At 33.4% G+C, this 57,671-nt stretch carries 50 protein-coding genes and 1 riboswitch (2 of these 51 cut by a window edge); of the genes, 30 read left to right on the forward strand and 20 right to left on the reverse strand.

Annotated features, from left to right (window positions below):
* On the forward strand, positions 1-725 hold the 3' portion of the coding sequence (locus tag J2Y38_RS06285; protein ID WP_309840662.1) for a cupin-like domain-containing protein. It extends 163 nt beyond the left edge of the window; only the last 725 of its 888 coding nucleotides appear in the window; its start codon lies off the left edge, out of view; the stop codon is at positions 723-725.
* Positions 726-759: 34 nt separating this feature from the next.
* On the opposite strand, the gene J2Y38_RS06290 is transcribed toward J2Y38_RS06285, so the two are convergent.
* The 6 genes from J2Y38_RS06290 to J2Y38_RS06315 form a co-directional block, all read right to left on the reverse strand.
* Positions 760-1,311, reverse strand: a complete 552-nt coding sequence (locus tag J2Y38_RS06290) for a hypothetical protein (protein WP_309840664.1) — start codon at positions 1,309-1,311, stop codon at positions 760-762.
* 158 nt (positions 1,312-1,469) lie between these two features.
* Positions 1,470-1,871, reverse strand: coding sequence for a helix-turn-helix transcriptional regulator (locus J2Y38_RS06295; RefSeq protein WP_309840665.1), 402 nt, complete (start codon positions 1,869-1,871; stop codon positions 1,470-1,472).
* A 282-nt stretch (positions 1,872-2,153) separates the two neighbouring features.
* Positions 2,154-2,744, reverse strand: a complete 591-nt coding sequence (locus J2Y38_RS06300) for a hypothetical protein (protein ID WP_309840667.1) — start codon at positions 2,742-2,744, stop codon at positions 2,154-2,156.
* Between the two features lie 84 nt (positions 2,745-2,828).
* On the reverse strand, positions 2,829-3,683 hold the full coding sequence (gene accD / locus J2Y38_RS06305; protein ID WP_026728501.1) for an acetyl-CoA carboxylase, carboxyltransferase subunit beta: 855 nt from the start codon (positions 3,681-3,683) through the stop codon (positions 2,829-2,831).
* Between the two features lie 85 nt (positions 3,684-3,768).
* Positions 3,769-4,836: a class II fructose-bisphosphate aldolase gene (gene fbaA, locus J2Y38_RS06310; RefSeq protein WP_035645669.1), complete on the reverse strand. Its 1,068-nt coding sequence runs from the start codon at positions 4,834-4,836 to the stop codon at positions 3,769-3,771.
* A 60-nt stretch (positions 4,837-4,896) separates the two neighbouring features.
* Positions 4,897-7,458 (reverse strand): BamA/TamA family outer membrane protein, encoded by a 2,562-nt coding sequence (locus J2Y38_RS06315; protein WP_309840672.1) that lies wholly within the window; start codon positions 7,456-7,458, stop codon positions 4,897-4,899.
* Positions 7,459-7,496: 38 nt separating this feature from the next.
* Here J2Y38_RS06315 and J2Y38_RS06320 point away from each other — a divergent pair, with 38 nt between their 5' ends.
* On the forward strand, positions 7,497-8,225 hold the full coding sequence (locus J2Y38_RS06320; protein ID WP_180856440.1) for an RNA methyltransferase: 729 nt from the start codon (positions 7,497-7,499) through the stop codon (positions 8,223-8,225).
* Positions 8,226-8,234: 9 nt separating this feature from the next.
* Here the strand turns inward: J2Y38_RS06320 and J2Y38_RS06325 are convergent, their stop codons facing one another.
* The 4 genes from J2Y38_RS06325 to J2Y38_RS06340 form a co-directional block, all read right to left on the reverse strand.
* A complete protein-coding gene (locus J2Y38_RS06325) occupies positions 8,235-8,957 on the reverse strand; it encodes a porin family protein (RefSeq protein ID WP_180856439.1) in 723 nt (240 codons plus the stop codon).
* A 1-nt stretch (position 8,958) separates the two neighbouring features.
* Positions 8,959-9,690, reverse strand: coding sequence for a bifunctional demethylmenaquinone methyltransferase/2-methoxy-6-polyprenyl-1,4-benzoquinol methylase UbiE (gene ubiE, locus J2Y38_RS06330; protein WP_053470065.1), 732 nt, complete (start codon positions 9,688-9,690; stop codon positions 8,959-8,961).
* A gap of 576 nt (positions 9,691-10,266) precedes the next feature.
* A complete protein-coding gene (locus tag J2Y38_RS06335) occupies positions 10,267-10,749 on the reverse strand; it encodes a dihydrofolate reductase (RefSeq protein WP_073483376.1) in 483 nt (160 codons plus the stop codon).
* Between the two features lie 12 nt (positions 10,750-10,761).
* A complete protein-coding gene (locus J2Y38_RS06340; protein ID WP_309840676.1) occupies positions 10,762-11,106 on the reverse strand; it encodes a 2TM domain-containing protein in 345 nt (114 codons plus the stop codon).
* A 238-nt stretch (positions 11,107-11,344) separates the two neighbouring features.
* Between J2Y38_RS06340 and J2Y38_RS06345 the strand changes: the two genes are divergently transcribed.
* Positions 11,345-11,641, forward strand: a complete 297-nt coding sequence (locus J2Y38_RS06345) for an isoamylase early set domain-containing protein (protein ID WP_309840677.1) — start codon at positions 11,345-11,347, stop codon at positions 11,639-11,641.
* Positions 11,642-11,680: 39 nt separating this feature from the next.
* Here J2Y38_RS06345 and J2Y38_RS06350 read toward each other — a convergent pair whose 3' ends face one another.
* The 4 genes from J2Y38_RS06350 to J2Y38_RS06365 form a co-directional block, all read right to left on the reverse strand.
* On the reverse strand, positions 11,681-12,532 hold the full coding sequence (locus J2Y38_RS06350) for a thymidylate synthase (RefSeq protein WP_073483372.1): 852 nt from the start codon (positions 12,530-12,532) through the stop codon (positions 11,681-11,683).
* 116 nt (positions 12,533-12,648) lie between these two features.
* Positions 12,649-13,272: a bifunctional nuclease family protein gene (locus J2Y38_RS06355; RefSeq protein ID WP_053470070.1), complete on the reverse strand. Its 624-nt coding sequence runs from the start codon at positions 13,270-13,272 to the stop codon at positions 12,649-12,651.
* Between the two features lie 162 nt (positions 13,273-13,434).
* The gene (locus tag J2Y38_RS06360; protein ID WP_309840679.1) at positions 13,435-14,403 is read right to left on the reverse strand and encodes an electron transfer flavoprotein subunit alpha/FixB family protein; all 969 of its coding nucleotides are present in this window, start codon (positions 14,401-14,403) and stop codon (positions 13,435-13,437) included.
* 68 nt (positions 14,404-14,471) lie between these two features.
* The gene (locus tag J2Y38_RS06365; RefSeq protein ID WP_309840682.1) at positions 14,472-15,218 is read right to left on the reverse strand and encodes an electron transfer flavoprotein subunit beta/FixA family protein; all 747 of its coding nucleotides are present in this window, start codon (positions 15,216-15,218) and stop codon (positions 14,472-14,474) included.
* 503 nt (positions 15,219-15,721) lie between these two features.
* Here J2Y38_RS06365 and J2Y38_RS06370 point away from each other — a divergent pair.
* From J2Y38_RS06370 to J2Y38_RS06390, 5 genes are all read left to right on the forward strand, one after another.
* Positions 15,722-16,699: a pyruvate dehydrogenase complex E1 component subunit beta gene (locus tag J2Y38_RS06370; RefSeq protein WP_053470073.1), complete on the forward strand. Its 978-nt coding sequence runs from the start codon at positions 15,722-15,724 to the stop codon at positions 16,697-16,699.
* A gap of 70 nt (positions 16,700-16,769) precedes the next feature.
* Positions 16,770-19,271 (forward strand): DUF5686 family protein, encoded by a 2,502-nt coding sequence (locus J2Y38_RS06375; protein WP_309840684.1) that lies wholly within the window; start codon positions 16,770-16,772, stop codon positions 19,269-19,271.
* Between the two features lie 261 nt (positions 19,272-19,532).
* Positions 19,533-20,132: a DNA-3-methyladenine glycosylase 2 family protein gene (locus J2Y38_RS06380; protein WP_309840686.1), complete on the forward strand. Its 600-nt coding sequence runs from the start codon at positions 19,533-19,535 to the stop codon at positions 20,130-20,132.
* Positions 20,133-20,264: 132 nt separating this feature from the next.
* Positions 20,265-20,795, forward strand: a complete 531-nt coding sequence (locus tag J2Y38_RS06385; protein WP_291141347.1) for an inorganic diphosphatase — start codon at positions 20,265-20,267, stop codon at positions 20,793-20,795.
* Between the two features lie 113 nt (positions 20,796-20,908).
* On the forward strand, positions 20,909-23,461 hold the full coding sequence (locus J2Y38_RS06390; protein ID WP_309840689.1) for a sodium-translocating pyrophosphatase: 2,553 nt from the start codon (positions 20,909-20,911) through the stop codon (positions 23,459-23,461).
* A 77-nt stretch (positions 23,462-23,538) separates the two neighbouring features.
* On the opposite strand, the gene J2Y38_RS06395 is transcribed toward J2Y38_RS06390, so the two are convergent.
* The 4 genes from J2Y38_RS06395 to J2Y38_RS06410 form a co-directional block, all read right to left on the reverse strand.
* Positions 23,539-23,907: a DNA-binding protein gene (locus J2Y38_RS06395; RefSeq protein WP_309840691.1), complete on the reverse strand. Its 369-nt coding sequence runs from the start codon at positions 23,905-23,907 to the stop codon at positions 23,539-23,541.
* Position 23,908: 1 nt separating this feature from the next.
* Complete coding sequence (locus J2Y38_RS06400) at positions 23,909-24,205, reverse strand: type II toxin-antitoxin system HigB family toxin (protein ID WP_309840693.1); 297 nt, start codon at positions 24,203-24,205, stop codon at positions 23,909-23,911.
* Between the two features lie 146 nt (positions 24,206-24,351).
* Positions 24,352-24,966, reverse strand: a complete 615-nt coding sequence (locus tag J2Y38_RS06405; RefSeq protein WP_053470079.1) for a deoxynucleoside kinase — start codon at positions 24,964-24,966, stop codon at positions 24,352-24,354.
* Positions 24,966-25,769 carry a hypothetical protein gene (locus J2Y38_RS06410; protein ID WP_309840696.1) on the reverse strand — a complete coding sequence of 268 codons (804 nt, stop codon included), beginning with the start codon at positions 25,767-25,769 and terminating at the stop codon, positions 24,966-24,968. The genes J2Y38_RS06405 and J2Y38_RS06410 overlap by 1 nt, the downstream gene beginning before the upstream one ends.
* A gap of 233 nt (positions 25,770-26,002) precedes the next feature.
* Here J2Y38_RS06410 and J2Y38_RS06415 point away from each other — a divergent pair, with 233 nt between their 5' ends.
* The 3 genes from J2Y38_RS06415 to J2Y38_RS06425 all read left to right on the forward strand — a co-directional run bounded on the left by J2Y38_RS06415 (position 26,003) and on the right by J2Y38_RS06425 (position 31,995).
* Complete coding sequence (locus J2Y38_RS06415) at positions 26,003-26,887, forward strand: GLPGLI family protein (RefSeq protein WP_309840698.1); 885 nt, start codon at positions 26,003-26,005, stop codon at positions 26,885-26,887.
* An 83-nt stretch (positions 26,888-26,970) separates the two neighbouring features.
* Positions 26,971-29,658 carry a carboxypeptidase-like regulatory domain-containing protein gene (locus J2Y38_RS06420; RefSeq protein WP_309840699.1) on the forward strand — a complete coding sequence of 896 codons (2,688 nt, stop codon included), beginning with the start codon at positions 26,971-26,973 and terminating at the stop codon, positions 29,656-29,658.
* Between the two features lie 87 nt (positions 29,659-29,745).
* Complete coding sequence (locus J2Y38_RS06425; RefSeq protein WP_309840701.1) at positions 29,746-31,995, forward strand: hypothetical protein; 2,250 nt, start codon at positions 29,746-29,748, stop codon at positions 31,993-31,995.
* A gap of 80 nt (positions 31,996-32,075) precedes the next feature.
* On the opposite strand, the gene metK is transcribed toward J2Y38_RS06425, so the two are convergent.
* Positions 32,076-33,326 (reverse strand): methionine adenosyltransferase, encoded by a 1,251-nt coding sequence (metK, locus tag J2Y38_RS06430; protein ID WP_309840703.1) that lies wholly within the window; start codon positions 33,324-33,326, stop codon positions 32,076-32,078.
* A 533-nt stretch (positions 33,327-33,859) separates the two neighbouring features.
* Here metK and J2Y38_RS06435 point away from each other — a divergent pair.
* The 11 genes from J2Y38_RS06435 (at position 33,860) to J2Y38_RS06485 (ending at position 47,676) form a co-directional block, all read left to right on the forward strand.
* A complete protein-coding gene (locus J2Y38_RS06435; protein ID WP_309840704.1) occupies positions 33,860-36,706 on the forward strand; it encodes a TonB-dependent receptor domain-containing protein in 2,847 nt (948 codons plus the stop codon).
* A 552-nt stretch (positions 36,707-37,258) separates the two neighbouring features.
* Entirely contained in the window at positions 37,259-37,447 is a 189-nt protein-coding gene (locus J2Y38_RS06440; protein ID WP_180856425.1) for a hypothetical protein, read from the forward strand.
* A 77-nt stretch (positions 37,448-37,524) separates the two neighbouring features.
* Complete coding sequence (locus J2Y38_RS06445) at positions 37,525-38,829, forward strand: O-acetylhomoserine aminocarboxypropyltransferase/cysteine synthase family protein (RefSeq protein WP_309840706.1); 1,305 nt, start codon at positions 37,525-37,527, stop codon at positions 38,827-38,829.
* A 229-nt stretch (positions 38,830-39,058) separates the two neighbouring features.
* Positions 39,059-40,147: an aspartate kinase gene (locus J2Y38_RS06450; RefSeq protein WP_309840708.1), complete on the forward strand. Its 1,089-nt coding sequence runs from the start codon at positions 39,059-39,061 to the stop codon at positions 40,145-40,147.
* Positions 40,148-40,691: 544 nt separating this feature from the next.
* The gene (locus J2Y38_RS06455) at positions 40,692-40,892 is read left to right on the forward strand and encodes a hypothetical protein (protein ID WP_291141304.1); all 201 of its coding nucleotides are present in this window, start codon (positions 40,692-40,694) and stop codon (positions 40,890-40,892) included.
* Positions 40,893-41,081: 189 nt separating this feature from the next.
* Positions 41,082-41,190, forward strand: a riboswitch (SAM riboswitch).
* Positions 41,191-41,268: 78 nt separating this feature from the next.
* On the forward strand, positions 41,269-42,252 hold the full coding sequence (locus J2Y38_RS06460) for an alpha/beta fold hydrolase (protein WP_309840710.1): 984 nt from the start codon (positions 41,269-41,271) through the stop codon (positions 42,250-42,252).
* Position 42,253: 1 nt separating this feature from the next.
* A complete protein-coding gene (thrA, locus tag J2Y38_RS06465; RefSeq protein ID WP_309840711.1) occupies positions 42,254-44,668 on the forward strand; it encodes a bifunctional aspartate kinase/homoserine dehydrogenase I in 2,415 nt (804 codons plus the stop codon).
* 72 nt (positions 44,669-44,740) lie between these two features.
* Positions 44,741-45,172 carry an OsmC family protein gene (locus J2Y38_RS06470; protein ID WP_056207831.1) on the forward strand — a complete coding sequence of 144 codons (432 nt, stop codon included), beginning with the start codon at positions 44,741-44,743 and terminating at the stop codon, positions 45,170-45,172.
* Positions 45,173-45,291: 119 nt separating this feature from the next.
* Positions 45,292-46,464, forward strand: a complete 1,173-nt coding sequence (locus tag J2Y38_RS06475) for an aminotransferase class I/II-fold pyridoxal phosphate-dependent enzyme (RefSeq protein ID WP_309840713.1) — start codon at positions 45,292-45,294, stop codon at positions 46,462-46,464.
* 167 nt (positions 46,465-46,631) lie between these two features.
* Positions 46,632-47,132 (forward strand): RDD family protein, encoded by a 501-nt coding sequence (locus J2Y38_RS06480; protein ID WP_309840715.1) that lies wholly within the window; start codon positions 46,632-46,634, stop codon positions 47,130-47,132.
* A 133-nt stretch (positions 47,133-47,265) separates the two neighbouring features.
* Positions 47,266-47,676, forward strand: a complete 411-nt coding sequence (locus J2Y38_RS06485; RefSeq protein WP_012023576.1) for an Rrf2 family transcriptional regulator — start codon at positions 47,266-47,268, stop codon at positions 47,674-47,676.
* A 100-nt stretch (positions 47,677-47,776) separates the two neighbouring features.
* Here the strand turns inward: J2Y38_RS06485 and J2Y38_RS06490 are convergent, their stop codons facing one another.
* Complete coding sequence (locus tag J2Y38_RS06490) at positions 47,777-48,559, reverse strand: sulfite exporter TauE/SafE family protein (protein ID WP_309840719.1); 783 nt, start codon at positions 48,557-48,559, stop codon at positions 47,777-47,779.
* Between the two features lie 299 nt (positions 48,560-48,858).
* Here J2Y38_RS06490 and J2Y38_RS06495 point away from each other — a divergent pair, with 299 nt between their 5' ends.
* The 8 genes from J2Y38_RS06495 to J2Y38_RS06530 all read left to right on the forward strand — a co-directional run.
* Complete coding sequence (locus J2Y38_RS06495) at positions 48,859-49,746, forward strand: sulfite exporter TauE/SafE family protein (protein WP_073483324.1); 888 nt, start codon at positions 48,859-48,861, stop codon at positions 49,744-49,746.
* A gap of 25 nt (positions 49,747-49,771) precedes the next feature.
* Positions 49,772-50,482 (forward strand): phosphoadenylyl-sulfate reductase, encoded by a 711-nt coding sequence (locus J2Y38_RS06500; RefSeq protein ID WP_309840722.1) that lies wholly within the window; start codon positions 49,772-49,774, stop codon positions 50,480-50,482.
* A gap of 113 nt (positions 50,483-50,595) precedes the next feature.
* Positions 50,596-51,495 (forward strand): sulfate adenylyltransferase subunit CysD, encoded by a 900-nt coding sequence (gene cysD / locus J2Y38_RS06505; RefSeq protein WP_309840724.1) that lies wholly within the window; start codon positions 50,596-50,598, stop codon positions 51,493-51,495.
* A gap of 163 nt (positions 51,496-51,658) precedes the next feature.
* Positions 51,659-52,903, forward strand: coding sequence for a GTP-binding protein (locus J2Y38_RS06510; RefSeq protein WP_309840726.1), 1,245 nt, complete (start codon positions 51,659-51,661; stop codon positions 52,901-52,903).
* A 161-nt stretch (positions 52,904-53,064) separates the two neighbouring features.
* On the forward strand, positions 53,065-55,155 hold the full coding sequence (locus tag J2Y38_RS06515) for a HEPN domain-containing protein (protein WP_309840728.1): 2,091 nt from the start codon (positions 53,065-53,067) through the stop codon (positions 55,153-55,155).
* A complete protein-coding gene (gene cobA / locus J2Y38_RS06520) occupies positions 55,148-55,921 on the forward strand; it encodes a uroporphyrinogen-III C-methyltransferase (protein ID WP_309840729.1) in 774 nt (257 codons plus the stop codon). The genes J2Y38_RS06515 and cobA overlap by 8 nt, the downstream gene beginning before the upstream one ends.
* A 100-nt stretch (positions 55,922-56,021) precedes the next feature.
* The gene (locus J2Y38_RS06525; protein WP_309840730.1) at positions 56,022-56,603 is read left to right on the forward strand and encodes a bifunctional precorrin-2 dehydrogenase/sirohydrochlorin ferrochelatase; all 582 of its coding nucleotides are present in this window, start codon (positions 56,022-56,024) and stop codon (positions 56,601-56,603) included.
* Positions 56,604-56,699: 96 nt separating this feature from the next.
* On the forward strand, positions 56,700-57,671 hold the 5' portion of the coding sequence (locus J2Y38_RS06530; protein ID WP_116750931.1) for an NAD(P)/FAD-dependent oxidoreductase. It continues 81 nt past the right edge of the window; the window shows 972 of its 1,053 coding nt (coding positions 1-972); the start codon lies at positions 56,700-56,702; its stop codon lies beyond the right edge, outside the window.

The following is a 57,671-nucleotide window of genomic DNA, read 5'->3' on the forward strand; positions in this document are numbered from 1 at the left end:
GAGATATTGAAGTAAAACTAGTGGATAATTCTAAAGCAGATCCAACTAAAGTAATTAATGCTTCAATCGCCAGTATGAAATTTGGCGAGTATCTCGATCTAATAAAAAGAGAACCAACAGATTTACGTATTTTTTTCTTTAATCTCTTCAAACATAAACCCGAATTAGTTAATGATGTAAAAGTTCCAAAAGAATTAATGGGCGGTTTTATAGAAAGTATGCCGGCTATGTTTTTTGGAGGTTCAAATGCTGTTACTTTTTTGCATTATGATATCGATTTGCCTCATCTTTTTCATACCCATTTTGGTGGCCGAAAACATATTATATTGTTTGATTACAAATGGAAAAAACGGCTTTATTGTGTTCCAAATACCACTTATGCTTTAGAAGATTATGACGTCGCCAATCCCGATTTTGAAAAATTTCCTGCTCTAAAAGGTGTCGAAGGTTACGAAGTTTTTCTCGAACATGGAGATACTTTATTTATGCCAACCGGAATGTGGCACTGGATGCGTTATATAGATGGTTCTTTTTCTCTAAGTCTTCGCGCCTGGGATTCATCCATTACCCGAAAAATGGCGAGCGTTTGGAGTTTATTTATGCATGGCGCAGTTGACAGTGTCATAAAGGTAGTTTTTAGAGAACGTTATGCTATTTGGCGAGAAAAACTGGCTTTTAAAATTGCGGAGAAAGAATTGAAAAAGGATTTGAAAAAAGCGGGGTAATTTAGAATTCTAATTGTATAAATGTATCCAAATATTATTTTTTTGCCTTCTCTAATTTTGGTTTTATAAAAGGAAATGTTATTCTGTCTTGATCCCATTTAATATTTTCTGAATTGTAGTACGCGTTGTTTTTCTTGTATTTCAAAACAGTATCTTCTTCTTGCGTTGTTCTTCTGATGAAATATTTGTCTCTTTCTTTGAGTGACAATTTGATTGCTTTAACTAAATCAAAATAATTCTTAGTCTTTAAGGTATCAACTTTTGATGAGATGAAAGTCAGATTTCGAAATTTATCTTTATAATTCAATTTTACGAATTCAGAGATAGAATTATTTGGTATCTTAATTAAATCTTTAGGCTGTAGATTTATGTAATCCGGAATTGTATCACTTCTTTTCCAATTTCCACAAATATGGCCAACGTTGCCTCTTTTAAAATAATAAATTATTGAATCAGAATCGATAATGAAAGTATTTGTTCCATAAACTAAAAAGCCTGGAATTGGTGGTGGAAGAATAGTATCACCGTTAATAATTTGTCTGTTGTTCTCCTGAGAAATAATATACGGTTTGTTTTTAATTATCATTTTTGTTTCTTTCTTGTCACAATTCAAAAGAAGCAAACAAATCATAAACCCAATAAAAATTCTCGCCATACCAATAAGATTTAAAATAAAGATATAAAAAAATCCCAAGAAGCAATTTCTTGGGATTTTTTGTAGAATTCAATACATTTTTGAAAATCTTATTTATCTTTTAATAATTTTTCCAAGTACTCAACTTTTTCTTTTTCTGCCTGAAGCATACGTTCGTAAAGTTCAATTACTTTATCTAACGGATTGAATGTACAATGAGTTGGATTGAACATTCCATTTATTCCAGTACTGGTGCTGTTGTCATAAAAACTATTAAAATAATTAATCATATTTTCTTCGGTAAAGTTTTTTATTGCTTCAACACTAACGCCAAGTGCTTTTGCTACTTCTGCAAGTTTTTGATCATCTATGGTTTCGCTGTTTTCCATAGCAGAAATCGACTGCTGATTTGTACCTAAAGCCTGCGCAAGAGCTTCCTGTTTCATATCTTTAAGTTCACGAATACGGCTTATTTTTCGTCCTATATGGTTTTGTTTTGTTGCTGTGCTCATAGTTCAAAGATATTTATAATGCTTTAATAAAAATTGGTTTTGGTAAAAAACAAGTCCGTTTCTGTAAGATACATTTTTTAATAGTTTCCTTGGGATAAAACTATTATTGCAGAAACAAAAATACAATTTTTCAGACAAGTATTAATTAGTTGAGATTAAAATCGCAAGTCAAAAAAATTCCGTAGGAATTAAATATTGGTAGCAACGGAATTTATTCCGTTGTGAGATAAAATGACAAGTTCAGAGGTTCTGTAGAAACGATATATATTTAACAATTCAATATTAGTTTTTATTTGGAAACTTCATTTTAGTTCGATCCCATTTAATAGAATCAGAGTAATAGTAATCACTATTGTTTTTGTATTTCAAAACAGTATCTTCTTCTTGAGTTGTTCTTCTTATGTAGTATGTTTGTATAATGTTGCTTTTTAAAAAATCCAAAAAGTAAGGATTTTTAATTGTATCGCTTTGTGAACCTATTATTAAAACATGTCTCTTTTTCTCTTTTGATAAAATATTTTCGGTTAGAAAATCACTTAGACATTTTTTTGGAATTTTGACAATGTCTTTCGGTTGTAGATCAAGAAAATGTGGGAGTGTATCTTTTTCTCTACCGTAGCTGCATAAGATTTCAATATGTTCTTTTTGATAAAAATATAAATTCCCTTTTTTGTCAATTATTAATTGGCTTTCTCCATAGAAAAACCCTTTTGTTGATGGAGGATGTACTTTTAATGAATCGTAATATTTTTCAAGTTCTTTGTCTTCATAGGAGATGATGTAAGGTTTGTTTTTATTAACAGCTTTTTCCTCTTTTTTGGCACAATTCAAAAGAAGCAAACAAATCATAAAACCAACAAAAATTCTAGTCATAAAGAATGAGATTTAAAATAAAGATATAAAAAAATCCCATCAGCCGAAGCGAATGGGATTTTATATGTTTTAGAAGTTTAAAAACTATCTAATATCATTATTCTGAATCAAATCGATATACAAATTAATTTTGTCTTTCAATTCTTTTCTAGGCGTGATAAAGTCTAGGAAACCGTGCTCTAAAAGAAACTCAGCCGTTTGGAAACCTTCTGGTAAATCTTTTCCTGTAGTATCACGTACAACACGAGGACCAGCAAAACCAATCAAAGCGCCCGGCTCAGAGATGTTGATGTCTCCTAACATTGCGTAAGATGCAGTTGTTCCACCCGTTGTTGGATCTGTACAAAGAGAGATATAAGGTAATTTAGCTTCTGCTAATTGAGCTAGTTTTACAGAAGTTTTTGCTAATTGCATTAAAGAATAAGCAGCTTCCATCATACGAGCTCCACCAGATTTAGAAATCATAACAAAAGGCAATTTGTTTTTGATCGCGTGATCAATACCTCTTGCAATTTTTTCACCTACAACTGCTCCCATAGATCCACCAATAAAGGCAAAATCCATACAGCAAATTACAAGTTCTCTTCCTTTAGATTTTCCTACTCCCGTACGTACAGCGTCTTTAAGATGAGTTTTTTCCATTACATCTTTCAATCTTTCTGCATATTTTTTTGTGTCCACAAAATGCAGAGGATCTTTTGATGTCATGTTTTTATCTAACTCAACAAATTCGTTGTTGTCGAATAAAATTTCAAAATAGGTTGCGCTTCCAATTCGAACGTGAAAATCATCTTCAGGGCTTACGAATAAGTTTCTTGCTAATTCGTCTGCATCAATAATTTTTCCTGTTGGAGATTTGTACCACAATCCTTTCGGAACGTCCATCTTATCTTCTGTCGCGGTCGTAATCCCTTTTTCCTGTCTTTTAAACCAAGCCATTTTTTAAAATTTAAGATTTAAGATTTTAGACTTTAGATTTTAGATTCCAAAAAGAAATCTAAAATCTAAAATCAGATATCTAAAATTATAGTGTATTCACATTGTTTAAATCTGCAAAAGCTTGTTCAAGTCTTGCGTTGAATGTCACTTCGCTTTCACGAACCCATCTTCTTGGATCGTAATATTTTTTGTTTGGAGCATCAGCACCTTCTGGGTTACCAATTTGTGATTTTAAATAGTCAAGATTTTTAACCATATAATCACGGATTCCTTCAGTGTATGCAAACTGTAAATCAGTATCGATGTTCATTTTGATAACTCCGTAGCTAATTCCTTCTCTGATTTCTTCAAGTGTAGAACCTGAACCTCCGTGGAAAACGAAATCAACTGGGTTATGTCCAGTGTTGAATTTGTTTTGAACGAAATCCTGAGAATTTTTTAAGATTTTTGGAGTTAATTTTACGTTTCCTGGTTTGTAAACACCGTGAACGTTTCCAAATGCAGCAGCAATTGTAAACTTAGGACTTACTTTAGATAATTCTTCGTAAGCATAAGCTACTTCTTCTGGCTGAGTGTATAATTTTGAGCTATCTACGTCTGAGTTGTCAACACCATCTTCTTCACCACCTGTAATACCAAGCTCGATTTCTAATGTCATACCCATTTTGCTCATTCTAGCTAAATATTCTTTACAGATCTCGATGTTTTCTTCGATTGGCTCCTCAGACAAATCGATCATGTGAGAACTAAATAATGGTTTTCCTGTTTCTGCAAAATGTTTTTCAGAAGCATCTAATAAACCATCAATCCAAGGCAATAATTTTTTTGCACAGTGGTCAGTATGTAAAATTACAGTTGCTCCGTAAGCTTCTGCCAAAGTGTGAATATGTTTTGCTCCGGCGATACCACCAGCGATAGCTGCTTTTTCACCTGCGTTAGATAAACCTTTTCCAGCGTTAAATTGTGCTCCTCCGTTTGAAAATTGAATGATAACTGGCGCATTTAGTTTTGCTGCAGTTTCAAGAACTCCATTGATTGTGCTTGACCCAGTTACGTTAACTGCTGGTAAAGCAAAACCTTTTTCTTTTGCATAATTAAAAATCTCCTGAACCTGATCTCCTGTAGCTACTCCTGGTTTAATGTTGTGTGCCATTGTAATTTTTTTTATAGTTGTTTTTAGTTTTTAGGTTGCAAAAATAAGAATTAATTAGCATTAGAAAGGATAATTTATTCCAAAATTTAAAACCGAGTGCCCAAAATTGTATTCTTTAAACCATCTGTCGCCCTCGTCATGCGCCGGATTATAGGTCTTGAAGCCTAAATCTAATCGAATAACAAAAAAACTTAAATCGTATCGTAAACCAAATCCAGAACCCAAAGCAATTTCATCTAAATCGTTTAAGCTGTTAAATCTTGCCTTGTCATCAATCACATTATCGAACACATTCCAGATATTTCCGGCGTCTGCAAAGAGCGCTCCTTTAACATCTCCAAAAATCTTAAAACGAAATTCGGCGCTTAAAGCAATTTTCATATTCGCCTCGTTAAAATCGTTTAAAGCATTTGTGCTTCCGGGACCAAGAGAGTAGGGCTGCCATGCGCGATTATCATTTGATCCTCCAGAATAATAACTTCGTGAGAACGGAATGTAATCTGAATTTCCAAACGGAACAGCGATTCCGAAAAAGCTTCTAACAGCCAACACTTTTTCTTTTCCAAAATCCCAGTGTTTGATATAATCGAATTCGGTTTTTAAGTATTCAGAATATTCTAAATTAAAAATCGAATAATTTCCATTTGCATTTTTTTCCAATTTTGCAATGCTTGAAATCGCTGATAATAAAGTTCCTGCAGATTCTATTTTTGTTTTAAACTGATAAAAAGTATTATCAGCAAGATCTTTTTTTGTTGTTTTGGTAAACGTATAACTTGTGGCAAGAATAAAGTCATTCTCGGTCAAACGAACTCTTCTTTCCTCTATACTTTGTACATCTTTATATTCAGGATCTCCCGGAACTAAAGCTGTGTTTCCAGTTAAAACGTCATTAGTAAAGCCGGTAGTTCCGTTAGGAATCGTTAAATTTTTGTCGAGTTCATTATCAAAATTACCTGGATTTGTATTGTAATCTTTACCAATATCATTTAATTCATTATAAGATGAAGTATAAACATTAAAGTAATTATTCGGATTTAAATTTCGAACATACTGAGCGTTCAACAATTCCAGTTTAGCGGTATTGTATCTTTTAGGCGACCAATTGTACGAGATACCTCCAGTAAAATTTTCTTTATCTAAACCAATATTTTGCTGTTTCGAAAAACCTGACGTAATAGACGTATAAGGAATCATCCTCTTCGGGATAATTTTTTCTGTTCCAAAAGGAAGTAAAATCCTTGGAAAATTAAGCTTTAAGTCAAGTCCGTATTCCGAAACATTAAAAAAGTTATTATTCGGATTCGCCATATCTTTTGAAGAACCAATATTAGCACGTGCCGAAATTTCTAATGTTTCAGCCCTGTTGAATACGTTTCGAATAGTTTGAGAAATACTGGCTCCAATACCAAAATCCTGAATATTAGAGTGTGTTACGTCCAGAGTTGCTCCAAAACTGTATTTTTTCCTCGGCGTTAAATACACATTTGCAATTAAAGACTGTGCAGTCGAATCGCGTTTGTCTACTTCATATTGTATAGAAGGATAATTGAAAATTTTAAGATTGTTCAAATATCTGGAAGAAAGCGTTGTTCTTGTGTCGGAGTAAGTGCTTCCTTTATTAATAAAGATCGCATCTGTTATGGCACGAGGTTTATATTTTAGTTTTTTATAACTATATAAATTAAAGTTGTTGTACGTTGTACTGTCGTTAATTTTGCTTTTAGAATTCGCAGGAGAGTAATCAGTATAAATATTTACATCGCTGATTTTGTATAATTTAAAAGGTTCTGTTCTGCTTGAATCTCTTTCCTGAATATTGTTGTTGTTAATTATTAAAGTTACATCGGCTTTATGTTTTTTACCAATTGTATCAATATCAAAAGTTACGTAAGTTGGCTGAAAAAAGTAAGCGCCGTGATTTCTGTAATAAGTTGTAATACGATTTTTTTCTTCCTCAAAATCAGTAGTTTTATATTGATTTCCTGATTTTAAAAATGAAGGATCAGTATTTGTTTTGTATAATGAATCGAGTGCAGGAGTCAATATCTTGGTTTTAATCGTATCCAAAATATAACCCGGTCCTGTGGTGATAATGTAATTTATATGGGCTTTTTTTCGGGCAATACTATCAATTGTATAATCTGTTGATACATTAAAATAACCATTATTGAAATAGTAGAATTTTAAACGCTGTAAAGATTTTTTGGTTCTTGCTGTGTCAATAATTACAGGCGGTTCACCAGTATTTTTCAAAAATTCATGAATACCTTTATATAAAAAAGACTGGCCAAGTCTGTCTACTTGTTTGGCAGATAATAGTTTTGCCTGACGTTCGTATAAGCCCGGGTGATTTTTAAATTTAGCCTGATAAGTCGAATCCGGATTTAAGTTTGCCAGATTGTATAAGTTTAAACGCAGTTTGTATCCTAATAAAGTACCATTGGGTTTTTGGTACAATTGATTAGATGCATTTTCGTCGTTTGTATTTTTTCCGTTTACAACAATATTATTTTTTACAAGAAGGTTTTTTCCATCCGGAACTCTTTTTACAGCATTACAAGCGCAAATAAGTATTGCTATTAGAATAAATGCTGTTATTTTTGTGGAATTATTTTTCAAGTGTTTTTTAATATTTAATTCAAAAGTACATTTATTTTATGGTTAGTAAAAACCAAATAAAGCTTATATCAGGCCTGCATCAAAAAAAACAGCGTTTTGCAAATCAATTGTTTTTTGCCGAAGGAGTAAAGGTAATTCAGGAATTGTTGCAATCCAATTTTGAATTAGAGCATTTATACACCACGTTAAATGATTTTGAAGAAGTTCAAACTGCAAAACGAACTCTTATTAATGAACAAGAACTGAAAAAAATAAGTGCTTTAACAACTCCAAATTCTTGTTTGGCAGTTTTTAAAATGCCTGTAGAAAATCAAATCATAAATTCTGGTTTAATTCTGGCGTTAGACGATATTCGTGATCCCGGAAATTTAGGGACTATAATGCGTCTTTGCGACTGGTTTGGAATCAAACAAATTGTCTGTTCAAAAGAAACAGTCGATATTTATAATCCAAAAGTAGTTCAGGCCACAATGGGATCAATTGCCAGGGTAAACGTAAATTATGTTGATCTAAAAACTTTTATAAGTCAAACAAAACTTCCTGTTTTTGGAACTTTTATGGATGGAAACAATATTTATCAATCGGATTTACCACAAAACGGAATCATTATTATGGGTAATGAAGCCAATGGTATTTCGGCAGAAATTGAAAAAATAGTTACCAGCCGACTTACAATTCCAAGATTTGGAGAGCTGCAAAAAACCGAAAGTTTAAATGTAGCTACTGCAACAGCAATTATTCTAAGTGAATTTAAACGAAATAGTTAAGATTTTGTTTTAATGAAATGTGAAATTTATTAAAATAGCTCTCGATTTCATTGAATCTATATTATCAGTATACGGACTTACCGGATGTTCTGGGGTTACATTATCACGAATTAACTCGTCAGTAATACCAAACATACCTCTAATAGAAGGAGAGAAGATGAAATATTCTGTAAAGAAATCAATTCCAAAACCTAATTCGTAAGCAGCTGTCCATTGTTTAACCCTGAATTTACCTTCAAAGTTATCATCGATAGAACTTGAGTTGCTTGATAGATTTAAAGTCGTTGACATTCCGCCTACTAAATAAGGACGAATGTTTCCGGTTCTTAAAGAGGAGAACTTTAATAATAATGGAAAGTGAATGTAAGTACTATTCACTTCTCGTAAATAATCTTTTTCTAAGTTTCCAACTCCGGGAAAATATAAATCTCTTTTCGTATAGTATAAACCTGGTTCAAAACGCAAATTGATATATTCCTGCAGTCTTAAATCGGCAACAACACCCACATTAAAACCGGTTGTTTTTTTTACCTGAATATCTTTTTGAACTACATCTTTGTAATCAAATTTAAAATCAAAACTATTAAAGCCTAAATAATAACCGAAATAGACACGTTGTTTCTGCCAGTTTTCAAGGTTAATAATAGGATCTTTACTAAACATACTTTTAGCAAATTGAGAATATCCTTTTGTCGTTAAGACTAATAAAAATACGATTACAATTTTTTTCATACTATTTTTTAGATGCTGAATAAATGGTTGCTACACCAAAAGTTTGCGGCATTGCTACAACATCTATAAACCCAGTTTTTCTCAAAATATTGTTTAATGCTTCACCATAAGGAAAAGCCGCAGCAGATTCAGATAAATAACCGTAAGCTGAATTGTCTTTTGAAAACAATTTTCCAATAAGTGGAAGTATATTTTTGCTGTAAAATTTATATCCTTGTTTGTATGGTGTTTTATCCGGAACAGAAGTTTCCAGAATTACAAAAACGCCGTTTGGTTTTAAAACTCGTAAAATTTCGGCAAAACCTTTTTCTAAATGTTCAAAATTACGGACGCCAAAACCTACCGTAATCGCATCAAAATAATTATCCTCAAAAGGAATATTTTCAGAATCACCTAAAACTAAATCTATAACATTAGAAAGCTTTTTTTCTTCTACTTTCTTTTTTCCAACTTCAAGCATTCCGGCCGAAATATCAAGACCAATAATTTTTTCGGCATTAGTTTTAGCCATTAAAATAGCCAGATCACCGGTTCCGGTAGCAATATCAAGGATAACTTTTGGTTTAGAGTCAGAAACTATTTTCAATACTTTTTTTCTCCATTTAGTATCAATACCAAATGAAATTACGCGGTTCAAATTGTCGTAGTTGCCAGAGATGTTGTCAAACATTTGGGCAACCTGCTCTTTCTTACCTAAAGAAGAGTCTTTATATGGAGTTATTTTCTCAGACATTATTATAATTTACGCAAATATAAACAATCTAGTTTAACTGTAATTGAGTTTTTTAAATTGTCAATTAAATGTTTTAGAGGATGCATTAAATCCTTTTTTTGGACCTGCTTAAGCATCACCAAAAGTGGGTATTTTTAAAAAATCACCAAAAGTGGGTATTGTGTCCGGCTGATTTTATACTCAACTTTGTCAAAGTAAAAATGATGAAATTTTAATGATTGATAGTTTCACATTGACTTAATCAAATGGCCGCTTTTTTTGCACTGGCAGTCATTTGTTCAAGTGGTAGTTTTTAAAGTGTTGTTCTTGGGGGAATACTATTTTAAAAAGTGCGAAGTACGTTCTTAGGATTAAATTTGTTTTTGGAAATTTTAATTTTCTTGCCTTTAATATCTTAGTGGTATTTGTTATTAAAGGCGTTTTTGAGACTTGTTCTCAATTAACATTAAATGTTATTCATTATTTCAAATGTCTTTTTTCCATTTGAGATTTTTACAAAAACTATTTCTTGAGCGAGTCAAGACTAAAAGTCAATCGTTTTTAAAAAACATCCTCCAAAAGAGGGTGTTTTTTTATTTATTTTCGAATGTAAGTTTCATAAGTATAATCATAAAGATGTTTTTCATCTTTAAAATTTTCTTCAGATTCTACTAACTGCCATTCACTCTTACTGATTTTAGGAAAAAAAGTATCGGCCTCAAAAGTGTGGTGTACTTTAGTAATTTCAATTATATCCGTAAAAGGTAAACCCAGGTTGTAGATTTCTCCACCGCCAATGATATACGAATCTTCCTCTTCAGGGCACAATGCAATAGCTTTTTCAATGCTGTCTACAACAATACATCCTTCCGGATTATAATCTGTTTGACGAGTTATGACAATATGTGTGCGGTTTGGTAAAGGTTTAGGGAAACTTTCAAAAGTTTTTCTCCCCATAATAATATGATGATTAGTTGTCAGTGATTTAAATCTTTTAAAATCATTGGGTAAATGCCAGACTAAATCATTGTTTTTTCCCAAAGCATTATTTTCGGCAACAGCCGCTATCATTATAATCATGTTGCGTTTTAACTAAATTTTATTCTCTGTGTCTTCGTTTATTTTCGATTCTAATTGAGTAATTCTCTTTTGCTGTAAAGCAACAAGACGGTCAATTTGTTCTCTTTCCCATTTTTTATTCATAAAACGATCTGTGATATAGACTTTTATAAAATGTAAAATGAAGATGAAAAGCCAGATCGTGATACCCCAAATACACCAGTTTTGAGTTGTTCCTTCGCCAAAACCAAAAAATTTATTAGCAATAAATAAAAATAAACTCCCCAGCAGGAAAAGAACAAAATGAAAATATAAGATTTTTTTTTGTCTTAATCGCCTTCTGGCATACTCATATTGTTCGTGCGCTTCTTTTTCCATAAGATAAAAATGAGATTATAAAGTTAAAATTTATTTTCAAAACTTCATATTTTGACTGTATAATATTTCTTTCAAAATGTTCTTAGAATTTGAAAAGCGAAAAATAAAGCCTGTTAAATTATTGATCTAATTAAAATAATATACTGTTTTTGTGATAATCATAAATCGATTACAGTACTGTCGAATGTTCAGGTGAATTTATGTAATTTTATTGTAGAAATCTAAAAACTAAATAGTTATGTCTTTGAAGAAACAATTTATTAAAACGAAACCAGTAGTTAAAGTTACATTTTCAATAGATGCCAAAGATGCTGATTCGGCAGCAGTAGTTGGAGATTTTAATAACTGGAATGTAGAAGAAGGAACGTTGAGCAAGTTGAAAAACGGAACTTTTAAAGCTACTTATGATTTGGTTAAAGACGCGATTTACGAATTTAAATACGTAATCGACGGTGCTTATGTGAATGATCCTGAAGCTGATTTTTACAAATGGAATGATTATGCCGGAAGTGAAAATGGTGTTTTAGTTGTATAAAAAAATCCGCTTGAAAATTTTCAGCGGATTTTTTTATAATTATACAGCAACACTTCCTTTTATGGCAGGATGCGGATCATAATCTAAAAGTGTAAAATCATTAAAATCAAAATCAAAAATGTTTTTAATCTCCGGATTTAAAATCATTTTTGGTAATGGTTTTGGTTCACGGGTTAATTGCAATTCCAATTGCTCAAAATGATTATTGTAAATGTGTGCGTCACCAAAAGTGTGAATAAATTCACCCGGCTCTAAATCGCAAACTTGTGCAATCATCATCGTAAATAATGCATAAGAAGCGATATTAAAAGGAACTCCCAAAAAGATATCGGCACTGCGCTGATACAATTGGCAGGATAATTTTCCTTTTGTTTCTCCTTTTTCTAAATCTGGAGCTGCAACATAAAATTGAAAAAATGCATGACAAGGAGGCAAAGCCGCTTTATTGTTGGCAACATTTTCTTCAAATGATTTTTTAGTATCTGGCAAAACCGAAGGATTCCATGCAGAAACCAGCATTCTTCGGCTGTTTGGATTTGTTTTTAATTCGGTAATTAATTCAGAAATCTGATCGATTTCTTCGCTATTCCAGTTTCTCCATTGATGTCCGTAAACAGGTCCTAAATCACCATTAGAATCTGCCCATTCATCCCAGATTTTTACTCCGTTTTCCTGAAGATATTTTATATTAGTATCACCTTTTAAGAACCAAAGTAATTCGTAAATGATCGATTTTAAATGTAATTTTTTGGTCGTAACCATTGGGAAACCTTCACTTAAATCAAAACGCATTTGGTAACCAAAAACACTTTTTGTTCCGGTTCCGGTACGGTCTCCTTTTTGATTGCCGTTTTCTAAAACGTGCTTTACTAAATCTAAGTATTGTTTCATTGTTGCTTTAGGCTTTAAGCTTTAAGCTTTAGGCTTTTTCCTAATGCTTTCAGCTTGTTTTTTATGTTTTGCGCTTTAAGCTTATTGCCTAAAGCTTAAGGCTTACAGCCTTAAAATTATCTTTTCGAGATTTCGTCTCTGATTTTTGCTGCTTTTTCGTAATCTTCCTGAGAAACAGCCTGATCTAAAAGTTCGTTTAGTTCTTGCAAACTGTGTTTTGCATAAACGTCTCCAGATTGATTCGTTTCTTCTTCGTGACCAAAAGTTTCAGGATTAGAAAGAACATCGTCAATTTCCTGTGAACCCTGATCAGAATCTGAAGTGTTTGATTTTAAATAAATTCCGGCTTTGTCCAAAATGTTTTTATAAGTAAAAATTGGAGCGTTAAAACGCAAAGCCAAAGCGATTGCATCAGAAGTTCGAGCATCGATAATCTCTTCGATTTTATCTCTTTCGCAGATTAAACTCGAGTAAAAAACACCGTCAACTAATTTGTGAATGATAACTTGTTTTACAACTATGTCAAATCTTTCAGCAAAGTTTTTAAATAAATCGTGTGTTAACGGACGTGGTGGTTTTATTTCTTTTTCTAAGGCAATAGCGATCGATTGGGCTTCAAAAGCACCAATAACGATAGGTAATTTTCTTTCACCATCAACTTCATTCAAAATTAAGGCATAAGCGCCATTTTGAGTTTGACTGTATGAAATTCCTTTTATAGATAATTTAACTAGACTCATATATGTTTGTAAAAAAGGCACTTAGCACCTCATTTTTATGATTTTTTGATTGAAAAATAAAAGTGCAATTTTAATCAAAAAATATGGAACAAAAAAGCTGCCTATAAACAAAGATACAATATCTTGTTTTTAGGCAGCTATATTTTTGAAGAGAATTTTGAATTAAGAATGTTGTGCTTTAAAAGCTTTTAATTTCTCTGTTAATTTCGGAACAATTTCAAAAGCGTCGCCAACAATACCATAATCAGCAACTTTAAAGAAAGGAGCTTCTGGGTCATTATTGATTACTACTTTTACTTTTGAAGAGTTAATACCCGCAATATGTTGAATAGCTCCAGAAATACCTACTGCAATATATAAGTTAGTTGCAACTGGTTTTCCTGTTTGCCCAACGTGTTCGCTGTGAGGTCTCCATCCTAAATCTGAAACTGGTTTAGAACACGCAGTCGCAGCGCCTAAAACAGCAGCAAGATCTTCGATTAATCCCCAGTTTTCAGGACCTTTTAATCCACGTCCGCCAGAAACTACGATATCAGCATCAGCGATAGAAACTTTTCCAGTTACTTTTTCTACAGATTCTACTTTTACTCCAAAATCATTGTCTCCAATTGTTGGATTAAAATCTTCTTCAGATGCAGATCCTGCATTTTCGAAAATTCCATAAGAGTTTTTAGCTAAACCAAGAACTTTTACATCAGTAGAAATTTCTGTGATATTGAAAGCTTTGTTTGAAAAAGCATTTCTTTTTACCTGGAAAGGTGAAGTGCTAATTGGTAATCCAACAACATTTGATGCAAAACCAGCATTTAAAGCTACTGCAACTAATGATGAAAGATAAATACTGTCTGTTGTAGAAGAAAGTAAAACTACTTTTGTTCCTTCTTTTTCAGCAGCTTGTTTAATTACATCGGCGTAAGCCTTAGCAGTAAAACCAGCTAATTTATCGTTGTTTACTTTTAAAACTTTATCAACTCCGTATTTAGATAATTCACTTACGTCGCTGATGTTTACAGTTAAAGCTGTAACAGTTGTACCTAAAGACTCGGCTACTTTTTTTGCGTAAGAAGCTAATTCGAAAGCTACTTTTTTAAATTTTCCTTCTGCAGATTCTGCATATATTAATATTGACATAATAATTTTAGATTTTAGATTTTAGATTTCAGATTGGAAACTGAATACTTAAAACTGATTACTGAATACTAGATTACCTTCGCTTCGTTGTGTAATAAATTGATTAACTCATCTAAATTATCTGCAGAAACTAATTTCACAGCTGATTTTGGAGCTGGTTTTTCAAATTTCACTGCTTTTGTATTTACAGGAGCATCAACTGGTTCAAGAATAGTTAAGGCTTTAGTTCTTGCTGTCATAATTCCTCTCATGTTTGGGATACGTAAATCTTTTTCTTCAACAAGACCTTTTTGACCACCAATAATTAAAGGAAGAGTAGTGCTTACAGTTTCTTTTCCACCGTCGATTTCACGAACCGCTTTTACATTGTTTCCATCAACAGTTAAAGAAGTACAAGAATTTAAAAAGTTAGAACCTAAAATTCCTGCAATCATTCCAGGAACCATTCCGCCATTATAATCAAGAGATTCTTTTCCTGCAATTACAAGATCGTATCCGCCATTTTTAATTACTTCAGCTAATTGTTTTGCAACAAAAAAACCGTCAGTTGGGTTTGCGTTTATACGAATTGCTTCATTTGCACCAATTGCCAATGCTTTACGCAATGTTGGTTCAGTATCAGGACCTCCAACGTTTACAACTGTTACATTTGCACCTTGCTGCTCTTGGAACCAGATTGCACGTGTAAGTCCAAACTCATCATTAGGATTAATTACATATTGTACACCATTGGTATCAAATTCTGAATCACCATTGGAGAAGTTAATTTTTGAAGTAGTATCAGGCACATGGCTGATGCAAACTAATATTTTCATAAAGTATATATTTTGAATTTGTAATATGCTTTTACAAATTTAGAATTTAATTTGGAATAATTATACTATGCATGCATAATATTTTTTAAAACTATTACGATTTCGAAGATTATGTGTTTTGAGGTGGTTTTCATCGGAATCTTAAAATGAAAAAGCATTCATTTTGTCTGATTGTTAGGAATTTTGCAATTTTTGAAGATTAAACAATGGTTAAAGTTTGGGTCTGTAAATACTAATTTTTGAATTTCCCCGTTCTTATGAAAGAATTTCGGAGAAACAGGAATTAAACAAATAGATTAAAGTTTGTCAAAAAAATGGATTTGACAAATTAAGTGTGGGTCACACGTCTATTATATCGATTTCGTAAATATCACAATAATATTTAAAAAGTTAAAAGCTAAAGAGAGAAAGAACTTCATGCGATTTTAAATTCAATTTATGCTTTTAAGTTATTTAAAATATTTATTTTTGCTCTTCAGAAAATTCAACATACAATATAAAATATGAGAACAATACAATTTAGAGAGGCCATTTGTGAAGCGATGAGCGAAGAAATGCGTCACGATGAATCCATATATTTAATGGGCGAAGAAGTTGCAGAATACAACGGAGCATACAAAGCTTCAAAAGGAATGCTTGCTGAGTTTGGTGAAAAAAGAGTAATCGATACTCCAATCGCTGAGCTTGGTTTTACAGGAATTGCAGTAGGTTCTGCAATGAATGGTAACAGACCTATTGTAGAATATATGACTTTCAACTTCTGTTTAGTTGGTATTGATCAAATTATAAATAATGCTGCTAAAATGCGTCAAATGACTGGAGGGCAATTTAATGTGCCAATCGTTTTCCGCGGACCAACTGCTTCTGCAGGTCAATTAGGAGCAACTCACTCACAAGCTTTAGAAAACTGGTTTGCAAACACTCCGGGTCTTAAAGTTGTTGTACCTTCAACTCCTTATGATGCAAAGGGACTTTTAAAATCTGCAATTCGCGATAATGATCCTGTAATTTTTATGGAATCTGAGCAAATGTATGGTGATAAAGGTGAAGTGCCAGACGGAGAATACACAATTCCATTAGGAGTTGCTGATGTTAAACGTGAAGGAAAAGATGTAACAATCGTTTCTTTTGGAAAAATCATCAAAGAAGCTTTTATCGCTGCTGATGAATTAGCTAAAGAAGGAATTTCTTGTGAGATTATCGACTTAAGAACAGTTCGTCCTATGGATAAAGATGCTATTCTTAAATCTGTTAAAAAAACAAACCGTTTAGTAATTCTTGAAGAAGCCTGGCCATTTGCAAGTATTTCTTCTGAGATCACTTATATCGTTCAGGAGCAAGCATTTGATTTCCTTGATGCGCCAATTCAACGTATTACAACTGCAGATACTCCTGCGCCTTACTCTCCAGTATTATTAAAAGACTGGTTGCCAAATGCAGGTGATGTAGTAAAAGCAGTTAAGAAAGTGTTATACAAATAGTACACATTTAGAATACTCATAAAACTTCATCATTCACTGTTAATTGATGAAGTTTTTTTTTGCCCAGACAATGAAAAGAATAATTTTACTCAGCCTATTTTTTGTATTCGCATTTGCGGCTATTGCTACTGCACAAACGAAAGTGAGTGGAATTGTTTTGGACAAGTCTAATCAGCCGATACCTTTTGCAAATGTTGTTTTTAAAGGTTCAAACACCGGAATCGTTTCTAACGAAGATGGCCGTTTTTATCTCGAATCTCCAAATACTTATACCGCTTTATTGGTTAGTTCTGCCGGATTTTCAGATAGGGAAGTTCCTTTAGAAAAAGCAGTTAATTACGATTTTAAGATTGTTTTGAGCGAACCTCAGGCGCTAAATGAAGTTGTAATTTATACCGGAAAAACATCAAAAAAGAACAATCCGGCGCTTGATATTTTGAGAAAAATATGGGAAAGAAAACGTAAAAACGGACTTTACCAATTCAATCAATATCAAATGCAGAAGTACGAAAAAGTCGAGTTCGATATGAACACGATTGATAGTGCTTTTATGAAAAACAAGCTCTTTAAAGGAATGGAGTTTGTGTTTAATCATGTTGATACTTCAGATGTTACAGGAAAAACGTATCTGCCAATTTTTATCAACGAATCTGTTTATGACGTTTACGGAGATAATAAATTAAAGAAAGTAAAAGAGAATATTACGGGAAATAAAATGTCTGGTTTCAACGGGAATCAGCAGATTTTAGCTTTCGTAAAAGACCTTTATTCAGATTATAATATTTACGATAATCACCTTAAATTTTTTGATAAGAGTTTTACAAGCCCGCTTTCAAGAACAGGAATTGATGTTTACAATTATGTATTGAAAGACAGTGCTTTTATTGATAAAAAATGGTGTTTTAATATTGTTTTTTATCCGAGGCGTAAAAACGAATTGACTTTTAAAGGAGACTTCTGGGTAAACGATACCACTTTTGCGATCAAGAAAATTAATATGGGCGTTACTAAAAGTGCCAATATTAACTGGGTAAAAGATATTTATATCGAACAGGAATTCGAAGTAGATAACGATTCTGTTTTTCTATTGACCCGCGATTATATGATGTCTGATTTTGCTTTAAATAAAAAAGAAAAATCAAAGGGAGTTTATGGAAAACGAACGACACTGTATCGCAATCATAAATTCAATATTCAAAAACCAGAGAAATTCTATAAAGAAGAAGTCAATTTTATAGACAATGCGGTCTACGAGCGACCACCGGAATTTTGGGAAGAAAATCGTTTTGAAAAACTAAATAAAGACGAAGCAGGGATTTATAAAATGCTCGATACTTTGCAGACGGTGAAGCGATTTAAGCAATTGTATAATCTCGTCTCCATTTTAGGAAGTGGTTATATCGAGTTTAAAAACTTCGATTACGGACCTATTTTTTCCACATTTGGATATAATGAAGTCGAGGGTTTAAGGCTGAGAGTAGGAGGGCGAACGTATTTCGGACCAAACGATCCTTGGCGTATACAAGCTTATACAGCTTACGGATTTGATGACAGTAAATTCAAATACGGAGTTTCTGGAAAATGGATGGTCGACAAGAAAAAACGTGTTATTATTTCTGGAGGAAACAGGCGTGATATTGAACAGATTGGAGCCAGTTTAACCACGACAAATGATATTTTAGGACGAAGCTTTGCGTCTTCTGCCTTATTTACAACCGGAAGTAACGGAAAATTGACCAACATTAATTTGAGTAACATTTCGGTAGAAATGGAACCTAAAAAGAATTTTGTTGTTCAGGCAGGGTTTTCTTATCGAACATTAGAATCGGCATCAAAAACATTTAGTTTAGATTATTATACAACATTGCCAACTGCAGCAGACCCTATGGGAGTTGTAAAAAGTGATGTAAAACAATCAGAAGCCAATATTCAGTTTGAATATATGCCAAACCGTAAAACAATTGGTTACGGAGTAGAAAGAGATTTAGTAGACAGTCCGTTTAGTCATTTCTTTGTTAACTTTAGTTATGGTTTAAAAGGAGTTTTTGACAGTGATTTTGCCTACGAAAAAATACAGGTATTCTATAAGCAGCCCATTATCATTGGACCTTTAGGAAGATCTAACATTATTATAGAAACAGGAAAAACATTCGGAACAATTCCGTTAGGATTAATGAGTGTAATTCCGGGTAACCAGACTTATTTTACCATTGAAAATACATTCAGTAACCTTAATTTCTACGAATTCGTTACGGATCAATATACAACGTTACAATGGAATCATGATTTTGGAGGAAGGTTATTCGCCAGAGTTCCATTTATGAGAAAACTTAATTGGAGGGAATTTATAGGAGTAAGAGCGGTTCATGGAACTATTTCTAAAGCAAATCGTGAAATAAACGCTTCTGGACTTCCTTATAATGCACCAGAAAATGTATACTGGGAATACAATGCCGGAATTGGAAATATCTTCAAAGTTTTCCGTCTTGATTTTTCATGGAGAGGAAATTATTTAGATATGCCTGATGCTCACAAATTTGCTATAAAAGGATCTTTCGGATTCTATTTCTAATTATATAAGGTACAAAGGATCAAAGTTACAAAGTCGCAAAGGTTTAAAATCTTTGCGATTTTTTTTATGCTTTGAACCTTTGCCCACAGATTTTACGGATGTATGCTGATAAACGCAGATTATATAATTGCAGACTGAAAAAAATAAATCTGCTTTAACCTGTTTTAATCTGCAAAATCCGTGGGCAAAAAAACTTTGCGACTCTGCGCCTTTGCGAGATTCTTTTTTATTTAATTTTGAAATTGACTTAAAAAATATCTTATGCAAGAGGCCATAGATTTTCTAACCAATAAAAATCCAGTATTTCGGGAAATAATCGAAAAATACGGGCTTCCGCCAATACCAAAGCGTCCACAGGGTTTTGAAACTTTGGTATTATTAATTCTTGAACAACAGGTTTCTGTAGATTCGGCGAAAGCCACATTCTTAAAAATAAAAGCTTATACAACCTGTATTCCTGAAACGATGGCGATTTTACCCGATGAAGAATATAGAAGTCTTGGCGTAAGCCGTCAAAAAACAAAATACATCAAGATTTTGTCCGAAGCCATTTTAAACAAAGAACTCGATGTAGAAAGTCTGGCCTCAAAATCGGCAAAACAAGTTCGTGAAGAATTAATCAAATTAAAAGGAATCGGAAACTGGACAATTGACATCTATTTAATGTTCTGTCTTCAGGAACCGGATTTGATTCCGCTAGGCGATATTGCAGTCATAAATACAATCAAAGAATTGCTTGATATTCACGACAAACAAGAGATGGAAATCCATGCAGAACAATGGAGTCCGTACCGATCTTATGCCACATATTTGCTATGGCATTATTACCTAAGTAAGCGAAATAGGAAAATTATATATTAACTGTCTGTTATATAAAAAGAAAAGTATATTAATTAATGTATAAATACAGAGATTAATATACTTTTTTCATTGTAAAAAAGGATTGTTTAGTTACTTTTGCAGTCGAAATTATAGATATAATAAAAAACGAAAATGACCGCAGACAAACTAACAACTTTCGATGTATTAATCGAAATACCAAGAGGAAGCAGAAATAAATATGAGTACGATTTTGAAATCAAAAGAATGCGTTTCGACAGAATGTTATTCTCTTCAATGATGTACCCTGCAGATTACGGATTTATTCCTGAAACTTTAGCACTTGACGGTGACCCTCTTGATGTATTGGTTTTAGTAAACGAACCAACTTTTCCTGGATGTGTTATGGAAGTAAAACCAATTGGGGTTTTTCACATGGCAGACGATAAAGGACCAGACGAAAAAATTATTTGTGTACCAGTTTCAGATCCAATCTGGAATTCTTTAACTGACCTTTCAGATATTAACCCGCACTTAGTAAAAGAAATCGAGCATTTCTTCCAGGTTTACAAAGATCTTGAAAACAAAAAAGTAGATGTAGAAGGATGGGGAGATGTAAACGAAGCATTTGCAATTATTGCTGAGTGTACGAAGCGTTTTGATGATATCGAAAACAAACCAGAGGGATTATTTAGTATTAAATAATTTATACCCTATTTTATTATAAAAAAAGCAATACTGCCGTCAGGAGTATTGCTTTTTTGTTTAAATTCGTTTTTGTTAGATTGTTGACTATTAACCAAAACCATTAATATATTATGAATGCATTTATGATTTACCTGCCAATTGTCATGGCAGTTTTAGGATTACTTTTCATGGGAATAAAAAGGACTTGGGTTTTAAAACAAGACGCCGGAGACGGTAAAATGAAAGAGATTTCAGATTACATCTACGAAGGAGCCTTAGCCTTCTTAAAAGCCGAATATAAACTATTAACCATCTTTGTTATTATTGCAAGTTTAGCTTTGGCAGGAATTACTTTTATTCCAGGTGTAAAAACACATTTATTGATCGTAATTGCATTTATTTTTGGCGCATTATTTTCAGCTTACGCAGGTAATATAGGTATGAAAATCGCAACCAAAACAAACGTTAGAACAACACAGGCAGCACGTACAAGTTTGCCACAGGCACTAAAAGTGTCTTTTGGCGGCGGAACCGTAATGGGTTTAGGCGTTGCAGGTCTTGCAGTTCTGGGTTTAACTACTTTTTTTATAATTTTCTTTAATTTATTTTCTGACGGAGTTTGGAAAGACACTGAAACAATGACCGTTGTTTTAGAAACGTTAGCCGGATTTTCTCTTGGTGCAGAATCAATTGCATTGTTTGCCAGAGTTGGAGGCGGAATTTACACAAAAGCGGCCGATGTTGGTGCTGATTTAGTTGGTAAAGTAGAAGCCGGAATTCCGGAAGATGATCCAAGAAACCCTGCAACAATTGCAGATAACGTTGGGGATAATGTGGGTGACGTTGCCGGTATGGGTGCCGATTTATTCGGATCTTATGTAGCAACGGTTCTTGCTGCAATGGTGCTAGGAAACTATGTTATAAAAGATATGGGTGGAAGTATCAATGACGCTTTTGGCGGAATTGGTCCAATTTTACTTCCAATGGCAATTGCCGGTTTCGGAATTTTATTCTCCATTATCGGAACAACATTGGTAAAAATTTCAGATGACAATGCAAAAGAAGCACAAGTTCAAAAAGCATTAAATATAGGAAACTGGGTTTCGATTGTTTTAACAGCTGTGGCTTGTTTCTTCTTAGTAAAACATATGCTTCCTGAAACTATGCAGATGACTTTCTTTGGAGAAGGATCTAAAGACATTTCATCATTGCGTGTTTTCTATGCAACATTAGTCGGATTAGTTGTTGGTGGAGCTATTTCATCCGTAACAGAATATTATACAGGATTAGGAACAAAACCAGTTTTGGCAATTGTTCAAAAATCATCTACAGGAGCAGGAACAAACGTAATTGCAGGTTTAGCAACGGGAATGATTTCTACGTTTCCAACTGTATTATTGTTTGCTGGTGCAATCTGGATTTCATATGCTTTGGCTGGATTTTACGGAGTTGCTTTAGCAGCTTCAGCAATGATGGCAACAACAGCAATGCAATTAGCAATCGATGCTTTCGGACCAATTTCTGATAACGCCGGAGGAATCGCCGAAATGAGCGAATTACCAAAAGAAGTTCGTACAAGAACGGATATTTTAGATTCTGTTGGAAATACAACTGCAGCAACGGGCAAAGGTTTTGCCATTGCTTCTGCAGCTTTAACATCATTAGCATTATTTGCAGCTTATGTAACGTTTACAGGAATTGACGGAATCAATATCTTCAAAGCGCCAGTTTTAGCGATGTTATTTGTCGGTGGAATGATTCCGGTGGTTTTCTCTGCTTTAGCGATGAATTCTGTTGGAAAAGCAGCGATGGATATGGTGTATGAAGTTCGTCGTCAATTCAAGGAAATCCCGGGAATTATGGAAGGAACCGGAAAACCGGAATATGGAAAATGTGTTGAAATTTCTACAAAAGCCGCTTTACGCGAAATGATGCTTCCGGGAATTCTAACAATTGGTTTTCCTATTGCAATTGTACTTTTAGGGAAATTAGTTTACGCAGATAACAATCAGTTAATTGCTGAAATGTTAGGAGGATATATGGCCGGAGTTACAGTTTCTGGAGTTCTTTGGGCAGTTTTTCAAAACAACGCCGGAGGAGCTTGGGACAATGCTAAAAAATCTTTTGAAGCCGGAGTTATGATTAACGGTGAAATGACTTATAAAGGTTCTGATGCTCACAAAGCAGCCGTGACCGGAGATACAGTTGGAGATCCGTTTAAAGATACATCCGGGCCATCAATGAACATCTTAATTAAATTAACTTGTTTGATTGGATTAGTAATTGCACCAATTTTAGGTGATGGACATTCTGAATCAAACATTGCAGGAAAAGCTTCTTGCTGTGCAAAAACTGAAATGCATGCTGGAGGAATTTCTAAATGCGGAGATTTATCAGGAATGACAAAAGAAGAATGTATTAAAATGTGCAAAGAAAAAGGCTGTACTGAAGAAGAAACAGCAAAATGTTTAGCACATTTTGATAAAACCGGAAAATATCAAAAAACAGATTGTTTCGATACAAGTAAATATGAGAAAAAATCTGTTCGCGTTGACCTAAGAAATGACAATGGTAAAACTACCGGAACTGTAACTAAAACTGAAAACGGTAAAACAACCACAGAAGTTTACGAAGGAACAGAAGAAGAAGTTGAAGCAAAAATTAGTGCAGCAACTGCTAAATAAAACCAACTTTGTCAAAGTTTTAAACTTTGACAAAGTTCCTAAACAAAAATGCCTCTAAATAACTTTAGAGGCATTTTTTATTGATTTAAAGCATATTCTTTAATTAAAGTTGAAGCAGGAATATGAAGAGTTTCAGTCAAAACTCTTATTTGTTTTATCGTTAAGGCTCTTTTACGATTAAACAATTCAGATACTCTTGAACGGCTGTTTAAAATAATTCCTAAATCCGCATCACTTAATCCGTTTTGTTCCATCATAAATTTGATCGCCTCAATAGGGTCAGGTTCAGGAATAGGGTAATGTATCTGTTCATACTTCTCGATAAGGGTAACCAGAATATCTAGCTCATCTCCTTCAACAGTATCAGGTTTGGCTTCAAAAAGAGAATTGACTCTCTCTAAAGCTAAAGTATAATCTTGTTCTGTTTTTATTGGCTTTATATTCATCTTATAAGTTTTTAATATCTTTTAAATCATCATATTCGCTATGTGTTCCGATAAAAAGGATATACACAATTTTTGTATCGTAATTAATTTTAACAATTAAGCGATAGTGATTGCCACAAATATTGAAGACTACTTTATTATTGCCGACAAAATCTGCGGTACCAAAAAAAGACTTTATAACATTAGAATTTGCAAAATCATTTTTATCAAAAATTTGATACCAGGCTAGTAATTGTTGTTTTGAATTTGGAAATCTTTCCCAAAAATTTTGCAGAGTCCGCTTTGCTATTATTCTCATAATTAGTTTGACAAATGTAATTATTTTTTCCCGAAATGGGAAATTTATTTAATAGTCACAAAAGTAAGAAAATATTAACAAAAAAATACCTCTAAAATTATTTAGAGGCATTTTTTTATTTCGTGCAAATCTGTGAAATTCGTGATCTAGAACAACCCATTCAATTCTGCATCAATTCTATTAATGATATTTCCTAAATCTTCAGGATTATCAACAAAATTTATATTGTCAACATCAATAATCAATAATTTTCCTTTAGTGTAAGTCTGAATCCATGCTTCATATCTTTCGTTCAAACGGCTTAAATAATCGATCGAAATAGAGTTTTCATATTCGCGTCCGCGTTTGTGAATTTGTCCAACAAGATTAGGAATAGAACTTCTTAAATAAATCAATAAATCCGGCGCTTTTACCAACGATTCCATTAATTCGAATAAAGACGTGTAATTTTCAAAATCACGACTTGTCATCAATCCCATTGCATATAAATTGGGAGCAAAAATATGCGCATCTTCATAAATTGTTCTGTCCTGAATGATTTTTTTACCGCTTTCGCGAATTTGCAAAACCTGACGAAAACGACTATTAAGGAAATAGATTTGTAAGTTAAACGACCAGCGTTCCATTTGATGGTAAAAATCGTCTAAGTACGGATTATCAACCACATCTTCATAATGAGGCTCCCATTTAAAATGTTTGGCTAATAATTTAGTTAATGTAGTTTTTCCTGCGCCTATATTTCCTGCTATTGCTATGTGCATTACGGTGTTACGATTTTATAATTTACAATTTCTTTAGTTGTAAAAATAGATAAAATTTGGTCTTTGTAATAGAATTTGTCAAACGTTTTTTCTAAAACTTCAATTTCAGAAATTGTGTTAGTATTTTCTCTCAAATACAATAAGTTAGCTTTACTGAAAATGAATTTTTGAGAAGAAATTATTTCCATTTTATCAAAATCAGAAACATTGCCCAAACTTGAAATTTTTCCAAAGATATCACATGAAAACCAATTGTTTTTTCTATCAATCCAATAAAAAGTATTAAAGTCGGTTTGGTAATATTTTATGCCTTCGGTTAACGGAATTGAAACCGTTTTGTATTCATTTTTTAAATAATCAAAAAGACAAATCTGCTGATTGAGCGTATTAAAAATCCAAAGCTGATTTTGCGTTGACATTCCAATTGCGCTGACAACAATCGGATTTGTATTTTGCGAAAAATTAATTTCGGTCATCTTATTCAATTGATTATCCAATAAAATAACAATGTTGAAATCTTCATAGAACAAAACAATTTTAAGCGGATTCTGAATATCAACTTTTGTAATATTTCCTAACGAAACATTCTTGTATTCAAAGACTTCACTTCCTTTTATTTTGCTAAAAACATTATTTTTTATCTGATAAGAATATCCAAAAGAATCGTAGCCAATAAATTCATCAGCATCAATTTTGAATTTTGAAATTACAGAAGCATTTATTTTTTGGCTTTGCCCAAAAAAAGTCGAAAACGAACACGCAATAAAGAGCAGTAATAAAATTTGGCGTATTGTTTTACTCATAATAGTATAATTTCATAAGCCAAAGTACAAAAACTACGTTAAAGAATATCTTAAAATTAGAGTTTTGGCAGTTTTTCCAGTTTAAACCTTTGTAAATTAGAGTAGTCTTACAAAGATTAGATTTTGTCGATACCATTCTGGCATTGATATATTTAATTTTCAGTATTTTAAAATTAGTAATAAATTTGAATTGTAAGTTTTACAAGACTTCACAATCTTTTAAATATAACCACATGAAAAAACTATCTTATTTACTCTTAATATTCGCTTTTACACAAGTACACGCCCAAAAAGATTTTCAGGGAATGGCTGTTTATGAATCTAAAACTCAGCCGCCTAAATTTGAAGGAATGCGAGCTGGAAATCGGGACATTACACCAGAAATGCAGAAAAGCATGGAAGAGCGTATGAAACAAATGCTGGAGAAAACTTTCATATTAAATTTTGATAAAACAGCTTCAATCTATAAAGAAGAAGAAAAACTCGAAACTCCCGGACAGCAAGGTGGTTTTCGTGTTATGATGAGTTCGATGATGGGCGGCGGCGGAACTTTTTACAAAGATGTAAAAGCAAAGTCCTATACGGTTGATAAAGAATTTATGGGAAAAGAATTCCTTGTTGTTGATTCTCTGCCAAAATTAAACTGGAAACTGGAACAGGAAACCAAACAAATTGGAGGTTACAATTGCTTCAAAGCAAGTGCAGTTAAAGAAGCCAGTAAAACCGATTTTAGAAACTTCAGACCTAAAAATAATGACAAAAAGGATGAAGCCAAAAAAACATCGGGAGAGACAAAAACTAATTTTGAAGACAATTTCGAAATCCCAAAGGAAATTACAGTTACCGCTTGGTATACGCCGGAAATTCCGGTTAACCAAGGACCAGAAAATTATTGGGGATTACCAGGTTTGATTCTAGAAGTAAACGATGGAAAAACGGTGATTTTATGTTCTAAAATTGTTTTGAATGCCAAAGAAAAAGCCGAGATAAAACCATCTAAAAAAGGAAAAGTAGTTTCTCAAAAAGAGTACGATGAAACGGTGATTAAAAAAATGGAAGAATTTAGAGAAATGAGCCGTGGACGCACCTCCGGGCCTGCAATGCCAATGGGCAGATAAAATTTATAAATTTTCAAATTCCAAATTCCAAAATTGCTTCGCCCGTTCGCTTTCGCTCGGGTCCAACTTCCAATATTCTGATAATGAATAAGACACTTTTTTTATTTGCCTTACTTTTTACTTCTATATGCTTTTCTCAAAGTGTTCGTTTCGATGGATTTATTCAGGATGAACAAAAAAATCCGTTGGAGATGGCCAATATTATGGCGGTCAACAATGCTACAAAAGCAATGGATTCCTACGGAATTACCAATGATAAAGGTAAATTTCAATTGACTTTAAAACCAAATGCTTCCTATACGGTTAAGGTAAGTTATCTGGGAATGAAATCTAAAGAAATAGCCGTTTCGACCAAAACGGAGAATATCGTTCAAAACATTGTTATGGACGGTACGGGAATAGAACTCGAAGGTGTTGAAATCGTTCGTGAAATGCCGGTTTCTATAAAAGGCGACACTATTGTTTACAACGCAGATTCATTTAAATCAGGAACCGAAAAAAAGCTTGAAGATGTCCTGAAGAAACTTCCGGGCGTTGAGGTAAATGCAGATGGTGAAATTGAGGTTGAAGGCAAAAAAGTAAGTAAATTAATGGTGGAAGGAAAAGATTTTTTTGACGGAGATACCAAACTAGGCGTTAAAAATATTCCTGCCGATGCCATTGATAAAGTTCAGGTTTTAAGAAATTACAATGAAGTAAGCGCTTTAAAAGGTCTTGAAAACGATCAGGAAAATGTGGCGATGAATATTAAACTGAAAGAAGGAAAAAAGAACTTTTGGTTTGGAGATATGACGGCCGGAATTGGCGTTGCAGAGCTCGACAGCCGTTATATTATAAATCCAAAGCTATTTTATTACAGCCCAAAATACAGCATTAATCTAATTACCAATTTTAATAATATTGGAGAACTGCCTCTTACGGCGCAGGATTATTTTAAGTTTACGGGCGGATTTAAAAACATGATGAAAAAAGGCGGAAGCTCTTTTAATGTATCATCAAATGATTTAGGAATTTCTGTTTTAAGAAACAATCGCGCAAAAGAAATTGAAACCAAATTTGGTGCAACAAACTTTTCTTATTCTCCAACAAAAACATGGAATATAAGCGGTTTCGGAATTCTTTCGACTTCAAAAACAGATTTAGAAACCAAATCGCAAACCACAATTTTAGATTCTGGAGATCAGCAGAAAAGAGACGAATTAACGCATCAGAAAAATAATTTGGGATTGTTTAAACTAAGTTCAACTTATAAGCCAAATGATAAATTTCAGTTTGATTATGATATTCTGACAAAATTATCAAAACAGGAAGAAGATACCGATTTACTTCGTGAACAAGTTGTAAATAAGATTCCTGATTCAGAAACTATTTTTACAACTAAGAAACAAGATCCAACTTCGGTCAATCAAAATTTGAGTTTGTATTATACACAAAGCGAAAAGAATATTTTTGCTTTTGAAATGCAGCATTTATATCAGGACGAAAATCCATTTTATAATGCCAATCTGCGAACACTTCCTTTTAATTTGTCAGGATATATTCCAGGTCAGAATCGAAACGATTACAATCAAGATCGCTTTGTGAAAACCAATAAATTAGACGCAAAATTAGATTACTATTATATGGTAACGCCAAAAAGCAATTTCAATGTTACAGTGGGAAATACCTATTCATATCAAAACTTCAATTCTCATATTTTTCAAATGTTAGATAATGGAGACAGAAATGATTTGAATAATTCAGTGAATAATAATGATGTAGATTATCGTTTTAACGATGCATTTTTAGGATTCCATTATAAAATTCTAACAGGAAAATTTACTTTGACGCCTGGAGTTAGTCTGCACTCTTATCAGATGACAAATGGACAACTGGGTTCAAATTATTCTCAAAATTTCACTAAAATACTGCCAGACTTTTTTGCTTTATACCAAATCAAAAAATCAGAAACGTTGACGTATAATTTCTCTTTGACAAATGATTTTACCGATATTAATCAATTGGCGGCTGGTTACGTTTTGTCAGATTACAGCAGTTTATTTCGTGGAAATCGAACTTTAGAAAATGCGACTTCACAAGTACATTCGCTTCGATATTTTAAATATAATATGTTCAATTTCGAGAATATTTTCGCAAATGCAACGTATACAAGAAAAGTGGATGCGATTAAAACAGAAGCCAATTTTGATGGAATTAATCAGTCTTCGGTTCCATATAATTCCAATTTAGCAGATGAAACTTTTTCTGGAATGGGAGCTTACGGTCGTTCATTTTTAAAGAATTACAAAGCCTCAGTAAGTGCAAGTTTGAACTGGTCAAAATTCAATAATATTCAAAATGACGATTTAAGAACAACTGAAAGTTTTGTGCAGAGTTATACCGTTAAAGCTTCTACCAATTACAAAAACCTGCCGAATATAGAATTTGGATACAATCTTTTGGTGAATAAATACAGCGGTTCTACATTTTATACAGACAAACCTTTTGCAAAATTAGATTACTATTTCCTGGATAGTTTTTCTTTTGTTTCGGAGTATGAATTCTATCATTATTATAACGGAGACAAAACCGTTGATAACGAATATGATTTTTTAAGTGCCAGTTTAATTTATCAAAAGAAAAACAGCAAATGGGAATATAAAATCTCTGCAACCAATTTATTAAACACCAGATATCTTAATGATGATAACTTTACGCAATTCTCCACAAGAGTTTCTCAATATACGGTTCAGCCTCGCTACATCATCTTTTCAATGAAATATAATTTATAATAGATTGACTTAATTTAAAATTTAGGAGTTTATTTTAGTAAGAATAGAATATCTTTACATGAATATTAACAGCCAAATTTTTATATTATGCGCAATTCTATTTGGAGTTTATTGCTATTTACTTCGGGAATTTTTATGTCTTTTTCTCAAACGCAAGGCATCGAAAAAGGGACTTATTTATCTGCCGCCAAAGGTCAGAAAATCAAACTGAATTTATTAGACGATAATAAATACGAATTAGTTTTTTATACGGGAGGTTATGAAATTAAAGGCGATTCATTAGTTTTTAGTAGAAATGCAACTGCAGAAAACAGATTTGATCTGTCGTTTGTAACTGATAAAAAAACAAAAAACATCAAGATTAAATTTTTAGATCCATCGTATTATTCTTTTTATATAGGAACTCAAAACGGTACAGAAGAAATTCAATACCAAAGAATTTCCGATATAAAAACGAAACTGGATCCTGAATGGACAAAAACAGATTTAGAATTTGAAATTGAAAAATCAGATTTTTTATACTTAGTTTATGAAGAATATGACGGAAATAGCCATATAGAAAAATATGCTTTACCAAAAGATGCTGCCGAAATAACGATTAATTACGAACTTGAGGTTTTAGGCGATTTAAAACTTGCCGGATTTTATGACAAGAAAACAAATGAATTAAAAATCTCTGAAAAAGGAGGAAAAAATCCGTTGGTATTTCTAAATGAAAAAGAACCGCAGCCTGTAAAAAAATCAAAAGTTGCACCTCTTGAAAGTCAAACCGTTTCAAAATGGACTTATCCGGGTAAAGTAGATTATTTAAACGAAGATTTTGGAACCGGAGTTGCTGTTGATACAGCAGTGGCTACGGTTGATTATGCAGTTGATCCTACTGTTGTAAAATTTGATTTTAAATTAAAAATCGAAAACAATCTTAAAAAAGCAATTGAATCTACTAAAGGAGCAAGTACAAATAAGTATTTGGTTGTTTTGGCAAATGACAAAAATAAGTCAGTAAAACAAAGTTTTGATGCTTTTGTAAAAGATCAGGAAACGCAAACGGGATATAATATGTACGAAGCATATAATCCGCAATATGATGTTTATAATTATTATCTGGCTGGAGCCGATGATAAAAAATGGCTGAAAAACAATAAAATTACAAACGATCCGAGCGTAGTTGTTTTAAACGGAAATGGAGATGTATTAGCCGTTGCAAAATCTGATTTAGCAGACAAATCATATCACTTTAATTATTATGGAGATCTTTACAGAAAGCTTTTGCGTGCCGATGCTTTTGTAACGATTGATAAAATCTTCAAAAACAAAAAAGCGGCCGATGCAGATTTGATAAGAGCTTTTAACAGAGCTTCGGTTTTAGAATCTTCATACGATTATGATTCAGATTATGTTGTTACAGAAGATAATCCTACGGAATTTACAATAACAAAAACAGCTGTAGATAAAAAAGAGATTGCTCAAACCTGGAAAAAACTGATTGAAGCACATCAAAAAGACGCAAAACCAAACTTGTATTTGGTAGAAACAATTGTAAAAGAAATCAAAAACCAAGGTTTTACAAAACAGCTTTTTAATGAAGACAGAATCTTAAACGATACAGATTATTTAGCGATAGATTATCTTTTAAAACATTCTGACGCAATTGAAGCTGAACGTGCGGCATTCAATAATAAAGAAGGAGAAATACATGTTTTAGGAAATGTAGTTTCTGAAATTTCTTCTGCATTACAGCAAAACACTTATATTTCTCAGGAAGGAACTTCGGGAGAAGTAAATAAAGAAAAGAATATTTCGATTTATAAAAAGATCATTGCTTTAGGAAAAGGAAACTTTGAATCGTACCGAAACTATTTTGATTATTTAAGCCAAATTGAAGATAAAGACGGTTCAAATACTAATTTCCTAAAAGATTTCAGTACTTATTTTGACTCCAACTTAGCTTCAGAAAAAGGAAGCCCAATTGAGAAATTAGATGCTATATATTCTTCATTAGATCCAACTTCAAGTTATTCTTATGACGGATGGAATTCATTTAAAGATTATCATTCAAACCTTTGTAATTCTACGGCTTGGACTGTAGTTTTAAAACCACAGAATGCTTCTTTTATAAAAAGTGCAATTGTTTGGTCAGAATACAGTTTGGTCGTGACAAAAAACAATCCGTATTATTTAGACACTTTAGCGCAGTTATATTATAAAGACGGTCAAAAAGAAAAAGCAATTGCAACGCAGACTTTGGCAGTAAAATATTTAACTCCGGAAGTTGAAGAAGTAACAGCAAGCGATATAAAACAAACGCTTTCAAAAATGCAAAACGGAACGTATTAAAGTTCTGTTTTCATATCAAATAAAAAAAGGCTGTCTAAATTTAGACAGCCTTTTTTTAGTATGTAAATGTTTCAGATTGATTACAATCCAAAAGCAGCTTTTACTTGGTCAACAAAATCAAGTTTCTCCCATGTAAACAATTCAACAGTAACTGTTTTTTCGTTTCCACCTGGAGCAGAAAAAGTTTTAGTAACCGTTTCTGGTTTACGTCCCATGTGTCCGTAAGCAGCAGTTTCACTATAAATAGGATTTCTTAATTTCAAACGTTGCTCAATAAAGTAAGGACGCATATCAAAAATAGCTTCTACTTTTTTAGCGATTTCACCGTTAGTTAAGTTTACTTTAGAAGTTCCGTAAGTTTCAATGAAAATTCCCATTGGCTGAGCAACTCCAATAGCGTAAGAAACCTGAACTAATATTTCGTCAGCAACACCCGCAGCAACTAAGTTTTTAGCGATATGACGTGTAGCATAAGCAGCACTTCTGTCTACTTTACTTGGATCTTTTCCAGAGAATGCACCACCACCGTGAGCACCTTTTCCACCGTAAGTATCAACAATAATTTTTCTTCCTGTTAAACCAGTATCTCCGTGAGGTCCTCCAATAACGAATTTTCCTGTTGGGTTAATATGGTAGTTGATTTTATCGTTGAATAAATGCGCGTGAGTTGGGTTTTTAGCGATAATTCTAGGAATAAGAATTTCGATAATATCTTTTTTGATTTTAGCAAGCATTGCAGCTTCTTCATCAAAATCATCATGCTGAGTTGAGATAACAATCGCATCAATACGAGTTGGTTTGTTATCGTCGCTGTATTCTAAAGTTACCTGAGATTTAGCATCTGGACGTAAATAAGTGATTTCCTTATTTTCACGTCTTAAAATAGCTAACTCTTGTAATAATTTATGAGATAAATCAAGCGCTAGAGGCATGTAGTTTTCAGTTTCGTTTGTAGCGTAACCAAACATCATTCCCTGATCTCCTGCACCTTGCTCTTCTGGCTTAGCTCTGTCAACACCTTGGTTAATGTCTGCAGACTGCTCGTGAATTGCTGAAAGAATTCCACAAGAATTTGCTTCAAACATATATTCACTTTTAGTATATCCAATTTTACGGATTACCTCACGTGCAATTTGTTGTACATCAAGATAAGTATTCGATTTTACTTCACCTGCTAAAATAACCTGACCTGTAGTAACTAATGTTTCGCAAGCTACTTTTGAGTCAGCATCAAATGCCAGAAAGTTATCAATTAAAGCATCCGAAATTTGATCTGCAACTTTGTCTGGATGCCCTTCACTAACAGATTCTGACGTAAATAAATAAGCCATAATAATTTATTAAATTAACATTAAGCGAGGAAAAGTAATTGCTGAAAGTGCTAAAGGAGAATTCCTGCTTTAGCATTTTTTACTACCGAAATCTTGGTTTCGGTATTCATAACGAATTATTTCATTATGAAGAGGTTGCAATCAGTTCAAATTTTTCCTCTGTATTCGCGTGCAAAGGTATAAAACCATTTTGATTTGCAAATTAAAGTTCAACTTTTTTTATTTTTTATAGTAGAAATTTAACAGTAATATACTAATTTGATAGGGTAATAGAAAATATTTTTGTTTTTGTTTGGTCAGTTAAAAAATAGTTTGCACATTTGCCTCGTTAAAATAACAGAACAAAATGAAATTTACAATTTGCAATATGATGTCTTGTAAGATGCCGGAGCTTTCCGCAGAGACTCTATTGTAGTTTATTTTCAACAACATATATAGAACCTCTGCCAGCCGCAGAGGTTTTTTTTTGTTCCAAAATTAAACTTGTAAGAATTTTTTTTAAGCCAAAAACACAAATTAATCAGTAAAAAGAAATGAAAAAAAATGTACTAATCGTTTTAGGTCTTTTGACATTTTCAGGCCTGTATGCTCAGGATAATAAGACTGAGCAGGATACTTTAAAGAATAATGAACTGTCAGAAGTTACCGTAATTGGAACTCGTAATAAAAATAGAGTAAAAACAGACGTACCGGTTCCGGTTGATGTTTTCAATATTTCTGAAATAACAAAAGGAGCGCCGCAAACCAGTGTAACGCAGATTTTAAATTATGTTGCACCATCTTTTACCAGTAACGCAACATCAACTGCCGATGCAACAGACCACGTTGATCCGGCACAATTAAGAGGTTTAGGCCCAGATCAGGTTTTAATTTTAGTAAACGGAAAACGAAGACATACCAGTGCTTTAGTAAACATTAACGGATCACCGGGAAGAGGATCTGTAGGGACAGATTTAAATGCGATTCCATCTTTCGCCATTGAAAGAATCGAAGTTTTAAGAGATGGCGCCGCTGCACAATACGGTTCTGATGCCATTGCCGGAGTAATTAATATAGTATTGAAAAAGAATGCTAAATATCTTTCGGGAGGAATTCAGTACGGAACTAATTTATCATCTGGTTCTAATAATTTTAAAGGCGGAGCCGATGGACAAACCGTGCAAGTCGATTTAAACTACGGAACTTCATTAGGTAAACCGGGAAGTTTCTTGAATGTTACCGGAACAGCTGTAACAAGACAAGCAACAAGCCGTGCAGGAATTAGAAACAATGGAATTTTTAATGCTTATAATGCAGTTGAAAACAGAGCGGCACAAAACGGAGTTCAGATCAATTCGCTTTTCAGTAATATTAATACGACTCCAAATTCGGCACAAATTATAAGTTCGATACAACAATATGCTCCACAAGTAAGTTATTTTACTCCGGCACAGCAAACAGCAATTTCATCTGCAACAACAATTACGCAATTGCAGACCGCACTTAATTTTGATGTTACTAATAATGAGTTAGCCTACAGAGGACAAGAAAGAGCCGATTATAATATGAGTGTTGGTCAGTCAGAACTGGCTTCGGGACAAGCGTATTATAATGCAAAATATCCTTTAACAGAAACAACTTCCTTATATTCTTTTGGTGGAGTATCGTATAGAGATGGTAAATCGTATGCTTTTAACAGACTTCCAAATGGTTCAGGAACTTTCACGCAAGTTTATGAAAACGGATTTTTACCAGAAATCGAATCGGGAATTTTAGATGCTTCTGCGGCACTTGGAGTGAATACGCAATTATTTGGATTTGATACAGATTTGAGTTCAAACCTTGGAACAAACTCTTTTAAATATGATGTAAACAATACGATCAATGCAACTTTGGGTGTAAATTCTCCTTCTAGTTTTGATGCCGGTAAAGTTTCCTTTTTACAAAGCACAACCAATTTAGATTTCAGCAGAAAATTTGATTTTCTTGCAGGTTTAAACGTTGCATTTGGTGGAGAATTCAGATATGAAAATTACCAAATAAAACAAGGTGAAGAAGGTTCATACGGATTATATGATGTAAACGGGGCCTTAGTTTCGGGAGTTTTGCCAACTACTTCACCCTTAATTGTGACTGATTTCTTTGGAAACAAACGTGGAGCAGGAGCACAGGGATTTTCAGGCTTTCAGCCTTCGGATGCTAAAGAAAGAGACAGACGAAGCGGTGCAGCTTATATTGATTTAGAATTAAATGCAACCGAAAACTGGCTGTTAAACGGAGCCGCACGTTATGAAAACTATTCAGATTTTGGAAGTACGGTTACTTTTAAACTGGCTTCTCTTTTAAAACTAAACGATAATATCAACTGGAGAATTTCTGGACAAACAGGTTTTAGAGCGCCATCTTTACAGCAAAAATATTTTGAAGCAAGTTCAACTCAGTTCATTAATGGATCTCCATATCAGGTTGGTTATTTTACAAATGATTCTCAGGCAGCAAAAAGTATAGGTGTAGAAAATTTAAAACCAGAGAAATCAAAAAGTATCAGCACAGGATTTACATTTAAAATTCCGGAAGCTAATATTACAATAGCAACCGATGCTTATTTTACAAGAATTAACGACAGAATTGTTTTGTCTGGACAATATGCAAGACCTACAGATGCGCAGATAAATGCAGCTACATCTCAAACCCAAAAAGATGCCTTGACATTGTTTCAACAAGCATTTGATTTAAAAGGTGTAGAAAGAGCTTCGTTCTGGACAAACGGAATTGACTCTGAAACGAAAGGAATTGATGTAGTAATTTCTCAAAAGTACGATGTTATTCAGGATTTTGTAATCAGAAATGATTTTGCTTTAAGTTATAATGAAACAAAAAGAGTAGGAGATTTACATATTCCGCAATCTATTGTTAATGCAGGAGGAGATCCTTATATATATTCATTTTTTCCTGAGTCAAGCCGAGTGTATTTAGAAGAAGCAATTCCGAAATTGAAAGCGAACTTAACTACAACTTTCAGTATTAAAAAACTGGATATTTATTTAAGAAACAGTTATTTCGGAAAAGTAACAGATCCGGGAGCGACAGATGTTAATTTAGATGGATTTGCTTCTGTTTACGAACATCCGGAATACAGCGCAAAACTGGTTACTGATTTATCTTTCGGATATCAAATCAACGAACATTTTAGAGCTACAGTTGGTTTTAATAATATAGGAGATGTTTATCCGGACAGAAATAATCCGTCAACTCCGGCTTTCACCAATACAACTCCAACTTTATCTCCGGCACCAAGTGCTGACTTGACAAATGCAAATCAGTTTGCATATTCAAGAGCTGTATCGCAATTTGGATTAAACGGAAGATTTGGATTTGCTCGTTTGAGCTTTAAGTTCTAAAAATATGGGCCACAGATTATACTGATTAAATGGATTGACACTGATTTTTTTGAATCAAGGTAATTCTATAAAAACAGGCCACAGATTTTACTGATTAAACGAATTAGCACTGATTTTTAAAATCAATGTAATCTTTTTAATCTGTGGCTAACCTTTTTCAATCCATGTAAATGGTTTTTATATTAGATTAAATAAAAAAGAAACCTGTGTCAATCCGTTTAATCCGTATAATCTGTGGTCAATTTTTAAAGCGAAAGCCAGTATTTACGCAGCCTATAAAAATTTTAATGTTAAATATCAAAATTTTATTTGGCAGTTAAATAAATAAATATTACATTTACTCTATCGAATTAGTCGAGTTTAAAAAAAAGAAATTAAAATGAAAACAATAGCAAGAAGAAATATGATGTGTTGTAGTATGATGCAAATGTGCATCCAACCTTGCTGTTGCCAAAAGTGAAAGATAAAATCTTTGTTATAGTTAACCTATAAGCCCTTTTGGTCGCCATCCGAAAGGGCTTTTTTCATTTCCACATTTTAAATTTTAAAATCATGAAAACATTAAATTCAATCGCCATAGAGTATTTATTGAGAAACGATTCTCAAATAAACAATAATAGATCAGAAGAGATCACAAAAGAAGTTATCAGAATAAAAACGGAGCAAGATAGAAAAAGTCAAAAATCATTGCTGTTTCAAATGTATGATCTTGAAATAGAAGGAGAACTTCCTTTTGCATAAATCAATTCACAATTTCAATTTCAAAAATCAATTACAATATATATAAGTATTAATAATATTTAAAAAACTAAGAAATCATGAGTACACAAAAATTTGCAACAAACGCATTACACGCAGGACATGATGTAACTAAAAATTCTGGAACAAGAGCAGTGCCAATTTACCAAACATCATCATACGTATTTAATAACGCAGATCATGCTGCCAATTTATTTGGTCTTGCCGAAGCGGGATTTATCTACACCAGATTAAACAACCCAACAAATGATGTTTTAGAACAGCGTTTAGCGGCGCTCGAAGGCGGAATTGGAGCTGTAGTTACAGCATCTGGAGCATCGGCAATTTCAACAACATTTTTGACTTTGTTAAGAACCGGCGATCATATTGTAGCCTCAAATAGTTTATACGGCGGAACGTACAACTTATTAAGTGTAACATTACCGCGTTTAGGAATTACAACCACCTTTGTAGATCCTTCAAAACCTGAAAACTTCACTAAAGCAGCTAAAGAAAATACCAGAGCATTCTTTGTAGAATCACTGGGGAATCCAAAACTGGATGTATTAGATTTAAAAGGAATTTCGGCGGAAGCCAAAGCATTCAAAGTGCCATTTATAGTAGATAATACAGTTGCGACACCTTATTTATTAAACCCAATTAAATATGGTGCCGATATTGTAATTCACTCCTTAACAAAATATATTGCCGGAAACGGAACTTCATTAGGTGGCGCGATTATCGACGCCGGAACTTTTGACTGGTCTAACGGAAAATTCCCTGAATTTACAGAACCTTCTGCAGGATATCACGGATTAGTATATCACGAAGCTTTAGGAAATGCAGCCTTTATTGCAAAAGCAAGAATTGAAGGATTACGTGATTTTGGAGCAGCTTTAAGTCCATTTAATGCTTTCCAGATTATTCAGGGATTAGAAACCTTACCAATCCGAATTAAAAAACACAGCGAAAATGCTTTGGTTCTGGCCGAATGGTTAGAGAAACAAGATGAGGTGGTTTGGGTAAATTACCCAGGTTTAAAATCAAGTAAATATTATGATTTAGCAAAACAATATCTTCCTGAAGGACAAAGCGGTGTGATCACTTTTGGACTAAAAGGAGGTTTTGATGCCGCTAAAAAAGTGGTAGACGAAACAAAATTGTTCTCACTTCTGGCTAATATTGGTGATACAAAATCGCTGATTATCCACCCGGCGAGTACTACGCATCAACAATTGTCAGAAGAAGAGCAATTGGCTACAGGAGTTTCAAAAGATTTAGTCCGACTTTCTGTTGGAATAGAAGATGTAGAAGATTTAATCGCCGACTTACAATCGGTTTTTGAAAGCGTAACTCAGTCGCAGTATAGTATCAATAAAAATTAGGTTTTTTTGTTTTTTGTTTGAAAAATTGCCTTTAGCAGCGTGAGTTCTGCTAGAGGTGATTTTTTATGAAAAAAGAAATCAAGATAAAAGTTTCACCATGATAAGTTATATAAGTTCATTGTAGAGACGCACTGTTGTGCGTCTAAAATTATAAACGTTGATAAATTAAATGAACTTATATAACTTATATGGTTTACTAAATATAGATATGTTTTAAAAAATTAAAATTATGTCAAAGCTTAAAATAAATATTATCCTTTTTGGGATTGGAAATATAGGAAGTACATTAATCAATCAGATTATCGAAAGTCAGGAGTTTTTTCTGCAAAGTAAAAATGTCGATTTTCATTTTCCGATAATTACCAATTCTACCGTTGCCTTTTTCGAGAAAGAAGGCGTGGGATATGCGTGGGAAACCAATTTTAGAGAATTGGTCGTTCCTTTTAGAGTGCAGGATATTATCGAATTTGCAAAAGAAAACGAGTTCGAAAATCTAATCGCTGTTGATGCAACCGCAAGTGATGAACTTATTGGTCATTATAATACGTTGATCGAAAACGGATTTAATATTGTTGCTGTCAATAAAAAGGCAAATACACTGCCCATTGACCTTTATAAACAATTAAGAGAAAATCTTAAAAAGTACGACAAAGAGTTTTTATATGAAACCTCGGTTGATACCGGGTTTCCCGTTTTGCAGACTTTAAGGGATTTATATTTCTCAGGAGAAAAAATCACCAAAATTAGAGGCGTATTTTCAGATAATCTTAGTTATGTCTTTAATCGTTTTTCTGCCGAGGAAAATACATTTTCATCTATTTTAAAAGATGCCAGCCTTCTCGGATTAATGCGATCTACTTTTAAAGAGGATTTATCAGGAAATGATACGGCAAGAAAATTGTTGATTTTAACCCGTGAAATTGGCAAAGAATTCGAACTTTCTGATATTAAAATCAATCCTCTTATTGGAGAAGAACACTTGGAGAAAAACGGAATCCTTAATAAAGATGCCATTGACAGATCGTTTAAAATTGCCAAAATAACCCAGAAAGACAATCATGTTTTAAGATATATAGGAGAATTTGATATCGAGAAAAATACATTAGAAGTCAAATTAGTATCAGAACCTGTAACTTCAGCAATAGGACAATTAAAAGGTTCCGATTCTATTTTTGAGATTTATACCCAATCTTATGCCAGTACACCCATTGTACTTCAAAGTGCGTCGCCATGTAAACAGGCTATTTCAAGAGGTTTAATTACAGATATTTTAAAAGTAGCTGAAAAGATTAAAAATAAGGAAGCAGTCTGGCTATAAGTGGTTGTAATATTAGTAGTTCTTTGATAGATTGAAACTAAAAGTAAAGTTATTTTTTGTAAGATTATACTTCTTTTGATTCAAATTGTAATTTTGTAAGACGTTTTTTAACGATAAAAAGCTGTTTTTTAACGTTTTTTAAGAAAAAATAGGGTTTTGTAACTTGGAATATTGAAAAAATATTCGCACATTTGTAAGACAAGTAAGAACTGTTAAAAACAGCTCATTAATTGTTAAAATAAATATAGCTTTTGAGATCCTAATCACATCTAAAAAAAGCTTTTTAAAGAAAAGTAAATGCAAGATTTTTTTAAAATAACTGTCAAATCGCAAATGAATAAGTCCCTACAGATGAACATGATGTTTAATGTCGCACGTATTTGTGTACGCGTCTGTTGATACTAAAAGTATATATAAGTTCTATAAAAACTTAAACCCTTTTGGTATTAAAATCCAAAAGGGTTTTTTTATTCCGTTTGGCAAACATAACAAAGAATTAAAGGAAATATAAAGATTAAAAAATAACTAACTTAAACTTAATAATATGAGCGCAATAACTTACTTAAGAAAAAAACTTACAGGGTTCAGAAGTGCAAAAGCTGAAAGAAACAATCCGCCGCCTGTAAACGAATTAATCCACCCAAGTTTCGGTGTAACTGAAACAGATAAAAAAGCGGAGAAAAAAGCACCAAATTCATTATTGTTTTTGATGTACTCAAAAGAAAATGAAACCCTTTTCATCTAACTTGAAAAGCAGCCATAAAATAGGTTAAAACCTGCATGACTTTACTGGGCATAATGTTCGGTAATTTTGTGCGTACAAAAGTTTCTGATTGAATTATGTTTAAGAAATTGAGCAATCAGTTTCATTAAAATTTGTTAGTTTAAGAAATTAGTAGTTAATTTGCACCGTTAAGTTCAAAAACGTATTGAAATGTTATAAAGAAAGGAGGAGGGATTAGACCCGATGAATCCTTAGCAACCCTTCGTTAATTCGAAGAAGGTGCTGCATTCTACCACGCCCAAACGTGGAAAGATAACAACAAGAATTTTTCTAGTTTCAACTCTAGACTTTCTTTCTAATATTTCCACATACAAATCAATAATAAATAGATTTGAAATTGGAAAATATACCAAGTCCCATTATAATTCAAGATTTCATCACCGAAAGTGGTGCACTGTATCCGTCGTTACCGTTAAGTTTTACACTTTCCGGTAAACCACTTTATACTGCCCCAATTGTTTTGGTAAATCACGCCTTAACCGGAAACGCTCAGGTTACCGGCGAAAATGGCTGGTGGAATGATTTAATAGGCGAAGCAAAAACCATCGATACCAATCAATATACAGTTTTGGCGTTTAATGTTCCCGGAAACGGAAACGATTCGTTTATAATCGAAAACTATCAGGATTTTACAACCAGAGATATTGCTAAACTTTTCATCAAAGGATTAAAAGCTTTAAGTATTGAGCAGGTATTTGCCATTATCGGCGGTTCTGTTGGCGGTGGAATTGCATGGGAAATCCTGGCTTTAGAACCAAACATTACAGAACATTTAATCCCAATTGCAACCGACTGGAAATCGACCGACTGGATGATTGCAAACTGCTTTCTGCAAGAACAAATTCTGAACAATTCATCAAAACCAATTGAAGATGCCAGAATTCACGCCATGTTGTGTTACCGATCTCCTGAATCATTCAAAGAAAAATTTCAACGCACGATTAATCAGGATCTTTTGATTTTTAATATCGAAAGCTGGCTGGCACATCACGGAAAAAAACTACAGCAGCGCTATCAATTAGCATCATACAAATTGATGAATCAGCTGCTTAAAACCATAGATATAACCCGAAATAGCGAGGATTTCGAAACGCTAATATCCAAATCAAACGCTGCGATTCATATCGTAGCCATCAATTCAGATTTGTTTTTTACACCAAAAGAAAATCTGGAAACTTACAATGAATTAAAGAAATTTAAAAACAATGTTTTTTACAGCGAAATTGATTCGGTTCACGGACATGACGCTTTTTTAATCGAGTACAAACAATTAGATCACTTACTTGCCGATATTTTTAAGGCAGAAACAATAGCAAAATAAAATGAAAATATTAAAATTTGGTGGTAAATCATTATCAAACGGAGAAGGACTTAACAAAGTAGTTTCAATCATTACAGATAAAGTAAATCAAGGTGAAAAAATTGCCGTGGTTGTTTCTGCGCGCGGAAATGCAACAGATGAATTAGAAGATATTTTAAGAATTGCTGCCAAAAACGGAAACTACAAACCGCTTTTAGAAAGCTTTAAAGCATACCAAACTTCAGATTATCCGAAAGTTGATTTATCTGAAGAATTTAATATTTTAGATAAATTATTCGAAGGAGTAAGCTTAATTGGTGATTACAGCAACAAAATCAAAGATCAAATTTTGTCTAAAGGTGAATTGCTTTCGGCTAAATTATTGACTTCAATTTTAGTAGAAAAAGGAATTCCTGCCAATTTCGTTGATACAAGAGAATTATTAAAAACCGATTCTAAATTTGGTGACGCTCAGCCTTTGGAACAACTTTCAAAGAAAAACGTTATCAACTATTTCAAATTGCATAACGGTGAAACAGTAAATATCGTTACAGGTTTCATTGGTTCAAACAACAACAACGACACGACAACTTTAGGAAGAAATGGAAGTAATTATACCGCTTCGTTAATCGCAAATTATCTGGATGCCGAAGAACTTCAAAACTTTACACACGTTGACGGAATTTACACAGCAAACCCTGATTTAGTTGCCGATGCTAAAAAAATCGAATATTTATCGTTTAATGAAGCAAACGAATTGGCGAATTTTGGCGCAACAATTCTGCACGCCAAAACGATAATTCCTTTATTAGAAAAAAATATTCCGCTTCGTATTTTAAACACATTCAATCACGAAAATCACGGAACTTTAATCACTTCAAATTCTCAAAAAGAAGGAATTAAAACACTTTCTGTTTTAGAAAATGTTTCACTTGTAAATCTTGAAGGCCGAGGATTACTAGGGAAATCTGGAGTTGATGCCCGTATTTTTAAAGTAATGGGTGATCACAACATCAGTGTAAGTATCATTTCGCAAGGTTCTTCAGAAAGAGGAATCGGATTGGTTGTGGCAAAAGAAAAAGCAACACTGGCAATGGTTGAATTAGAAAAGGAATTCGAAAACGACTTTTATTCTAAAGATGTAAACCAGATCACAGTAACAGATAATGTTTCGGTAATTTCGATTATTGGACAGGATTTAAGCACGTTCCACAAACCATACACAGCATTAATCAAAAATAAAATAGTTCCCATTTTATTCAACAACACCGTAACAGGTAAAAACGTGAGTTTAGTTGTAAAGAAAGAAGAACTAAACAAAGCCTTAAACGTAATTCACGGAGAGATTTTTGGAGTTTCTAAAAAAATCAACATTGCGATTTTCGGTCACGGATTAGTGGGCGGAACTTTGATTAATCAAATTTTAGAATCGGCTTCTTCAATTGAAAAACGTAAAGATGTTAAGCTGAATGTTTTCGCAATTGCGAATTCTAAAAAGCTTCTTTTAAATAAAAATGGCGTAACTTCAAGCTGGAAAAATGACATTGAAACTAAAGGCGAACCGTACACAATTAAAGATATTATCGCTTACGCAAATGAGTATCATTTAGAAAACTTAATTGCGATTGATAATACGGCAAGTGCATCATTCGTAGAAAATTATGTTCCGCTTGTAGAAAGCAGTTTCGACTTGATTTCTTCAAATAAAGTAGCGAATACTTTGACGTACGGTTTTTACAAAGAATTGAGAAAAGCTTTGGCAGAAAACCAAAAGAATTATTTATACGAAACTAATGTTGGTGCAGGTTTGCCATTAATTGATACGATTAAATTGTTACATCTTTCTGGTGAAAACATTACAAAAATTAAAGGAGTTTTCTCTGGAACATTGAGTTATTTATTTAATAATTTCTCTGCAAAAGATGTTCCGTTTAGTGAAATTCTGAAAGAAGCAATTGATAACGGATATACAGAACCAGACCCGCGTGAGGATTTATGCGGAAATGATGTTGGAAGAAAATTATTGATTTTGGCGAGAGAATTAGATTTACAAAATGAGTTTGAAGAAATCTCTATTCAAAACCTGATTCCGGAACATTTACGCGAAGGAAATGTTGCTGATTTCTTAACCAAATTAAAAGAATTCGACCCAATTTACGAGAAAATAAAAGCTGATCAAAAACCAAATCATGTATTAAGATATATTGGTGAATTGTCTGGTGATTTACAAAATGATAAAGGAAATCTAGAAGTAAAATTAGTTTCTGTTCCTTCAGATACTGCTCTTGGCGGTTTAAAAGGTTCTGATTCATTCTTCGAAATTTATACAGAATCTTACGGAGATCGTCCAATTGTTATTCAAGGAGCAGGTGCAGGCTCTGCGGTAACGGCAAGAGGAGTTTTTGGAGATATTTTGAGATTATCTGATAAAGGGTAATTAAAATTTTAGATTGCAGATTTTAGAGTTTAGATTGCTGAACTCTGACAAATAAAAAAAAAGAAAAATAACATGAAAGTAACTTTGAACAGAGTAAATGACGCTTTTCATTTTAAGCTTAAAAATGAACGCGGACATGTAGTTGATGTTGACAGCAGAGCTGAATTTGGAGGAAGCGATTTAGGCGCAAGTCCGATGGAGTTGGTATTAATGGGCGTTGCAGGATGTAGCGCAATTGATATGATTTCGATTTTGAAAAAGCAACGTCAGGAAATCACTTCTTTTAACGCTGAGGTTGAAGGAACGCGTGTACAGATTGAAGAAGCAAAACCTTTTAAAGAAATCGATGTGGTTTTTTATTTAGAAGGTGATATCAATCCAGAAAAAGCACAGCGTGCCGCACAGCTTTCTTTCGAGAAATACTGCTCAGTTGCCAAAACGGTAGAACCAACAGCAACAATCAATTATAAAGTTGTTTTAAACAACATTCAATTAGAAAATTAGTCAATTAAAGAATTAGATAATTCTTTGGGCTAACTATTAAATAATGAAAGATTATTTCGCGAAACTCTGTGATCACTTTGTGAAACTCTGCGAAATAACTCTTTTAAACACACAACATAATGAATATAGAAGAATTTGGTTTTGAAACTAAAGCCATACGTACACATTTAGAAAAAACACAATTTCAGGAACATTCAACTCCTTTGTATTTATCATCAAGTTTTATATTTGAAGATGCAGAGGATATGAGAGCTTCTTTCACAGAAGAAAAAGTCCGCAATATTTACTCCCGTTTCAGCAATCCAAATACAACAGAATTTGTAGACAAAGTTTGTGCAATGGAAGGTGCCGAAGCCGGTTATGCTTTTGCAACTGGAATGGCAGCAATATACTCTACGTTTGCTGCATTGTTAGAATCTGGAGATCATATTGTTTCTGCAGGAAGTGTTTTTGGATCAACGCATGCATTATTCATGACGTATTTTCCAAAATGGAAAATTGAAACTTCTTATTTTGATATCAATAAACCGGAAACAATTGAAAGTTTTATTAAACCAAATACTAAAATTCTATATGCTGAAACACCAACAAATCCTGGTGTAGATGTTGTTGATTTGGAATTGTTAGGCCAAATCGCAAAAAAGCATAATTTGATTTTAATAATCGACAACTGTTTTGCGACTCCATATATTCAGCAGCCTATTAAATACGGTGCGCATATCGTAATTCATTCAGCAACAAAATTAATAGACGGACAAGGTCGTGTTTTAGGAGGAGTTGCAGTTGGAGAAGCGGAGTTAATTCGTAAAATATACTTGTTTTCAAGAAATACCGGTCCGGCAATGTCACCATTTAATGCATGGGTTTTGTCAAAAAGTTTAGAGACTTTGGCTGTTCGTGTAGACAGGCATTGTGAAAATGCTTTAAAAGTGGCTGAATTTTTAGAAAGTCATCCAAACGTAAACAGTGTGAAATATCCGTTCTTGAAATCACATCCAAAATATGAAATTGCCAAAAAACAAATGCTTTTAGGCGGTAACATCATTGCGATCGAAATTAAAGGCGGTCTTGAAGCAGGAAGAAAATTTTTGGATAAGATTAAATTATGCTCTCTTTCGGCAAATATTGGTGACGTAAAAACGATTGTAACGCATCCTGCATCAACAACGCACAGTAAATTATCTGAAGAAGATCAATTAGCTGTTGGAATCACACAAGGTCTGGTTCGCGTTTCTGTAGGTTTAGAAACCGTAGCAGATGTAATTGCTGATTTAAAACAAGCGCTGGATTAAATAGTTTAGATTTTAGACTTTAGATTATATAATGACGATTTTTGACTGTAAATTTATTACTGTTAAAAATCGTCATTCTTTTTTGATGGTTATTTGAACAAAAAATATATTTTTGTTTTCGTTATAAATTTAAATCCATTATAATCAATTTAATAAACCACCAAACCATGAGTAACTCTACTTATATTCTTGATGAAAAATTATTGGCATCTAACGGAAGCCGATTCATAAACTATCTTATAGACATTGTTGCCATATTTTTTTTAATTTTTGTTTTTGGTATTGTTATGGCCCTTTTAGCAAATCTTTTTAATCTAAGCGGATTGCTGTACTGGCTGGGAAATATGAGTGATTTTGAAGGACAAATTCTTTTTATTTTTATTGCTGTTTTTTACTACACTTTTACGGAGGGAGTTTTTGGAAGAACATTAGGCAAATTTATTACAGGAACTGTTGTAGTAGATGAAAATGGCGAAAAACCTTCTTTTGGAACGATCTTTAAAAGAACATTCTGTCGATTTATCCCTTTCGAAGCTTTTTCTTTTTTGGGAAGCAGAGGCTGGCATGATTCAATTTCTGATACTTATGTAGCTAATAAAAAAGATTTGGAGAAAGAAGTAAAACTGTTCCACGAATTCAATTTAATAGGAAACACCGAACTAAATTGATAGAATAAGTAGAATATAATTCTGTACTGTTATTTTTCTCATTTAAAAAGCCTATTTTTGTTGCAGAATAATATGAAGCTTGTTTATTTTAGAAATAATCTAAAATTTACAGTCTGAAATCTAAAATTTAAAGATGCTTTCAAAGAAAACAAAATACGGAATTAAAGCTTTAACCTATTTAGCCAGACGAGAAAATAACGAACCTGTACAAATAGCCGAAATTGCAAAAAGTGAACATATTTCGATAAAATTTCTGGAAAGTATTTTATTATTATTGAGAAATTCAGGGTTTCTTGGAGCTAAAAAAGGAAAAGGCGGCGGATATTATCTGATAAAAGATCCAAAAGATATCAGTATGGCCAAAGTGTACCGAATTCTTGAAGGGCCAATTGCATTGCTTCCGTGCGCAAGTCATAATTTCTACGAAAAATGCGATGACTGCGATGATGAATCTACCTGTGCGGCACGACGTTTAATGACAGAAGTAAGAGATAATACACTTAAAATATTGGAAAGCAATTCTCTGGCTGATATCGCTTTTTAAGTTTAAACCATATAAGTTATATAAGTTCATTTTAGACTTTGCACTTGCGGCATACCTTAATTAAATGAACTTATATAACTTATATGGTTTAAAAAATATTTTAAAAAATCAATTTATATCCTGCCAGGAAAAGCATTACAGCGATGGCATTTCTAAGGAATAAATCCGGTACTTTTCCGCTTAAACTACTTCCTAGGTAAATTCCGGGAAGAGATCCCAATAATAATTGTCCTAAAAGCGCTAAATCTAAATTTCCCATAGAAGCGTGGCCAATTCCTGCAACTAAAGTCAACGGAACAGCGTGAGCAATTTCAGTTCCTACCAAACGAGGCGTTGGCAAAAGCGGATAAAGGAAAAATAAAGTTACAGTTCCTAAAGCGCCGGCTCCAATTGAAGTCAAGGTTACAGTAGCTCCCAGTAAAACTCCAATTCCTACAGTAAGCATATTCTGAGTATGACTTTCGCTATGAAATTTATCTCCAGCATGTTTTTGAGAAAACTTTAAAATTCTGTTTTTAAATATAATAGCAATTGAAGTGAATAATAGAGCCCAGCCCAAACTGTATTTAATTACACGATTAATAGTTTCGATATCCGTTTTAATACTATTTAATATCCATAAAGTCACTAAAGCAGCAGGAACACTTCCTAATGTGAGCCAGCCGGTAATTTTCCAGTTTATATTTCCCTTTTTGTTGTGTACAAATACACCTCCGGCTTTAGTAAAAGCGGCATAAAGCAAATCTGTTCCCACTGCGGTTGTTGGCGGAATATTAAAAAATAATAAAATTGGAGTCATTAAAGAACCGCCTCCAACTCCGGTCAATCCAACAATAAAACCTACTACTAAACCGGCAATTACAAGACCTATTTGAAAATCCATACAAAAAATTTGTCGCTAAAATAATGACATTTTTATAATTATCCTATGGAAATTGTAGAGATTAAGATATATTTATATAACCAAACATTTCAGAGGAATATATTGTTGAAATATGATGTTATAGAGTATTATTTGTGAAATTAATTCAATTATTTGTTTCAACGTGATCCAGAGGAAGTTAAAGGTTTAAAAAAACGAGAATATTTGTTTTGATTTTTAGAAATAAATAGTATTTTTGCAAAGTAATCTATTAACCCGATAGGGTAATAGGTTTTGAAAACAAACAGAATCATTTTAATATGGAAAGAGAACTGAAAATAAATACCGCCGATTCTTTTAAAGAAAAGCTATGGATTGGAATTCCTGTTGTTTTACTAGTAAGTTTATTAACTGTATTAATATACAATCACCACGCTGAATTTTCGTGGAATGGATTTGTAGAGGGATTTAATGAAGAATTTTTGGTGTTTTTCGCCATTGGAGTTTTCGCTCAATTAGTTGACGGAACTTTAGGAATGGGTTACGGAGCAACTTCAACTTCATTTTTATTAGCTTATGGAGTTCCGCCGGTTGTAAGCAGTACGGCAGTGCACGTATCTGAAATGTTTACAACGGGAGCATCGGCACTTTCACATCATAGATTCGGGAATATCAATAAAAAACTGGTAAGGCATTTATTGATTCCGGGAGTTTTAGGCTCAATTACAGGAGCTTATTTATTGTCTGATGTAATTAATGGAGATGTTATCAAGCCATTTATTGCAGTTTACATGATTATTTTAGCAGTTGTCATTATTAGAAAAGCATTGAAAAAAACAATTGTAAAGAAGAAAACGAAAAGATTAGGCGCTTTAGCTGTTTTTGGAGGTTTTATGGATTCAGTTGGTGGCGGAGGCTGGGGGCCAATCGTAACTTCAACATTATTAGGAAGAGGAAGAAATCCAAGATATACAATTGGTTCAGTAAATGCAGCGGAGTTTGCGATTTCATTTGCAAGTGGTATTACTTTTATGCTTTTTGGAGGAATTCATGGCTGGCAGGTAATCATCGGATTAATTTTAGGAGGCGTTATTTCAGCGCCATTAGCGGCATATTTGGTAAATAAAATCAAAAGAAAACCAATGATGGTTGCCGTTGGAATTCTAATTATATTATTGAGTTTAAAAACATTATCTAAATTATTGTAATTCTTTAGATACGGAGAAAGAGATTATGAGTGCGATTATTGTACAAGAATTATTAGAGAAAACAAAAGATTTTTCGCTGGATCAAACGTTAGTTTTTTTAGCAGAAAAATTTCCGGGGAAAGTAATTTTTTCGACTTCTTTTGGACAGGAAGATCAGGTAATTACAGATTTTATTGCAAAAAGCAATACTGATATTACTGTTTTTACCTTAGACACCGGAAGATTATTTCAGGAAACTTACGACGTTTTTCACAAAACATTAAAAAAGTATAAAAGACCTATTGAAGTTTATTTCCCAGAAGCTGCGGCGGTAGAAAATCTTCTAAAAGAAAAAGGACCAAACAGCTTTTACGATTCGGTAGAAAATAGAAAAGAATGTTGTTTTATTCGAAAAGTTGTTCCGTTAAGAAAAGCTTTGGCAGGAAACTCAGTTTGGATTACAGGTTTAAGAGCCGAACAATCAGAAAACAGACAGGATTTACATTTGTTTGAATACGACGGAAACTTCGAAATTATAAAATTCAATCCGTTATTAAAATGGACTTTAGAAGAAGTTGAAACATATTTGCGAGAAAACAATGTTCCTCAAAATGCTTTACATAAACAAGGTTTCGTAAGCATTGGCTGCGCACCGTGTACAAGAGCTATTTTCCCTGGCGAAGATATCAGAGCAGGAAGATGGTGGTGGGAATCAAGCCATAAAGAGTGTGGTTTGCATAGCGCTAAGAAAGAATAAAGAAGTAAGAGGCAAGAAATTAGAATAAAGAACAGAATAAATAGCGTAAAGTTTTAGAGTAACTCACAACTTAAACCTAAAACTTGAAACTAAAAAATATCAAACAAAAAACAATGAGTTCAGTATTAAAAACAAACGCTTTAGAGAGTGAAGCGATATACATTTTCAGAGAAGTAATTTCACAGTTTGACAAACCGGTTTTACTTTTCTCAGGAGGAAAAGATTCTATTACATTAGTGCGTTTGGCGCAAAAAGCATTTTTCCCTGCTAAAATTCCGTTTCCTCTATTGCACGTTGATACGGGACACAATTTCCCTGAAACAATTGCTTTCAGAGATAAATTGGTAGAAGAATTAGGTTTAGAGTTGATCATTCGTAATGTTCAGGATGCTATTGATGAAGGAAAAGTGGTTGAAGAAACTGGGAAATATTCTAGTAGAAACAGCTTGCAGACTACAACACTTTTGGATGCAATTGAAGAATTTAAGTTTGATGCTTGTATTGGAGGTGCACGTCGTGATGAAGAAAAGGCAAGAGCTAAAGAACGTATTTTCTCAGTTCGTGATGATTTCGGACAATGGGACGAAAAAAATCAGAGACCTGAGTTGTTTGATATTTTGAATGGAAAAATTGAAAATGGACAAAACGTTCGTGTTTTCCCAATTTCAAACTGGACAGAATTAGATGTTTGGAGTTATATCGAAAAAGAACATATCGAAATTCCATCCATCTATTTTTCACATAAAAGAAAAGTTTTTTTGAGAGACGGTTTGATCTGGTCGCATTCTCCTTTTGTGTATCAGGAAGAAGACGAACAAATCGAAGAAAGAATTGTTCGCTTCAGAACCGTTGGAGATATGAGTTGTACCGCAGCAGTTGAATCTTACGCCGCAACAATCGAAGAAGTTGTAGGCGAAATTAGAGAATCAACCATTTCTGAAAGAGGAGCCAGAATTGATGACAAACGTTCTGAAGCCGCAATGGAAAAGAGAAAACAACAAGGATACTTTTAATAATTGTTAATGATGAATTGTTAATTGTAAATGCAATTCGGAACGGAATTTTAAAAGTAAAAATCAAGAAAACAAAAACATACAGATTTAATTTTCAGATAAAGTTTTTCAACAACTTGAAACTTGAAACAAAAAAAATTAAACCTGAAACAAAATATTAAGAATGGAAGTTTTAAAAATAGCAACAGCAGGAAGTGTAGATGACGGAAAAAGTACTTTGATCGGGAGATTATTGTATGATACAAAATCATTGACGACTGATAAAATAGAAGCAATCGAAAAAAGCAGTAAACAAAAAGGTTACGATTATCTCGATTTTTCTTTGGCAACTGACGGATTAGTCGCAGAAAGAGAGCAAGGAATTACAATTGATGTTGCGCATATTTATTTTTCGACTGCAAAGAAAAGTTACATTATTGCCGATACTCCGGGTCACGTTGAATATACAAGAAACATGGTTACAGGAGCTTCGACTTCTCAGGTTTCTATTATTTTAATTGATGCCAGAAAAGGAGTAATTGAGCAAACGTACCGTCACTTTTTTATCAATAATTTATTGCGAGTAAAAGAAGTAATTGTTGCGATAAATAAAATGGATTTAGTTGATTATTCTGAAGAAGTTTTCAATAAAATCAAAGCCGATTTTCAAGCTTTAAATGCAAAAAGCACTTTCAAAGAGCAAAACGTAAGTTACATTCCGTTAAGCGCTATCAATGGCGGAAACGTTGTTGATCAGTCAAAAGATATGCCTTGGTATGACGGGCAAACGGTTTTGGAACATTTAGAAGGATTACATGCTCATGATGTATTTGAAGCAGGAAAAGCACGTTTTCCAGTTCAAACCGTGATTCGTCCGAAAACAGAAGAATACCACGATTTTAGAGGTTACGCAGGAAAATTATACGGAAACTCAATCAAAGTTGGAGATGCTGTAACGGTTCTTCCTTCTTTAACCGAATCTAAAGTATCTAAAATTCACTTTTTCGATAAAACATTTGATGAAGCCGTTGCAGGTTCTTCGATCACAATCGAATTAGAAAATGATATCAATGTAACAAGAGGTGACATGATTGTAAAATCATCAGAACTTCCAAAAATTGAAAAAGACATTACCACAACAGTTTGCTGGATGGACAGTAAAAAACTGGTTCCGGGAACTAAATATTTGGTACAACATAATACTAACAGAGTTTTAGCAAAAGTAGAAAGCATTAAAAATACAATTGCGACAGATTACTCAGGAACGACAGAAGCTTCACAATTAGCAATCAACGAAATTGGAGAAGTAACGATCAAATTAAGCAAACCGTTATATTTTGATTCATACAACGAAAACAAATCAAACGGAGCTTTCATCTTAATTGATACAGCAACAAACACAACAGCAGGAGTAGGATTTATTAGGTAAACCTGCGGTAAGCTATAAGCTTTAGGCTGTAAGCTTTTAGCAAAAAACGTATAAAAAGGCATGCAAGAAAGCTTACAGCTTATTGCCTAAAGCCTAAAGCAAGAAAAACACAAAGTTAAAAAGCTTATAGCCTAAAGCTTAAAGCCTAAAGCGTAAAACAAATGGAAAGTTTTAGAACAGAAATAGAAAATCCGGTAGTTCAAAGAGAGATTATCGAATTAGAAAAAAAGATTCACTTATTCCGTGGAGGAAAAATTGATGATGAGCGTTTTCGTAGTCTTCGTTTAGCACGTGGAATCTACGGTCAACGTCAGGAAGGCGTTCAGATGATTCGTATCAAATTGCCTTACGGTAAAGTAACGAGCGAACAATTAGTGCGTATTACTAAAGTTTCTGATGAATATTCTACAGGACGTTTGCACATTACAACACGTCAGGATATCCAGATTCACTATGTGAGTTTAGACAGAACACCAGAACTTTGGGCGGATTTGGCTAAAGACGATATTACGCTTCGTGAAGCTTGTGGAAACACGGTTAGAAATATCACAGGAAGCGAATTAGCGGGTGTAGATGTAAACGAACCATTTGATGTTTCGCCTTATGCTCACGGACTTTTTCAATATCTATTAAGAAACCCAATCTGTCAGGAAATGGGACGTAAATTCAAAATTTCGTTCTCATCTTCAGATGAAGATACAGCTTTGAGTTATTTGCATGATTTAGGATTTATTCCGAAAATCAAAGACGGACAACGCGGATTTAAAATCATGTTTGGTGGAGGTTTAGGATCTCAGCCAGCGCATGCTGAATTGCTTTCAGAATTTGTTCCAGTTAACGAAATCATTCCAACAGCAGAAGGAATTATACGTATTTTCGACAGATACGGAGAACGTGCAAAAAGAATGAAAGCACGTATGAAATTCTTAATCAAAGAAATGGGAAGAGATGTTTTCCTTGACTTGGTTGAACAAGAGAAAAAAGCCATCGCTTTTGAAACATACGAAATTGATACAACCGCTTTTGATGGTCCAATTCCAGAGCCATTATTAGAAGTTCCGCAAGTTACAATCGAAGATACTAAAGCATATGAAACGTGGAAAAATTCGAATGTAATCAAACAGAAACAAGACGGTTATTATGCTATCGGGATCAAAGTTTTATTAGGTGATTTTTATACTGATAAAGCGAGATTATTAGCCGATTTAATTAAAAATTATGCAGCAAATGAATTACGTTTTTCATTGCGTCAAAATATTGTAATACGTCACGTAAAAGAGGCAAATCTGCCTTTCTTTTACCAAGAATTAGCCAAGTTGGATTTTGTTCAGCTAGGATATAATTCAGTTGGAGATATTACGGCATGTCCGGGTACTGATACTTGTAATTTGGGGATTGCAAGTAGTACCGGTATTGCAGAAGAATTAGAAAGAGTTTTAACAGCAGAATATCCTCAGTATTTAAACAACCGCGAAATCGAAATTAAAATTTCTGGTTGTATGAATGCCTGCGGACAACACAATATGTCTGCAATTGGATTCCAAGGAATGTCTATCAATTCAGGAAAACTAGTAGCTCCGGCTTTACAAGTTTTATTAGGTGGAGGAAGATTAGGAAACGGAGCAGGACGTTTTGCTGATAAAGTAATCAAAGTACCGAGTCGTAGAGGTCCTGATGCATTGCGTACCATTTTAAATGATTTTGATGCTAACGGAAGCGGACAAAAATTCCTAGATTATTATGATACAAAAGGAGAGAAATATTTCTATGAAATTTTAAAGCCTTTCGCAGACGTAACTAATTTAACAGAAGCTGATTTTGTAGATTGGGGTAACGCAGACAATTATGTAAAAGCAGTTGGAGTTGGAGAATGTGCCGGAGTAGTGATCGATTTAGTAGCGACATTATTGTTTGAAGCTAAAGAGAAATTGATCTTGGCTCAAGAATCTTTCGACGAGAAAAAATGGTCAGATGCAATTTATCATGCTTACGCAGGATTTGTAAATGGAGCAAAAGCGTTGTTATTGTCAGAAAACCAAAAAACAAATCATCATGCAGGAATTGTAGATTTGTTTGATACTGTTTTTGTTGAAAATAATAAAATCGAATTAAACTCAACTTTTAAAGACTTGGTTTACCAAATCAATAAAAATGAACCATCAGAAGCTTTCGCTAAAGATTATATTGCTCAGGCAGTAGTTTTCTTTGATAAAATCGAAACTTTCAGAGCTCAGGAACTAGAAAATGCTTAATATAAAACCCAAAATAACTTTAGTTGGTGCAGGTCCGGGCGATCCCGATTTACTTACGCTAAAAGCTGTAAAAGCATTGGCTGAAGCAAATGTGGTTTTATACGACGCTTTGGCCAACGAAGAAATTCTGGATTATGCACCCAAAAATGCAATCCGAATTTTTGTTGGAAAAAGAATCGGAAATCATGCTTATACGCAGGATCAAATCAATCAGCTGATTGTTGACAATGCTTTGACTTACGGAAACGTAGTACGATTAAAAGGCGGAGATCCTTTTATTTTTGGAAGAGGCGGAGAAGAAATTGATTTTGCAGAAAGTTTCGGAATAGAAACTATTGTAGTTCCAGGAATTTCATCTGTAGTTGCTGTTCCCGCAAGTCAAGGAATTTCAATAACAAAAAGAGGCGTTTCAGAAAGCTTTTGGGCGATTACCGGAACGACTTCTGATAGAAAATTATCTTTAGATGTAGCTCTAGCAGCACAATCTTCTGCAACCGTTGTGATTTTAATGGGAATGCACAAATTGCCTCAAATCATCGATTTATTTCAAAAAGAAGATAAAGGAAATTTACCCGTTGCGATCATCCAAAATGGAACAACAGCAGAAGAAAAAGTTGGAGTTGGAACAGTAGATTCAATTTTAGAAGTTGTAAAACAAAAAGAATTAGGTTCACCAGCTATTATTGTTCTTGGAGAAGTTGTAAGAGAAAGTAATAAGTTAAAAGGTTTTTACGAAGAATTTCTATCAAAAGAGATAGCAAGATAATAAAACATAGCCCGAGGTTTCAACCTCGGGAACGCATGGATATTTAATTCAATATGCATCAAAAAATCATCTAATTTTGTTTAGATGAAATTAAATTAAAATGGAACAGAACGAATTATATCCCATATTCTTAAAACTTCATAATCTGAATGTTTTAATTGTAGGCGGAGGAAATGTAGGTTTAGAAAAGCTTTCTTTCTTGTTGAAGTCAAGTCCGAATGCAAATGTTGAGGTAGTGGCAAAAGAATTTCATTTAGAAATTAAAGTTTTAGCCGAAAATCATCCTTCGATTACGTTGACAAAATCGAAGTTCAAAAAGAAAATGCTCAAAAAGCGTCACATGGTAATTGCCTGTACAGACGATTTGAAAGTGAATAAAAAGATTTACGAATTATCGAAAAAACGTTATTTGATTTGCAATATCGCCGATACGCCCGATTTATGTGACTATTATTTAGGCGGAATCGTAACAAAAGGAAATGTAAAAATTGCTATTTCAACCAACGGAAAATCGCCAACAACGGCAAAGAGATTGCGAGAGTTTTTCGAAGAAGTAATTCCGGACGATATAAATCAAATGGTTGAAAACCTCAATGAATATCGTAAAACCTTAAAAGGTAATTTTGAAGAAAAAGTGAAGAGAATGAACGAAATAACATCTTCGCTCAAAAATAAAGAGTAACATAACAGAGAAATGAATAATGATAAAAATCATTGTCAGGAGAATAAATTATTCGTTTCTTTGTATTATTAAGAATGATTATAAACAACAACCATAATGATTAAAACAGATATACTTATAATTGGAGCAGGCCCAACAGGTTTATTTGCCGTTTTCGAGGCAGGATTATTAAAATTAAAATGCCACATTTTAGATGCTTTGCCTCAACCAGGAGGACAGCTTTCAGAATTATATCCTAAAAAGCCTATTTATGATATTCCAGGTTTTCCAGAAGTTTTAGCCGGAGATTTAGTTGATGGTTTAATGGAGCAAATCAAACAATTTGAGCCAGGTTTTACTTTAGGAGAGCGTGCAGAAACAATCGACAAACAAGAAGACGGATCTTTCATTGTAACCTCAAACAAAGGAACTAAATTCCACGCGCCGGTTATCGCAATCGCTGGAGGTTTAGGAAGTTTCGAGCCTCGTAAACCACTTATCGAAGATATCGAGTTTTATGAAGATAAAGGAGTAAAATACTTCATCAAAAATCCTGAAAAATTCAGAGATAAAAGAGTTGTAATTGCAGGAGGAGGAGATTCAGCATTAGACTGGTCAATTTTCTTAGCAAACGTAGCTTCAGAAGTAACTTTAATTCACAGAAGAAACGAATTTAGAGGCGCTTTAGATTCTGTAGAAAAAGTACAGGAATTAAAAACAGCTGGAAAAATTAAATTAATCACACCGGCAGAAGTTATCGGAATTAATGGCGCAGAGCACGTAGAATCGTTAGATATCGAAGAAAACGGAGCACACCGTAAAATCGAATGTGATTATTTTATCCCGCTTTTCGGATTAACACCAAAATTAGGTCCAATCGGCGACTGGGGATTAGAAATCGAGAAAAATGCCATCAAAGTAAACAATGCATTAGATTACCAAACTAACATTCCGGGAATCTTCGCAATTGGAGATATCAACACGTACCCAGGAAAATTAAAGTTAATTCTTTGTGGTTTCCACGAAGCAACTTTAATGTGTCAGGCAGCATACGGAATAATCAACCCAGGTAAAAAATACGTATTGAAA

The sequence above is a fragment of the Flavobacterium sp. 2755 genome, from assembly GCF_031455715.1.
Classification (GTDB): Bacteria; Bacteroidota; Bacteroidia; order Flavobacteriales; family Flavobacteriaceae; genus Flavobacterium.

What these genes read in the sequence shown, in the direction of transcription:
- J2Y38_RS06325 (WP_180856439.1), bottom strand. Translation starts at nt 8,957, where the DNA reads ATGAAAAAAATTGTAATCGTATTTTTATTAGTCTTAACGACAAAAGGA.
- J2Y38_RS06380 (WP_309840686.1), top strand. Translation starts at nt 19,533, where the DNA reads ATGCAAGAGGCCATAGATTTTCTAACCAATAAAAATCCAGTATTTCGG.
- ubiE (WP_053470065.1), bottom strand. Translation starts at nt 9,690, where the DNA reads ATGTCTGAGAAAATAACTCCATATAAAGACTCTTCTTTAGGTAAGAAA.
- J2Y38_RS06390 (WP_309840689.1), top strand. Translation starts at nt 20,909, where the DNA reads ATGAATGCATTTATGATTTACCTGCCAATTGTCATGGCAGTTTTAGGA.
- J2Y38_RS06425 (WP_309840701.1), top strand. Translation starts at nt 29,746, where the DNA reads ATGCGCAATTCTATTTGGAGTTTATTGCTATTTACTTCGGGAATTTTT.
- J2Y38_RS06475 (WP_309840713.1), top strand. Translation starts at nt 45,292, where the DNA reads ATGAATATAGAAGAATTTGGTTTTGAAACTAAAGCCATACGTACACAT.
- J2Y38_RS06410 (WP_309840696.1), bottom strand. Translation starts at nt 25,769, where the DNA reads ATGAGTAAAACAATACGCCAAATTTTATTACTGCTCTTTATTGCGTGT.
- J2Y38_RS06525 (WP_309840730.1), top strand. Translation starts at nt 56,022, where the DNA reads ATGGAACAGAACGAATTATATCCCATATTCTTAAAACTTCATAATCTG.
- J2Y38_RS06470 (WP_056207831.1), top strand. Translation starts at nt 44,741, where the DNA reads ATGAAAGTAACTTTGAACAGAGTAAATGACGCTTTTCATTTTAAGCTT.
- J2Y38_RS06455 (WP_291141304.1), top strand. Translation starts at nt 40,692, where the DNA reads ATGAGCGCAATAACTTACTTAAGAAAAAAACTTACAGGGTTCAGAAGT.
- J2Y38_RS06400 (WP_309840693.1), bottom strand. Translation starts at nt 24,205, where the DNA reads ATGAGAATAATAGCAAAGCGGACTCTGCAAAATTTTTGGGAAAGATTT.
- fbaA (WP_035645669.1), bottom strand. Translation starts at nt 4,836, where the DNA reads ATGGCACACAACATTAAACCAGGAGTAGCTACAGGAGATCAGGTTCAG.
- J2Y38_RS06335 (WP_073483376.1), bottom strand. Translation starts at nt 10,749, where the DNA reads ATGATTATAATGATAGCGGCTGTTGCCGAAAATAATGCTTTGGGAAAA.
- cobA (WP_309840729.1), top strand. Translation starts at nt 55,148, where the DNA reads ATGCTTAATATAAAACCCAAAATAACTTTAGTTGGTGCAGGTCCGGGC.
- J2Y38_RS06340 (WP_309840676.1), bottom strand. Translation starts at nt 11,106, where the DNA reads ATGGAAAAAGAAGCGCACGAACAATATGAGTATGCCAGAAGGCGATTA.
- J2Y38_RS06385 (WP_291141347.1), top strand. Translation starts at nt 20,265, where the DNA reads ATGACCGCAGACAAACTAACAACTTTCGATGTATTAATCGAAATACCA.
- J2Y38_RS06445 (WP_309840706.1), top strand. Translation starts at nt 37,525, where the DNA reads ATGAGTACACAAAAATTTGCAACAAACGCATTACACGCAGGACATGAT.
- J2Y38_RS06415 (WP_309840698.1), top strand. Translation starts at nt 26,003, where the DNA reads ATGAAAAAACTATCTTATTTACTCTTAATATTCGCTTTTACACAAGTA.
- J2Y38_RS06395 (WP_309840691.1), bottom strand. Translation starts at nt 23,907, where the DNA reads ATGAATATAAAGCCAATAAAAACAGAACAAGATTATACTTTAGCTTTA.
- J2Y38_RS06375 (WP_309840684.1), top strand. Translation starts at nt 16,770, where the DNA reads ATGAAAAGAATAATTTTACTCAGCCTATTTTTTGTATTCGCATTTGCG.
- J2Y38_RS06320 (WP_180856440.1), top strand. Translation starts at nt 7,497, where the DNA reads ATGGTTAGTAAAAACCAAATAAAGCTTATATCAGGCCTGCATCAAAAA.
- J2Y38_RS06295 (WP_309840665.1), bottom strand. Translation starts at nt 1,871, where the DNA reads ATGAGCACAGCAACAAAACAAAACCATATAGGACGAAAAATAAGCCGT.
- J2Y38_RS06495 (WP_073483324.1), top strand. Translation starts at nt 48,859, where the DNA reads ATGGAAAGAGAACTGAAAATAAATACCGCCGATTCTTTTAAAGAAAAG.
- J2Y38_RS06510 (WP_309840726.1), top strand. Translation starts at nt 51,659, where the DNA reads ATGGAAGTTTTAAAAATAGCAACAGCAGGAAGTGTAGATGACGGAAAA.
- accD (WP_026728501.1), bottom strand. Translation starts at nt 3,683, where the DNA reads ATGGCTTGGTTTAAAAGACAGGAAAAAGGGATTACGACCGCGACAGAA.
- J2Y38_RS06350 (WP_073483372.1), bottom strand. Translation starts at nt 12,532, where the DNA reads ATGAAACAATACTTAGATTTAGTAAAGCACGTTTTAGAAAACGGCAAT.
- J2Y38_RS06440 (WP_180856425.1), top strand. Translation starts at nt 37,259, where the DNA reads ATGAAAACATTAAATTCAATCGCCATAGAGTATTTATTGAGAAACGAT.
- J2Y38_RS06420 (WP_309840699.1), top strand. Translation starts at nt 26,971, where the DNA reads ATGAATAAGACACTTTTTTTATTTGCCTTACTTTTTACTTCTATATGC.
- J2Y38_RS06360 (WP_309840679.1), bottom strand. Translation starts at nt 14,403, where the DNA reads ATGTCAATATTAATATATGCAGAATCTGCAGAAGGAAAATTTAAAAAA.
- J2Y38_RS06450 (WP_309840708.1), top strand. Translation starts at nt 39,059, where the DNA reads ATGTCAAAGCTTAAAATAAATATTATCCTTTTTGGGATTGGAAATATA.
- cysD (WP_309840724.1), top strand. Translation starts at nt 50,596, where the DNA reads ATGAGTTCAGTATTAAAAACAAACGCTTTAGAGAGTGAAGCGATATAC.
- J2Y38_RS06480 (WP_309840715.1), top strand. Translation starts at nt 46,632, where the DNA reads ATGAGTAACTCTACTTATATTCTTGATGAAAAATTATTGGCATCTAAC.
- J2Y38_RS06405 (WP_053470079.1), bottom strand. Translation starts at nt 24,966, where the DNA reads ATGCACATAGCAATAGCAGGAAATATAGGCGCAGGAAAAACTACATTA.
- metK (WP_309840703.1), bottom strand. Translation starts at nt 33,326, where the DNA reads ATGGCTTATTTATTTACGTCAGAATCTGTTAGTGAAGGGCATCCAGAC.
- J2Y38_RS06345 (WP_309840677.1), top strand. Translation starts at nt 11,345, where the DNA reads ATGTCTTTGAAGAAACAATTTATTAAAACGAAACCAGTAGTTAAAGTT.
- J2Y38_RS06485 (WP_012023576.1), top strand. Translation starts at nt 47,266, where the DNA reads ATGCTTTCAAAGAAAACAAAATACGGAATTAAAGCTTTAACCTATTTA.
- J2Y38_RS06300 (WP_309840667.1), bottom strand. Translation starts at nt 2,744, where the DNA reads ATGACTAGAATTTTTGTTGGTTTTATGATTTGTTTGCTTCTTTTGAAT.
- thrA (WP_309840711.1), top strand. Translation starts at nt 42,254, where the DNA reads ATGAAAATATTAAAATTTGGTGGTAAATCATTATCAAACGGAGAAGGA.
- J2Y38_RS06355 (WP_053470070.1), bottom strand. Translation starts at nt 13,272, where the DNA reads ATGAGTCTAGTTAAATTATCTATAAAAGGAATTTCATACAGTCAAACT.
- J2Y38_RS06490 (WP_309840719.1), bottom strand. Translation starts at nt 48,559, where the DNA reads ATGGATTTTCAAATAGGTCTTGTAATTGCCGGTTTAGTAGTAGGTTTT.
- J2Y38_RS06500 (WP_309840722.1), top strand. Translation starts at nt 49,772, where the DNA reads ATGAGTGCGATTATTGTACAAGAATTATTAGAGAAAACAAAAGATTTT.
- J2Y38_RS06435 (WP_309840704.1), top strand. Translation starts at nt 33,860, where the DNA reads ATGAAAAAAAATGTACTAATCGTTTTAGGTCTTTTGACATTTTCAGGC.
- J2Y38_RS06365 (WP_309840682.1), bottom strand. Translation starts at nt 15,218, where the DNA reads ATGAAAATATTAGTTTGCATCAGCCATGTGCCTGATACTACTTCAAAA.
- J2Y38_RS06290 (WP_309840664.1), bottom strand. Translation starts at nt 1,311, where the DNA reads ATGATAATTAAAAACAAACCGTATATTATTTCTCAGGAGAACAACAGA.
- J2Y38_RS06370 (WP_053470073.1), top strand. Translation starts at nt 15,722, where the DNA reads ATGAGAACAATACAATTTAGAGAGGCCATTTGTGAAGCGATGAGCGAA.
- J2Y38_RS06515 (WP_309840728.1), top strand. Translation starts at nt 53,065, where the DNA reads ATGGAAAGTTTTAGAACAGAAATAGAAAATCCGGTAGTTCAAAGAGAG.